The following is a 57671-nucleotide window of genomic DNA, read 5'->3' as shown; positions in this document are numbered from 1 at the left end:
GGGCCGCTATCTGGTGGCGCAGAGCGAGCGCGGGGTCTGCGCTATTCTGCTGGGGGATGACGATCGCGCCCTGACGCAGGAGCTGCAGCGGCTTTTTCCCCGCGCCGAGCTCCGGGCGCTGCAGGGAGAGCCCGCCGGGCAGATCCGCGAGGCGATTGCCCGCCTCGATCGCACCGGCGCCCCTCTGGCGCTGCCGCTTGATATTCGCGGCACCGCCTTCCAGCAGCAGGTCTGGCAGGCGCTGCGCAACATCCCCCGCGGCGAAACCGCCAGCTATCAGCAGGTGGCGCAGGCGGTGGGGAGACCCCGGGCCGTGCGGGCCGTAGCGGCGGCCTGCGCCGCCAACCGGCTGGCGATTATTATCCCCTGTCACCGCGTGGTACGCAGCGACGGCGCCCCCGGCGGCTACCGCTGGGGAGCTGCCCGCAAGGCGCTACTGCTGCGGCGCGAGTTAACCGAGGAGGAGTAATGCTCGATCTGTTTGCCGATGCTGAACCCTGGCATGAGCCGCTCGCCCCCGGCGCGACCATTCTGCGCCGCTTCGCGCTGGCTCGCGCGCCCGCTCTGATGGCGGGGATCGCGCAGGTCGCGACCGTCGCGCCGTTTCGCCATATGGTAACCCCGGGCGGTTATACCATGTCGGTCGCCATGACCAACTGTGGCGAGCTGGGCTGGGCGACCAATGCGCGAGGCTATCTCTACTCGCCGGTCGATCCTCTCAGCAGCCAGCCCTGGCCGCCGATGCCCGAGGCGTTTACCGCGCTTTGCCACGAGGCGGCCGTGGCGGCAGGTTATCCCGATTTCCGTCCCGACGCCTGTCTGATCAACCGTTACGCGCCGGGGGCGAAGCTTTCGCTGCATCAGGATAAAGATGAGCCGGACCTGCGCGCGCCCATCGTCTCCGTTTCGCTGGGGCTGCCTGCGGTGTTTCAGTTTGGCGGCCTGCGCCGCAACGATCCGCTGAAACGCCTGCTGCTCGAACATGGCGACGTTGTGGTCTGGGGCGGGGAGTCGCGGCTCTTTTATCATGGCATCCAGCCCCTTAAGCCGGGCGATCATCCTCTGACCGGAGAGTATCGGTATAACCTCACCTTCCGGCAGGCCTCGTATAACGAATAAAAATAAGAATTATTCTTGATGTGAGCGGCGGGCAGTTTAAACTGCTGGCTGTTTTTTCTTGTCTGGATTGCTCTGCATGCAGCTACTTCTTCTTGTCTGGCGGCAGTACCGCTGGCCGTTTATCGGCGTGATGGCGCTCAGCCTTGTCAGCGCCGCGCTGGGCATTGGCCTTATCGCCTTTATTAACGTGCGTTTAATCGAGATGGTGGACACCTCCCTTGCGGTGCTGCCGGAGTTTCTCGGCCTGCTACTGTTGCTGATGGCGGTGACGCTTGGCTCGCAGCTGGCGCTGACCGCGCTGGGGCATCACTTTGTTTACCGCCTGCGCAGCGAATTTATTAAACGTATTCTCGACACCCAGGTCGAACGCATCGAACAGCTCGGCAGCGCCTCCCTGCTGGCGGGGCTGACCAGCGATGTGCGGGCCATAACCATCGCATTTGTGCGACTACCGGAGCTGGTGCAGGGCATTATCCTGACCTTCGGTTCGGCGGCCTATCTCGCCTGGCTCTCCAGCAAAATGCTGGCGGTGACTACCCTCTGGATCGTCGTAACCATCTGGGGCGGTTATCTGCTGGTGGCGCGGGTATACAAACATATGGCGGTGCTGCGTGAAACCGAAGATAAGCTCTACAACGACTACCAGACGGTGCTGGAAGGGCGTAAGGAGCTGACGCTTAACCGTGAGCGCGCCGAGCATCTCTTCAATAACCTCTACATTCCCGACGCCCGGGAGTATCGCCACCATATCATTCGCGCCGACACCTTCCACCTGAGCGCGGTGAACTGGTCGAACATTATGATGCTGGGGGCGATTGGCCTGGTCTTCTGGATGGCCAACAGCCTCGGCTGGGCCGATACCAACGTGGCGGCGACCTACTCCCTGACGCTGCTCTTCCTGCGCACGCCGCTGCTCTCTGCGGTAGGGGCGCTGCCTACGCTGCTCAGCGCCCAGGTGGCCTTTAACAAGCTGAACAAATTCGCGCTGGCACCCTATCGGGCTGAGTTCCCGCGACCGCAGCGCTTCCCGGAGTGGCAGCGCCTGGAGATGCGTAACGTCACCTTCCGTTATCAGGACAATAATTTTGCCGTGGGGCCGATTAACCTTACCCTTCAGCGCGGCGAACTGCTGTTCCTGATTGGCGGCAACGGCAGCGGGAAATCGACCCTGGCGATGCTGCTGACCGGGCTTTACCAGCCGCTGTCGGGGGAAATTCTGCTCGACGGTCGGCCAATGTCGACGGAAAAACCGGAAGATTACCGCCAGCTCTTTTCCGCCGTCTTTACCGACGTCTGGCTCTTTGAGCAGCTTCTGGGGGCGCAGGGAGAGCAGGCGGATCCGCAGCTGGTGGCGACCTGGCTTGCGCGTCTGAAGATGTCCGACAAACTGGAGCTTAAGGATGGCCGCATCCTCAATCTGAAGCTCTCAAAAGGGCAGAAGAAGAGGGTGGCGCTGCTGCTGGCACTGGCGGAGGAGCGCGACATTATCCTGCTGGATGAGTGGGCCGCGGATCAGGACCCGCATTTCCGTCGCGAGTTCTACCAGGTGCTTCTGCCGCTGATGCAGGAGATGGGTAAAACCATTTTTGCTATCAGCCACGACGATCACTACTTCATTCACGCCGATCGCCTGCTGGAGATGCGTAACGGCCAGCTTACCGAACTGACCGGCGACGAGCGCGTAGCCGCCTCCCGGGATGCGGTGGCGCGTACCGCGTAAATTGCACGCCGGGCGCAGCGTCGCCCGGCATTTGCCGCTTTTCTGACCACTCCCGCCCGCCGTTTAGTATCAATTACGTTTCCCCGCGCTATGCTTGATAACAACTCATTTCAGGGATCTATGAAATATGCACATCAGGAAAAACAGCGCCAGGCTACGCGACCAGGAGCGTGCCCGTCTCATCTGGCTGCTCACCACCGATAAGGCAGTCACCTCCACGCTGCTGGGTAAGCTCACCCTGGCTGAGCAATATGATGTCGGCACGCTGGCCGACGATATTGCTGAGGTAGGGGCGCTGGTGGCCCATCTGCCGCCGCCCGATCTGGCGGATACGCTGGAAGCCCTGCCTTCCGAAGAGCGTCACGCGCTGTGGCGGCTAGTGCAGGATCATGAGCGCGGACAGGTACTGCTGGAGGCCTCGGAAAACGTCTGGGACGATCTGATCGACGAGATGAGCGACCAGGCGATCCTGGATGCCCTGCAGACGCTCGATATCGACGACCGGATCTATCTGGTACAACATCTGCCGCGTAACCTTACCGGCCGCCTGCTCGCCTCGCTGCCTGCCGGAGAGCGCGCCCGCGTGCGGCAGGTGATGAATTATGAAAAGAACAGCGTCGGGGCGATCATGGAGTTCGGGGTGGTGACGATCCGCTCCGACGTCACGCTGGCCGCCGTGCAGCGCTACCTGCGCCGGCTGGGCAACATGCCGCAGAACACCGACAAGCTCTTTGTCACCTCGCGGGATAAAACCCTGCTGGGTGAGTTGACGCTGCAAACCATCCTGGTGAATGGGGGGCAGATACGGGTGAGCGAGGTGATGGAGGCCGATCCGATGACCTTCTCCCCGGAAGATGACGCGGAAAAAGCGGCCCGTACCTTTGAACGTGACAACCTGATCAGCGCCCCGGTGGTGGATGCGGCGGGCAAGCTGATGGGACGCATTACCATCGACGAGATTGTGGATGTGGTCTATGAAGAGACCGGCAACGATATGCGCGCGATGGGCGGCCTCAGCGCTGAAGAAGATGTCTATGCTCCGGTCAGACGGGCGGTAAAGAGCCGCTGGGCGTGGCTGGCCATTAACCTTTGCACCGCCTTTATCGCCTCCCGCGTGATCGACGGCTTCGAGCAGACCATTTCCCAGCTGGTGGCGCTGGCGTCGCTGATGCCGATTGTGGCGGGCATTGGCGGCAACACGGGCAATCAGACCATTACCATGATTGTACGCGCGCTGGCGCTGCAGCAGATCCAGCCCGGCAACTTCACCTTTCTGATCCTGCGAGAAATGGGCGTGGCGTTAATCAATGGCCTGGTCTGGGGCGGGATAATGGGCGGGATCACCTGGTGGCTGTATGACGACATGGCGCTGGGAGGCGTGATGACCCTGGCGATGGTGCTCAATCTGCTGGTGGCAGCCATAATGGGAGTCATTATCCCGATGGTCATGACCCGCCTGGGGCGCGACCCCGCCGTGGGGTCGAGCGTGATGATTACCGCCATTACCGATACCGGCGGTTTCTTTTTTTTTTTTGGACTGGCGACGATTTTTCTGCTTTGAGGGCCGCTTTGCGTCGCAGGCGGGCAGGGACGAGCGCCATCACCACGAGTCCACCCAGTACGCCGAGCGCCAGGTTGCCGGTGTAGACGGTGGCCGCCACGGTCACCAGCATCACCAGCGTTTCGGTCACCGGCGCCGCTTTGAGAGTTGCGGGCTGAACGCTGTGCCAGCTGAAGGTCTTTATGGCGACAATCGCCATAATACCCGCCAGCACCGCCATCGGGATTTTTGCCATGACTTCGCTGAGCGCGGTAACCAGCACCAGCAACACGATCCCGGCGGCAAAGGTCGAGACGCGGCTGCGCCCTTTGCCCATCTCCACGTTGACAATGGTCTGGCCAATCATGGCGCAGCCCGCGATCCCGCCGTAAAAGCCGGACATGATATTCGCCACGCCCAGTCCGATGCTCTCGCGGCGTTTGCTGGAAGGGGTGACGGTCAGTTCATCCACCAGCTTGGCGGTCAGCAGTGACTCCATCAGGCCGACAAAGGCGATACTTAACGCGCAGGGCCAGATGATGCTCAGGGTCTGGAGATTAAGCGGCACCAGCAGCTGCGTCAGCCCCGGCAGACCGCCGCTCATGGAGCCTTCGTCGCCTACGGTCGGCAGGATCTGCCCGCTGGTGACGGTAAAAAGCGTCAGCAGCACAATGGCGATCAGCGGGGAGGGGACGCTCTTAATGTAGCGCGGCGCCCAGAGCACGATCAGAATGGTCAGCACAAAGAGGCCGACAATCAGCGGACTTTTGCTCCAGAAGTGCGGCACCTGGGCAAAGAAAATCAGGATGCCCAGCGCGTTGACGAAGCCGGTCATTACCGACTGCGGGATAAAGCGCATCAGCCGCGCCATACCGAGCACGCCAAACAGGATCTGAATGATCCCCGCCAGTATTACCGCCGGTAAGATGTACTGCACGCCGTGCTGGGCCACCATCGGCCCGATAACCAGCGCCACGGAGCCCGCGGCGGCGGTGACCATCGCCGGACGTCCGCCAAGCAACGACATGGCCAGACAGAGCACCACCGAGGCGATCAGGCTGACCTTCGGGTCAACTCCCGCCACAACGGAGAAGGAGATCACTTCCGGGATCAGCGCCAGAGCGGTAATCACACCGGCCAGCGTTTCACGCATAAAAAGTTTGGGCGAGCGCAAAACGCTCATGACGCGGCCATCAGCGGGCGTCAGGGAAGAGGTGTGGGGTAATGACATACAATTCGCAGGTTAGGGCAAGCTTCCGTGCGCGCGATCACAAAGTGCAGCATAGTACCCAGGAAAACGGCGCATTTCCAGTTGAGAATGTAATTCCCTTACAAACAATCAATCATTAAATTTCACAATTACAATAATTTCGTAACCTTTAAACCCCCTTTAAAAGTTGCTACCGTCCTCCCCGCAGCGAATGTGGCCTGCAATTTCCACGCAAAAAGCACCATTACAGGTAAGGCAATATGATGAAAAAAACGACTGCCATGCTCTTTTCCATGGCCGTGGGGCTGAGTCTCGTCTCCATGACGACCCGCGCCGACGCGCCAAAAGAGCAGGAGACGGATGTCCTTTTAATTGGCGGCGGTATTATGAGCGCCACGCTGGGGACCTATCTGCAGGAGCTCCAGCCGGACTGGTCCATGACCATGGTCGAGCGTCTTGATGGCGTGGCTCAGGAAAGCTCTAACGGCTGGAACAATGCCGGCACCGGCCATTCGGCGCTGATGGAATTGAACTACACCCCGCAGCAGAAGGACGGTTCCATCAGTATCGAAAAGGCGGTGGAAATTAACGAAGCATTCCAGATCTCCCGTCAGTTCTGGTCGCACCAGGTTAATAGCGGCGTCCTGCACGATCCGCACACTTTTATCAATACCGTACCGCACATGAGTTTTGTCTGGGGGGAGCAGAACGTTAATTTCCTGCGCGCGCGTTACGCGGCGTTGCAGCAGAGCACGCTGTTCCGCGGCATGAAGTATTCTGAAGATCACGCTCAGATCAAAGAGTGGGCGCCGCTGGTAATGGAAGGGCGCGATCCGAACCAGAAGGTGGCTGCCACCCGTACTGAAATCGGCACTGACGTCAACTACGGCGAAATCACCCGCCAGCTGGTGGCCTCCCTGCAGAAGAAGCAGAACTTTGCCCTGCAGCTCAATACCGAAGTGCGCGGGTTCAGACGTAACGCCGACAAGAGCTGGAGCGTCACCGTCGCCGACCTGAAAAATCATGAGGCGGAGCGCGTTATCAGGGCGAAATTTGTCTTTATCGGCGCGGGTGGCGCCGCGCTGAAGCTGCTGCAGGAGACCGGTATTCCCGAAGCGGAGAACTATGCCGGTTTCCCGGTGGGCGGCCAGTTCCTTGTCTCTGAAAACCCGGAGGTGGTGAACCGCCACCTGGCGAAGGTTTACGGTCAGGCCTCGGTCGGCGCGCCGCCGATGTCAGTTCCGCATATCGATACCCGCATGCTGGACGGCAAGCGCGTCGTGCTGTTTGGGCCGTTCGCCACCTTCTCCACCAAATTTTTGAAAAACGGTTCGCTGTGGGATCTGCTGAGCTCTACCACCACCTCTAACGTCATGCCGATGGTGGACGTCGGGCTGGATAACTTCGATCTGGTGAAATACCTGATTAGCCAGGTGATGCTCTCCGATGACGAACGCTTTGAAGCGCTGAAGGAGTACTATCCGCAGGCGAAGAAAGCGGACTGGCGTCTGTGGCAGGCGGGCCAGCGCGTGCAGATCATTAAGCGCGATGCGGATAAAGGGGGCGTGCTGCGTCTGGGGACCGAAGTGGTCAGCGACCAGGAAGGGACGGTTGCCGCGTTGCTTGGCGCCTCGCCGGGAGCCTCGACCGCCGCGCCAATCATGCTGCACCTGATGGAAAAAGTCTTTAAAGACAAAGTGGCCAGCCCGCAGTGGCAGGCGAAGCTGAAAACGATTATTCCTTCCTACGGTACGAAGCTGAACGGTAACGTGGCGGCCACCGAGCAGGAGCTGGAGTCCACCAGCCGCGTGCTGCAGCTTCAGTATGAAAAACCGCAGGCACCAGGAGCTGCGCCAGCAGCGGAGCTGAAGCCTCAGCCGGAAAATAAACCGGTGGCGGATATCGCTCTCTGATAAGACAACGCCGGGTGAGACCCGGCGTTTTAATTAGCGCACTACCGCGTTTTCGATTTTGTTATCAGCTTTCCAGATGCGGTACTTCACCTCAATATTTTCAGGCGCATAGACCACGATGGGCAGTTTGCTGTTATAGCGCAGCAGGCTGTTTTCTCCCAGCCAGGCGGTGACAAATTTCTCTTCTTTCTTGCCGTCCGGGCAGGCCATCATCGTGGAAACCGGGGAGGAGACCGCATCGAAGCGATAGTAGTCATACCCCCAGCCCTCCAGCGTCTTGCTCTCCAGCTTGCCGCCCAGGCGGTGGGTATTACAGTCCACCTTCATCTTCTGACCAATCAGCAGCTCGACCTTGTAGCCTGACTCATCATCCTGAGGCGGAAGCTGGATCATCTGCCGTTTCATCCCCTTTTCAGCCTGTGGCCAGGGGGCTGTCTTCTCCTGCGGCTGCACGTCAGTGGCAAAGGCGCTGGCGGAGATCGCGGCGAGCAGGGCGAGGGAGAGTGTCTGTACCTTTTTCACAATCGTTCCTTCTGTCAAAACATCGCTAACAGGTTAGCATAGACGGTAAAAGTGACTGGTGAAATTTACTTATATTTTCCATGTAACTGGATTAATAAGCTGATTTTTTGCCTGTTGATTAGATGAAAGTGCTGTTGTGGCAACAATGAAAGGAACGTGTTAGGGTTAACAAAAGAGAGTGTTATTCATCTGTAAAGGGAAGAGCATTATGGTTCGCGCAAAACTGAAAACTCCCGCAGGCAGGAAGTTTTTACTGTCGCTGTTTGTGGTATTTCTGATTGCCGCCGCAGGAGTAGGGCGGGCGACGATTGTCGGCGTGATTGAGCAATACAATATCCCTCTCTCCGAGTGGACCACCAGCATGTTTGTACTGCAATCAGCGATGATTTTCGTCTACAGCATGGTTTTTACCATCCTGCTGGCCATTCCGCTGGGGATATTTTTTCTTGGCGGCGACGACAAGAAACAGGCCTGACGGCAGAAACAAAAAAACCAACCGCGAGGTTGGTTTTTCACGAGAATGGCTGCCACGGATCATTGCCCCGGCATCGTCTTTCAAAAAAGGTATCTGGTAGCGATTTCTAACACTCCTGTGCCAGTTAGTCTCTCGTTCTATGGGCTATGAGGTTAATCACGGGCAGGATCGCTGTACCATTTGCATAGAACAGATTGGAATTTGTGAAACCCGTTTCAATTACACCGTACAATTATATTAAAAATAAAGATGATATGACCCGAATCAATTGTTAATAGTGATAGGACTATAACCACATCAAGATACATTTTATTTACAACTTATATGAGGTCTGGGAAGGCAGAGCATAACGTTAGTTTTTTATATTAGTATTATTCTCCACAATGTTGACTGCATTGATATTCATGATTGACATCTTCTCCTGGCACAGGATCTAACAAAATAATTCCTTTCTCATTGTTATATAGTTCAGTCTTACAATGCTAGTGATTATTATGATTTATCGAATGTATCGGTTTATATTAATTAATTCATTTGCTAAATAATAAATCTGGTAACTCTCTCTGGTGTGATTGTTTATTTCACATTTTGTCAACTAATAATCGTTTTTCGTAGGTGTAGTGCATATCTGGTATTCTTTGTTATCCTGTAGAGAAGTAATCTTATGAAAGTCTACTATTAGATGCTTAACCTTGATGTTGATATTTTATTGTGGTTTATTCTAATATGGTTTTGTAAGGAAACATCGTTCACTTAATAACTATTTTAAAATGGAAAGGAACAGGCATAGCCGATACGTTCCAGCATGAGGCGTCCAAAGCGCGCATAAATCTAAAAGCAAATATGGATACAGATGTGCTGAAGAAAGCCGGACTGCCGCTTAAACGCTTTGCTATTGGTAGTTTCAGTAATGGCAACGAGAGTCGTTCGTTATCGCAATAGAGAAAAACGTCAATAAAATTACTTCAAGATAGTATTTTCGGAATTTAACCCGAGATTAAATCTGATTGTTGAAAATACCCTCACGGATCACGGCAAGGAAGCGCTACTCATCTGCAGCAATGCCTGACACCGAGGCGTTAATGGAGAAAGTATCATGCATTTGACAGACACACTGGCTGATACGGCCAATACTGGTCTTAATCGCTATTGCCTGGATATTCCATCCTGTGCCTCATCATTGGATGTGGAGGAGTTCAGTGGCAAGGAACATTTAAGCAGGCTTTACTATTACAATATTGTTTTTACCAGCACGGATAAAAATATCGACGCCACACAGCTGCTCAGCAAGCCCGCTACGCTGACGATGGGCGGCGGTATTTTATTGAACCTTACAGAATGCAAACGCGTCCATGGCGTAGTGACCGCTTTCCGGCGTATCAGTAGTTCAGAAGATCAGGCGAAATATCAGATAACCCTAGAGCCTTTCCTCTCTCTGATAGATAAACAGTTCCGCAGCCACCGTTTTTTCGTCAACAAATCGGTTCCGGAAGTGGTGGAGCAGATTCTGACCGAACATGGGCTGAAGGGCTGGGAGTATGAATTTAACCTCAAACAAAGCTATCCGAAGCGTGAGCAGATAAACCAGTACCATGAGAGCGATCTGGCGTTTATTCAGCGCCTGTTAGCGGAGACAGGGATATTTTACTGGTTCACCCTGCAGGAAGAGGCGCAGAGCGAAGTGGTCCATTTTGCCGATGCGCAGCGGGCGCTGACGTTTGGTAAAAGCCTGCCGGTCAACAGCCCGTCCGGGATGAGTGATAACGGCGCTGACTCGGTGTGGGGGCTGAACGTCACGCACAGCGTGGTGGAAGCAAGCGTCACCGCCCGGGACTATAACCACCGTGACGCACAAAGCGTCCTGCAGTCTGCGCCGGCGGATATGACCCGCGGGGATGGTGAAGGCCATACATACGGTGAAGTGTACCACTATAAACTGCGTCACCTGGCGCGCGGCGACAAAATCGACCCGACGGCAGAAAGTGCTAACTTTTACGCGCGCCTCGACCATGAGCGTTTTTTGACGAACCGGACTCTGATTAGCGGCAGCAGTACCGCGGCATGGCTTGCGCCGGCACAGGTGCTGACCATTACCGACAGTCTGCCGTCGACCCTACCTGCGCCCTTGCAGGATCCGGTATTAATCACCGGAACGGGGTTTATCGCCAGCCGTAAGGAGGCGCTGCGGGTGACCCTGCTGGCGGTGCCCTACAGCGAAACGGTCTGCTGGCGCCCGCCGCTGCTGCCGCGCCCGAAGGTGACCGGGACGATGACGGCGCGCGTCACCAGTGCAAAGGCTGGCGATATTTACGCCTGGCAGGATGCGTCCGGCCTCTACCGGGTGAGGTTTGACGCCGATCGGGATGACAAATCACCAGGCCAGGAGAGCATGCCGGTGCGTCTTGCCAAACCCTACGGTGGTGACATGTACGGTTTTCACTTCCCGCTGATCCAGGGTACTGAGGTGGCGATAGCGTTTCACGAGGGCGACCCTGATCGGCCCTATATCGCTCATGCGCTGCACGACTCGCGGCATGTCGATCACGTAACGGAGAAGAACAGCACACGCAACGTCATCAGGACAGCTGGTCTTAACAAACTGCGTATGGAGGACAAACGCGGTAAGGAGCATATCAAGCTCAGCACCGAGTACGGCGGTAAGACGCAACTGAATCTGGGACACAATGTGGATGCGTCCAGGGCGCTGCGGGGGGAGGGCGCGGAGCTGCGGACGGATGACTGGATAAGTATCCGGGGCGGGAAAGGGGTATTTATAAGCGCAGATATGCAGCCGCAGGCGCAAGGACAGATGCTGGAGATGGATGAAGCTATCCGGCAGCTGGAGCAGGCATTAACTTTGGCACGCAGTATGGCGAAGGCAGCAACCTCTGCGAAGGCTACTCAAGGTGATATAGGTAGTCAGCAACAGTTAAATGCGTCTTTAAGTGACCTCAACGCACCGGGGATACTGCTGCATGCTCCACAGGGGATTGGTATGGTCAGCGCCAGGGCGCTGCGGATAGCTTCTGGAAGTGAAAGTGTGGGTATCATGTCGGGAGACAATACCGACATTAGTGCTGGCCAGTCGTTCACCGCTGCAGCGGGAGAAGCCGTCAGTCTGTTGGCAAAGAATCAGGGTATGCAGCTACTGGCAGCAAAAGGCGTGGTAAATATTCAGGCGCAGAGTGATGCTTTATCGATTAGCGCTCGACAGGATATTGATATTCAAAGTTCTGAAAGGAAAGTGACTGTCTCTGCTCATCAGGAACTGGTCCTGGCGTGTGGTGGTGCTTATATCAAACTGAGCGGCGGAAATATTGAACTGGGCTGCCCGGGAAATATCCTGCTTAAATGCACGAATATGCAAAAGATGGGCGCAGCCAGTCTTGATATAGCGCCGGTCGAAATGCCGGTAGGATTTGGTGGCGGTTTTATTCTTACTGATGATAAAGGTATTCCGCAGCCTTCAACACCTTATCGCATAACAACGGCAGAAGGTGATGTTTTACAGGGGATTACTGATGAAGAAGGCAAAACAGCGCAGGTCAGTACGTTCATTCCGTCATCGGTAAAAGTTGAGTTCGGTAAAATAAAAGCTAACGGAGAGGCGGAATGACAAAGTATCAGGGATATGATGTAACAGATGCTACCCATAAAACCAGTATTTATAATGACTGGAAAACGGTTGTCGCAAAGAAAAAACCAGTACGCGGCGTGACCTTAACCATTGGTGTATTTTTCGATGGCACGGGGAATAATCGGGAAAATACGGCATCCCGACTGATGAAGTTCAATGAATGCAGTGCCCCCAGGCAGGGAGTGAATCAAAAGGATGCGCAAAGCTGCGAGGACTTTTTTGAAGCCATCAATAAAAATAGCCTCTCGAATGGCAGCTATAGAGGGTATTATTCAAATATTCATTGGTTAAACTCCCTCTACATAGCGGATCAAACCTTGATGGAGGATCAGACTCAGGCACAAATTCAGACTTATATTGCCGGGATAGGTACCGCGGTGGGTGAATCAGACTCGGCCATCGGTATGGGGTTGGGTACCAGTATTCTGGATATGTTTGAAGGTGTGGTGACAAAAACCGACGAAGCCATGGAAGGTATCACTCGTGCGATATTAGAATTTATGACATTCAATTTAAATCCTGATTTTTGTATTGCAAAAATTCAATTTGATGTCTTTGGCTTTAGCCGTGGGGCGGCGGCGGCGCGGCATTTTGCTAATCGGGTTATGGAACAGGATCCTGCTATTGCCAGGGCGATTGTGAAAGGGCTCAGAGGTGATTATTACGATGGTAAACCTTCCGGTGAAGTCCGCTTCCTGGGGCTTTTCGATACCGTGGCGGCTATTGGCGGGATCAGTAATTTCTTCGACATTAACGGCCGCAGCAATCCGGGAGTGAAGCTGGAATTGCGTCCCTCGGTCGCGAAGAAAGTTTTCCAGATTACGGCGATGAATGAATACCGCTATAACTTCAGCCTGAATAGTATTCAGGGCATGTGGCCCGAGCTTGCTCTGCCGGGAGCCCATTCAGACATTGGCGGGGGTTACAATCCGGTGGGTTCACCTCTGCAGGAAAATGAAAGTCTGTTTCTGAGCTGCCCCGAATTTGAAATCGTAAGCGACGATACCAGAGAAACCGATACGCGAGTCTATCGTAAGGCGGAGGAAGCCAGAGCAATGCTGATGACTTTACCTGCCTTAAGGCACATTTTGCCTCATGGAAAAATCACCACCAAAACTCGCTCCGTAGGTGTGATAAATAGCAATCAACGTCGGGCTGGCATGATACAAAAACAGGTGGGAGCCGCAGTGGTTTTTGAGCGAATGGCAATTCCCAATGACTGGGCCAACGTCTGTCTGCGCGTGATGCTGGATGCAGCTCAGGAAGCAGGGGTATTGTTCAATGAAATTCAAGAAGAAGATGAAGAATATTCACTGCCGGCAGAGCTAAAAGTTGTTTGTGATAAAGCTATCGCCCAGGGGAAAGCGGTGCGCCAGGGGCAGGTGCCGCAAGCCTTTACTGAGGAAGAGCAGTTACTCATAGGAAAATATACCCACTGCTCCGCCAACTGGAACATAGAGTCCGATCGTAATTTATGGGTGGACCCTAAAACGGGAGAGATATTTATCCGTCGTTTGGGTCCCAAAGAAGATAAAGCGTTTGTCTTCCCGAATAAACCTAATGACCACTGGGTGCGTTCCGTATGGTATATGGACGATCAGCAGTGGCTGAGTGATAACGCAGAAAAAACGACGACGTTATGACGTCTAATTATTAACGCTACAGGATGGCACTATGACCAGAATTAAAATTATATTTACCGCGCTGCTGCTGATGTCAGTGACTGGGTGTACCACAGACAAATCTCCGGCCCCGGGCGAGACCGAATGGGGCTACAAAAAACTGCCATACGTCGAATGGAAGTTTCTTTTTATTTATCCCAAAGCGCTGCCCGCAAAGGCCACCCAGGCGCTGATGGTGGACGGGGCTGGTTACAAGACAACTTATCATTATATTGATGCTACGAGACCAAGTCAGGTCAGCGTGGGCCGCTGGAATGACCATCTGGGGGCGACTCAGGCCTATTACAATAAAGGGAAAGCGTTACCCCTGATGCTGCGGTTCTGCTGGGACTCGGTCATCGATAAAAAGAGTTATGAGACCCGGATACTGTTTAAAGAAGGGACCTGGGAGCAGATGACCACCCCTTACACCGACAGTCGCTGGGACGAAACCTATTACCGTTCAACCATGATTATTGGTCTGGCGCCTGAGGGTAAGGTCAGCGTCTGGCTGGGAGATCGCGGTAATCCGGTGGTTCCGCAGTCGGATGCCAAAATCACCACGGTATCCGGTGACAAAATGAAGATGTGCAGGGGGATGACTGACTTCCCTAATGGATATAGATACACCAAAGGAACAAAAGCTTTTATCAAGGGTAAAACCTACCCCTACGGTAACTGGTGAGACCGGGCAACAGCGCCCGGTTATTAACGCTACAGGATGGCACCATGACCAGATTTAAAATTATATTTACCGCGCTGCTGCTGATATCAGCGACAGGGTGTACCACAGACAAATCTCCGGCCCCGGGCGAGACCGAATGGGGCTACAAAAAACTGCCGTACGACGAATGGAAGTTTCTTTTTATTTATCCCAAAGCGCTGCCCGCAAAGGCCACCCAGGCGCTGATGGTGGACGGGGACGGTTACAAGACAACTTATCATTATATTGATGCTACGAGACCAAGCCAGGTCAGCGTGGGACGCTGGAATGACCATCTGGGAGTGACTCAGGCCTATTATAACAAGGGTAAGGCACTGCCCCTGATGCTGCGGTTCTGCTGGGACTCGATCATCGATAAAAAGAGTTATGAGACCCTGATATTGTTTAAAAATGGGACCTGGGAGCAGATGACCACGTTATATACCGACAGCTATCGCCCCGATGAGACATATTATCGTGACACGATGGTGATTGGTCTGGCCCCCGGCGGCAAGGTAAGTGTCTGGCTGGATAATTTAGGTGATCCGGTGGTTCCGCAGTCGGATGCCAAAATTACCACGGTATCCGGTGACAAAATGAAAATGTGCAGGGGGGTGACTGACTTCCCTAATGGATATAGATACACCGAAGGAACAAAAGCTTTTATCGAGGGTAAAACCTACCCCTACGGTAACTGGTAAAACCGGGCGAGACGGAATAGGACTGCAAAAACTGCCTTACGACAAATGGACGTTTCTCTTTATTTATCCCATAGCGCTGCCCACCCAGGCGCTGATGGTGGACGGGGCCGGTTACAAGACGACCTACCAGTGCGTTGATGGTATCGAATCAAGTGATGTCAGCGTAGGACGCTGGAATGAGCATCTGGGGTGCTAAACAGCTTTTGGTGCAAAAACTATGTTTCAAATGCGGTGGAATGATGATCTGTTTTGGCGCTGTTATTCTCTCATTTTACCCCAATAATTTCCCGCCTAAAAAATAGAAACAAAAAAACCAACCGCGAGGTTGGTTTTTTTATGGGATAGTTTTGGTCGGCACGAGAGGATTTGAACCTCCGACCCCCGACACCCCATGACGGTGCGCTACCAGGCTGCGCTACGTGCCGACGCATGGACAGTAATACTACTCGTTTCCCGATTGAATGCAATAGCTGCACGCGCTAACTGATTAATAATAAATCAGTTAGCGATAAAGCGCTTCTCGTCGGTCAACACCTGCAGCAGCAGGCTGAGCTGGGTTTTCGGCTCGCTCAGCTTTTCACCCTGCTTATCATAAGACTCATAGCTCCCGTTGCTGTTCAGCACCAGGGTCATCTCAGGCGTAGTTACCGCCAGCGTGCTGCCGCCCGCCGCCGTCACCCACTCGTGGCGACGCGTGGCGCTGAAGAGATCCTGCCCCTGGGAATACTCGTTCGCCGGGGTGCTGACGTGCAGCAGACGCTGCATCAGGGTGGTCATAATATCTTTATGATCGGTCAGAGTGCCGATGCGCTGCGCGGGCGTGCCCGGCCAGTGAATAATCAGCGGCACGTGCAGGTTAGGGCGCGACCAGTCCATAGTTTCCTTTTCGGCGCCCAACGGTACGCCGTGTCCGGCGGTAATAATCACGACCGTGTTGTCGAGCTTGCCCGCTTCGCGCAGGGCGTTAAGCACCCGGGTAATCTGCTCATCCACGCGGCCTGCGGCCTGCGCATAGCGGCGGGTAAAGCCTTTTTGCTGGCTGTCATCGAGATTAGTGCCGTTGAGGGCCACCCACGAGAACCAGCGGTTATCTTCCTGGGTATAGCGGTTAAGCCAGTTGATCCACTGGTTCGCCGTCTGTTCGTCGCTCTGGCTTTTCGCCGCAGGCAGGGAGAAGTCAGAGAGCAGCGCCTGACGGTAGAGCGGGCTGCTGAAGCCATCGGAGGAGAAGAACCCCAGCTGATAGCCTTGCTGGTTGAGCGCGGTAATCAGCGCCGCCGGAATACGCGCAGAGAGCACGCCATCCATATACCCCGCCGAGATACCATAAAAGAGGCCGAAGATCCCGGCATCGGTGGTGTTACCCGAGCTCATATGCTGGGTAAAGCTGATGTTCTGTTCGGCGAAGGCCGCCAGTTCCGGCATCTGCTTTTCATAACGGGAGTAGTTCAGCCCGTCGACCGTGATCAGCAGGACATTCTGTCCGCGACCCATATCGCGGTAGCGCAGGTCGCTCAGCGGATACTGTACCGATACCGCCTCCGGGTTCCCTTGCTCAACCAGACGGCGCTGGTACTCCTGCGCGTTCAGCAGGCCATGTTTTTCCAGGAAGCGGCGCGCGGTCATCGGATAGGAGAGCGGAAGATTGGCGCGCTGCATAGTAATCGGGCGATAGAAATTGGCGTCCGCCCAGATATACATCAGATGTGAGCCGATAAAGGCGATGAAAAAGAGCGCGGCCACAGGCCTGGCGTAGTGGCGTCGGCGGGTCAGGCTGCGCAGCTTTTGCCAGCTCCAGGTGGCGAAGAGCATCTCAATCAGCAAAATCACCGGCACGCTGATAAACATCAGCTGCCAGTCGCGTGCCGCCTCGTTCTGGTCAGGGTTAATCACCAGTTCCCAGACGATGGGGTTGAGATGCAGGTGGAAACGGGTAAAGACTTCGCTGTCGATTAGCAGTAGCGTCATACCGGCCGTCGCGAGGATGGCGGAGAGGAAACGCATCAGCCGTTGCGACATGACGACAAAGGTCAATGGAAAGAGGATCAGCAGATAGGTGGCGAACACCACGAAGCTGAAATGCCCGATGACGCTCATCCAGGAGAAGATCCGCCCGGTCAGCGTCGTCGGCCAGTCGGCCACCAACAGATAGCGACTGCCCAGCACTATGGCCAACAGGATGTTGAACAGGGCAAACCAGTGCCCCCAGCTTACCATCTGGGAGACTTTTTCGCGGTAGCGCTGACGATTCGTCACCATAAACTGTCGTTTTTTTCCCTTAATGCGCCTGGTCGTTGCTGACGGAGGACTGCAGAGCCTGGGCGAACGATTTGGCGATCGCCTGACGCTGCGCCGGAGCCACGCTGGAGTTAATCAGGTTAGTGACCATATTTCCCAGCACAATCAGGGAAAGATCGGTCGGCGCCTTGTGTTTTTCCAGAACATTAGCCAGTTCGGTCAGCAGTTGTTCAACGTGTTCATCACTGTATCGGGAGAGTTGTGGCATAAATCAACATCAGTTCGTTATTGAAAGGGCAACATATTACCGTAGCAGGAGCTTTTTTTCCCTCTTTTTATCTTCGGTTGCACACATGCGTGCGTGATGGTTGAATACCGCCCGGTCTAACAGGAGAGTTTATCATGAGTCTGGATATCAACCAGATTGCCCTGCACCAGCTTATCAAGCGTGATGAGCAAACCCTTGAGCTGGTGCTGCGCGATTCGTTACTTGAACCTACCCCTACCGTTGTGGAGATGGTGGCGGAGCTGCACCGCGTCTATAGCGCCAAAAATAAAGCCTACGGCATGTTCAACGAAGAGAGTGAACTGGCGCAAAGCCTGCATCTTCAGCGACAGGGCGACGAAGATTTTCTGGCGTTCAGCCGGGCGGCGACCGGACGTCTGCGTGACGAGCTGGCGAAATACCCCTTTGCCGACGGCGGGATCGTCCTTTTCTGCCACTACCGCTACCTGGCGGTGGAGTACCTGCTGGTGACCGTGCTGAACAATTTAAGCAGCATGCGCGTGAACGAACAGCTGGATATCAGCTCTACTCACTATCTCGATATCAATCATGCTGATATCGTGGCGCGTATCGATCTGACGGAATGGGAAACCAACCCGGAATCGAGCCGCTATCTCACTTTCCTTAAGGGGCGGGTAGGGCGCAAGGTGGCCGATTTCTTTATGGATTTCCTCGGTGCCAGCGAAGGGCTGAATGCCAAAGCGCAGAACAAAGGTCTGCTGCAGGCGGTGGATGATTTCACCGCTGAGGCGCAGCTGGATAAAGCGGAGCGCCAGAACGTGCGCCAGCAGGTCTACTCCTACTGCAACGAACAGCTGCAGGCGGGGGAGGAGATTGAGCTGGAGTCGCTGTCTAAAGAGCTGGCCGGGGTCAGCGAAGTGAGCTTCCAGGAATTTACCGCTGAAAAAGGCTATGAGCTGGAGGAGAGTTTCCCGGCGGATCGTAGCACCCTGCGCCAGTTAACCAAATTTGCCGGCAGCGGCGGCGGATTAACCATTAATTTTGACGCCATGCTGCTGGGCGAGCGCATTTTCTGGGATCCGGCCACCGACACGCTGACTATTAAAGGCACTCCGCCGAACCTGCGCGATCAGCTGCAGCGCCGTACCTCTGGCGGTAAATGACGGCCATAAAAAAACCCCGCGGTGCGGGGTTTTTTCTCAACCTGTTGGCGATTACGCGCGAACGAAGTCGATGTGAGTCAGTTTCGGCTTGAACGCGTGACGCTGTACAGCCTGAACTTTCACTTTTTCTTCTTTGCCGTCAACAACGATGGTCAGAACTTCGCCGTAGAACTCAGCTTTGTCCTGCATGTTCCACACTTTGTCGTGGTCCAGTTCGATGGAGACCGGAGCAGCTTTGCCACCGTAGATGATAGCCGGGAATTTGTTAGCTGCGCGCAGGCGGCGGCTCGCACCCTTACCCTGCTCTTTACGTACTTCTGCGTTGATAGTAAACATTGATTTCTCTCTGTAGATAAATCCTGCTACAGGCGACCCAGCAGCAGGTAAGTGTTCAGCCTCACGGATGTGAGGCGGGCGGCATTTTATACTCAAATCCCCCGTACATCAACGAAAAGTCCCTCAGCCGCGCAATTCATTGGCCCGGCGAAAGCGGCCCTCGTAATCGAAAACCTTTTCCCGCACCTGCCAGAACTGGCCTTTTTTACGCGCCACCACAAAGTCCGGATGGCGCAGCAGCGCCTGCTGATGAAGAATATCGTCCACGCGCAGCCAGCGCAGCGGCACGCCGGGTGTGCGGGTGTGGGGACGGATAAAGAGCTGCTCGAAGGCGGTGCGCTGGGCGGGGGTGTGAACGCGAAAACGTTCGCTGACATCCGCGCCATCCTCGTCGTAGTAGGTGATTTTCAGCCATTCCCCTTTTTCATCCGCGCCGGACTGAAGCTGCATGCCGCTACAGCGCAGCACCAGCGCATCCTTCAGCTTCAGCGCCGCCTTCAGCATATCGTCCGGATCCACCAGCACCGTGTCACATTCGCGACAGCGGCGGGCGGCAATATCATTTTCCGCGTTGCATTGCGGGCAGTTTTTAAAACGGAAGCGGTAGTCGCACTGTTCACGGTGCCCTTCGTCATCCTCAAACCAGCCCTGGCAGCGGCGGCCAAAGTGTTCGATCAGCGTGCCGTCGGCGGTGGTTTTTCCCCAGAAGGTGTTGGCGAAGCCGCAGGCGGGGCAAAAGACTTGCACCGGAACGTTACCGCTCTGGCCCTTCGGTGCGCCCACTTCGGGGGCGTAGAGATCGTGTGGGTTGCCCGCGTAGTCAAGGATCAGGCAGTCGGTTTTACCAGGCGCCAGGCGCAGGCCGCGTCCGACAATCTGCTGATAAAGGCTGACCGACTCGGTCGGGCGCAATATGGCGATCAGATCCACGTGCGGCGCGTCAAAGCCGGTGGTGAGGACCGAGACGTTGACCAGATAGCGAAACTGCTGCGCCTTAAACGCCTCGATCAGCGCGTCGCGCTCCGGCCCCGGCGTTTCGCCGGTGATCAGCGCCGCCTCCTGCGGTGGCAGTAGGCCTGTGATCTCCCGGGCGTGCTCGACGGTGGCGGCGAAAATCATCACCCCTTTGCGGCTCCCGGCAAACTCCACGATCTGGCTGACGATATGCGGGGTGATCCGCCGCTGCTTTTTCAGCTCCAGGTTAAGATCCGCCTCGCTGAACAGACCGTTGCTCTGCGCCTGTAGTCGGCTGAAGTCATACTGCACCACCGGCATATCCAGCCGCTCGGGAGGGGTGAGATAGCCATGCTTAATCATGTAACGCAGCGGCAGCTCGTAGATGCAGTCGCGGAACAGCGCTTTCTCGTCGCCGCGCACCATGCCGTGGTAATGGAACTGATAAATCCACCCTTTGCCGAGGCGAAACGGCGTGGCGGTGAGTCCCAGCAGGCGGATCTGCGGATTCACGCTCTTCAGATGGGTGAGGATCTGCTGATACTGGCTGTCGTTATCGTCGCTGATGCGGTGACATTCGTCGACGATCAGCAGGGAAAATTCATTGCTGAACGAGTCGAGATTACGCGCGACCGACTGAACGCTGCCAAACACCACCTTGCCGTGGCTCTCCTTGCGCTTCAGCCCGGCGGCGAAAATGTCAGCCTCCAGGCCCAGCGCCAGATACTTGGCGTGGTTTTGCGCCACCAGCTCCTTGACGTGCGCCAGCACCAGCACGCGCCCGCGCGCCAGCCGCGCCAGCTCGGCGATCACCAGGCTCTTGCCTGCGCCGGTCGGCAGCACGATGGCGGCGGGTTCCTGATGTTTGCGAAAGTGAGCCAGCGTAGCGTCGACGGCTTCCTGCTGATAGGGGCGGAGTGTAAAAGTCATGGGGGCCTGCTATTCGTTAATCTGCACATAGTATGCCATGAAACTTTTTCCCTTGAGCAGCACAACCAGACCGTTATACTGAGCAGTTCTTGACTGCTTCTTTTTTCGGACCGTTGTCCGGCTCCTGGCACCAGTAAGGCAAATATAATTTCATGCGACTTGATAAGTTTATCGCTCAGCAGCTCGGCGTCAGCCGCGCCATTGCCGGGCGTGAGATCCGCGCCAGCCGCGTTACCGTGGATGGCGATATTGTGAAAGAGAGCGCGTTTAAACTCCAGCCTGAGCATCAGGTGGAGTACGACGGCAATCCGCTCACCCAGCAGAACGGCCCGCGCTACTTTATGCTCAATAAGCCGGAGGGCTATGTCTGCTCCACGGACGATCCCGATCATCCTACCATTCTCTATTTTCTGGACGAGCCGGTGGCGCACAAGCTGCACGCGGCAGGGCGTCTGGATATCGACACCACCGGGCTGGTGCTGATGACCGATGACGGACAATGGTCGCACCGCATCACCTCGCCGCGCCACCACTGTGAAAAAACCTATTACGTCACGCTGGAGTCGCCGGTCAGCGACGACACGGCCACGCAGTTCGCCAAAGGCGTGCAGCTGCATAATGAAAAAGATCTCACTAAACCCGCGGTGCTGGAGGTTGTCACCCCCACCGAGGTGCGACTTACCATCAGCGAGGGGCGCTACCATCAGGTCAAACGGATGTTCGCCGCGGTGGGCAATCGCGTGGTTGGCCTGCACCGTGAACGTATTGGCGCGATTGTGCTTGATCCGGATCTGGCGCCCGGCGAGTACCGTCCGCTGACGGAAGAGGAAATTGCCAGTATCGCCACCCCATCCCGCTAATTTCAGGAGCTCATTGTGACCACCAGGCCACACTCATTCAGTATCGTGTTTATTCTTGGTCTGCTGGCCATGCTGATGCCGCTGTCGATCGATATGTACCTGCCCGCGCTGCCGGTCATCTCCGAACAGTTTGGCGTTCCGGCGGGCAGCGCGCAGATGACGCTGAGCACCTATATCCTTGGCTTTGCGCTGGGCCAGTTGCTCTACGGCCCAATGGCGGACAGCCTGGGTCGCAAGCCGGTGATCCTCGGTGGGACGCTGGTGTTTGCCGCGGCGGCGGTGGCCTGCGCGCTATCACAGAGCGTCGATTATCTGATTGTAATGCGCTTTTTCCATGGTCTGGCCGCGGCTGCGGCGAGCGTAGTGATCAATGCCCTGATGCGCGATATCTACCCGAAAGATGAGTTCTCCCGCATGATGTCCTTCGTCATGCTGGTGACGACCATCGCGCCGCTGGTGGCGCCGATGGTGGGCGGGGCGGTGCTGGTCTGGTTTAGCTGGCACGCAATTTTCTGGATCCTGGCGTTGGCGGCGCTGCTGGCGTGTGTCATGATCTTCTTCTTTATTGATGAAACCCTGCCGGCTGAGCGTCGGCAAAAGTTTCATATTCGCACCACCCTCGCCAACTTTGCCTCGCTGTTTCGCCATAAGCGGGTGCTGAGCTACATGCTGGCGAGCGGCTTTAGCTTTGCCGGAATGTTCTCCTTTTTGAGCGCCGGGCCGTTTGTTTACATTGAGCTGAACCATGTCTTACCGCAACATTTCGGCTATTACTTCGCGCTGAACATTGTCTTTCTCTTCATTATGACCATGATCAACAGCCGCTTCGTTCGCCGTATCGGCGCGCTGAACATGTTCCGTGGAGGGCTGTGGATCCAGTTTGCGGTGGCGCTCTGGCTGGTCGTGAGCGCTTTCCTGGGGCTCGGCTTCTGGTCAATGGTGGTGGGCATCGCCGCTTTCGTCGGCTGCGTGGCGATGGTTTCGTCTAACGCCATGGCGGTGATCCTGGATGAATTTCCTCATATGGCGGGCACCGCCTCGTCGCTGGCGGGGACCTTCCGTTTCGGCATTGGTGCGATTGTCGGCGCGCTGTTATCGCTGGCAACCTTCAATACCGCCTGGCCCATGATCTGGTCCATCGCGTTCTGCGCCACCAGTTCCATTCTCTTATGCCTCTATGCCAGCCGACGGCGAAAAACGGTGATTTAACAATCAGAAAGGGGCCGCGAAGGGCCCCTTTTTTGATGCATATCAACCGAAACTCGTTTCGTTTACCCGGTGTTTGTTTCTTTTATGTAAAATCTATTTGTGTAAAAAGTCACATCATTGTAGTTAAAAAGGTTGAGTTAGATCGCAGAAACGGGTACATATAGCGCCGACGCCTGGCTGCCCCCCGCCGTAAAAAAGTCTGATAAATAAGAGGCTAAGTCCCGCTACACAAGGCTGTAAACGGTTTGTGATGAAAAAAAAGGCAGGCTGGCGCCAGTGTGTTAATATAAATGTAAATGAATTGTGAAGTATATTTTGCTTCCGGGGAAAGAACGTGAATACATTACAGCTCTCCATTGTCCATCGCCTGCCGCAGTGCTACCGCTGGTCTGCAGGATTTGCAGGTTCAAAAGTTGAACCGATTCCGCAGAACGGAAACAGCGGTGAAAACAGCCTTATCGCCCTGAAGCTGCTCAGCCCGGACGACGATAACGCATGGCCCGTGATGGAGCGTCTGAGCCAGGCGCTAAGCGATATCGAAGTCGACAGCTCCGTACTGGAGTGCGAAGGCGAGCCTTGCCTGTTTGTGAACAGCCAGGACGAGTTCGCCGCCACCTGTCGTCTGAAAAATTTCGGCGTGGCGATCGCTGAACCCTTCTCCGGTCAATACCCTTTCTGAGCGTCAGCTTAACGCTAAAAGCTGACGCGTATAGGCATGCTCAGGCGCGGTAAAGACGCGCTGGCCTTCGCCCTGCTCGACAATCTCCCCCTGACGCAGCACCATCACCTGATGACACAACGTGCGCACCACCTGTAAATCGTGGCTGATAAAGATATAGGCCAGCCGGTACTTTTCCTGTAACGCCTTGAGCAGCGCGAGTATCTGCGCCTGTACGGTTCTGTCCAGCGACGAGGTGGGCTCATCCAGCACGATCAGCTCCGGGCGGAGGATCAGGGCGCGGGCGATGGCGATGCGCTGGCGCTGCCCGCCGGAAAAGGCGGCCGGATAGCGCTGACGGCTCTCGGGATCAAGCCCCACCTCCTGCATTACCCGTATCACCTCTGCCTCACGTTCGGCGGCGCTCAGCGCGGGACGATGCACCCGCAGCCCCTCCTCAATAATTTGCAGGACATTCAGGCGCGGATTAAGCGAAGAGTTAGGATCCTGGAACACCACCTGCATCCGGTGGCGCATCGGCAGCAGCTCGCGGCGGTTCATCGCGTGCAGCGGTTTGCCGTCAAAGAGAATCGATCCCTCCGAGGCGATCAGCCGCAGCAGCGCCAGCCCGGTGGTGCTTTTGCCGGAACCGGATTCTCCCACCAGCCCCAGCGTTTCCCCCGGCCGCAGGGAGAAGCCGATCTGCTTCACCACCTGATGACGATCCACCACGCGGCGCAGCACGCCCCGGCGCACGGGGAAGGCGACGGAGAGTTTATCGACCCGCAGCAGCGGCTCGCTGCCAGGGGGAAGCGGTACCGGATCCCCTGACGGCTCGCTCGCCAGCAGCTGCCGGGTATAGGGGTGCGCCGGCGCGCTGAGCAGCGCGTCAGCGCGGTTCTGCTCCACGCAGCGGCCGTTCTGCATGACCGCCACGCTGTCCGCCAGCTTTCGCACAATGCTGAGGTTATGGGTGATAAAGAGCAGGCTCATATTCAGCTCGTTGCGCAGCTCCCGCAGCAGCTGCAGGATCTGCGCCTGTACGCTGACGTCCAGCGCCGTGGTGGGCTCATCGGCGATCAGCAGCTCCGGGCGGGTGAGAAGGGCCATCGCAATCATCACCCGCTGGCGTTCGCCGCCGGAGAGCTGGTGGGGAAAATCCCCCAGCCGTTTAGCCGCATGGCGGATACCGGTGCGTTCAAGGCAGTCGAGGATCTCCCCGCGCGCCGCTTCCCGGCGCATTCCCCGGTGCAGAGAGAGCACTTCATAGAGCTGTTTTTCCAGGGTATGCAGCGGATTCAGGGAGACCATCGGCTCCTGAAAAATCATCGCAATTTTATTGCCCCGCACTCCACGCAGCGTGCGTTCATCGGCATGCAGCAGCGACTGGCCGTGATAAAAGATATCCCCCTGCGGATAGCTCACCGGCGGAGAGGGGAGCAGGCGCAGCACCGAGAGCGCAGAGACGCTTTTACCGGAGCCCGACTCTCCCACCAGCGCCAGGGTTTCGCCGGGATGTACGCGCAGCGACAGGTCATGCACCACGGTGCGCTTCTCCCCCTGCTGGCTAAAGGCGATGGACAAGTTTTCAATGCTCAGAAGTGGCTGCGTCATCTTATACCGCCTTGCTGGGGTCGAAGGCATCGCGTACCGCTTCGCCAATAAAGATCAACAGCGAGAGCAGCACGGCAACCGACATAAAAGCAGCGATCCCAAGCCAGGGCGCCTGCAGGTTATTTTTACCCTGCAGCAGCAGCTCACCCAGCGAAGGGGAACCGAGCGGCAGGCCAAAGCCGAGAAAATCGAGCGAGGTGAGGGTGGTAATGGAGCTGCACAAAATAAAGGGCAGGAAGGTGAGCGTCGCCACCACCGCGTTAGGCAACATATGGCGGAAGATGATGCTGCGATCGCTCACCCCCAGCGCATGGGCCGCGCGGATATAATCAAAATTACGGGTGCGCAGAAATTCAGCCCGCACCACGCCCACCAGCGTCATCCAGCCAAAAAGCACGGTGATCCCCAGCAGCCACCAGAAGCCAGGCTGGATGACGCTGGAGAGCAGAATGATTAAAAAGAGGGTCGGCATACCGGACCAGACCTCGATAAAGCGCTGCCCCCAGAGGTCGATCCGCCCGCCGTAGTAGCCCTGTATCGCCCCGGCCACCACCCCCATCACGCTTGAAAAGAGGGTGAGCAGCAGCCCAAAGAGCAGCGAGATCCGCGTACCGTAGAGAATACGCGCCAGTACGTCACCGCCGTTGGCGTCGGTCCCCAGCCAGTTCTGCGCCGAAGGGGGCGAGGGAAACGGGGTGGCGGTGGCAAAGTTGATGCTGTTGGCGCCAAAGCGAACGGGCGCCCATAGCGCCCAGCCGTGGTTATCTATCTGCTGGCGAAGCCACGGGTCCTGATAGTCGGCTGGAGTCGCAAAAGGGCCGCCAAAGTCGCTTTCGCTGTAGTTCACCGCGACCGGAAAATACCAGCGGTCGTTAAAGTGCACCAGCAGGGGGCGGTCGTTGGCGATCAGTTCCGAGCAGAGGCTGAGCGCAAACAGGACGGCAAAAATCCAAAGCGACCAGTAGCCGCGGCGGTTATGGCAGAAACGTGCCCAGCGGGCCTGGTTGACGGGGCTTAAAGGCATGGTTAGCGGCCCTCAAAATCGATGCGCGGATCGACCAGCGTGTAGCTGATATCACTGACGATATTCAGCAGCAGGCCAATCAGGGTGAAGATATAGAGGGTGCCGAACATCACCGGGTAGTCCCGGGAGACGGTTGCCTCGTAGCCAAGCAGTCCCAGCCCGTTAAGGGAAAACATCACCTCGATCAGCAGCGAGCCGGTAAAAAACATGCTAATAAAGGTGGCCGGAAAGCCGGCGATCACCAGCAGCATGGCGTTGCGAAAGACGTGACGCCACATGATACGCTTCTCGCTGACTCCTTTTGCCCGCGCCGTCACCACGTACTGCTTGCGGATTTCGTCAAGAAAGGCGTTTTTCGTCAGCATGGTCAGCGCGGCAAAGCCGCCAATCACCGTCGCCAGCACCGGCAGGGTGATATGCCAGAGATAGTCGGTAATTTTCTGATACCAGGGCAGGTCGCTGAAATCAGCGGAGACCAGGCCGCGCAGCGGGAAGAGATCGAAATAGCTGCCGCCGGCGAAAAAGACAATCAGCAGCACCGCGAAAAGGAAGGCCGGGATGGCGTAGCCGATGATAATCAGCGTGCTGCTCCAGATATCGAACCGGCTGCCGTTGTAAACCGCCTTGCGGATGCCGAGCGGAATCGACACCAGGTAGATGATCAGCGTTCCCCACAGCCCGAGGGTGGCGGAGACGGGCAGGCTCTCTTTAATAAGCTGAAGCACCGAGGCGCTGCGAAACAGGCTATCGCCAAAGTCAAAGCGCAGGTAGTTCCACAGCATGGTGAAATAGCGCTCATGGAGCGGCTTATCAAAGCCGTAGCGGCGGGTGATCTCGGCGATCACCTCCGGATCCAGCCCGCGTCCGCCGCGATAGTGACTTTCGCTGATGTTCCCTGTGCCGGTATGGGCGTGGGTGGCGCGCAGCCCTTCGCCGCCGCCGCCGGGCAGGCTGCCGCTGTCGCCAAACTCAATGGCGGCAATCGCCTGGTCAACCGGCCCGCCCGGGGCGATCTGCACAATAAAAAAGTTGAGGGTAATAATCGCCCACAGGGTGGGGATAATCAGCAGCAAACGTCGAATCAGATAAGCGCCCATCGATATTCCTTAGCGTTGCCCGGCGGGCAGCCTGGCGGCTTTCCTGGCATCATACCACCAGGTGTCAAAACCCAGGGAGTAGATGGGACGGACGGCGGGCCGGGAAAATTTATCCCAGCGGGCCACCCGATCCTCGCCCATATACCACATCGGCAGCATGTAGTAGTTCCATGTCAGGACGCGATCCAGCGCCCGTCCCAGCGGCAGCAACGCCGCCTCATCCCCCTGCGCGGCGGTGATTTTGGCAATCAGCGCGTCGATAACCGGGCTTTGTACGCCCGGCGCGTTGTAGGAGGAGTTGATATATTCCGAGGCCCAGGAGATGCTCAGGTCGCTGCTCGGCCACGGCTGCGCCTGCCACAGACGCGGCATCATGTCGTAATCGCGGCTGCGCATCCGGTTGGTAAGCTGCGAGCGGTCCACCTGGCGGATGGACATACGAATGCCCAGGCGCGCCAGGTTGTGCTGGAAGGGGAGCACCCACTGGTTATTACTGCCGGAGGAGAGCAGCAGCTCGAAGCTGAGCGGCTTGCCTGTTTTGGCGTTGACGCGCCGCTGGTTTTTAATCACCCAGCCCGCGCTATCGAGCAGCCGGCTCGCCGCGAGCAGATTAGCCCGGTCAAAGCCATCGCCCGCCGAGGCGGGAGCCCTGAACGGCGTGGTAAAGATCTCCGGCGGCAGTTCTGCCCTGAACGGTTCGAGTAGCGCCAGCTCGGCGCTATCGGGCTTGCCGCGCGCCGCATAGTCGGTATTCTGAAAATAGCTGCTGGCGCGGCTGTAGGCGCCGTAGAAGAGCGCCTTGTTCATCCATTCAAAATCAAAGGCCAGGGTAATCGCCTGCCGCACCCGTCTGTCGGCGAAGACCGGACGCTGAATGTTAAAGGCCAGCCAGCGGGTATCCTGCGCCGATTCGTTTTTCGGCTCCTCTTTAAGGATATAGCCGCGGTTAAAATTTTTGCCCACGTAGCGGGTCGCCCAGTTTTTGGCATCCCCCTCCTGGCGCAGATCGAACGCCCCCGCCTTGAAGGCTTCGAAAGCGACATTATCGTCGAGATAGTAGTCATAGCGCAGGGTGTCAAAATTCCAGCGCCCGCGGTTGACCGGCAGATTTGCCGCCCAGTAATTTTTTACGCGGGAGTAGATGACATACTGCCCCATTTTCCAGCTGGTGATGCGATAGGGGCCTCCCGCCAGCGGCGGCGTGGCGAGCGGATCGCTGAGCTTATGGTGCGCCCAGAACGAGGCGGGCATCACCGGCAGCGTAAAGAGGCTGAGCATATTCTCTTTGTTCGGCTCGGCGAGGGTAATACGCACGGTCAGGGGGGCGACAGCCGTCACCGTTGCTCCCTTATAGACGAGGCGGAACTGGGGCACCCCTTCGGTCATAAACTTATGGAAGGTAAAAGCGACGTCGCGGGCGGTGACGGGGCTGCCGTCATGAAAGCGCGCCTGCGGATTAAGGGTTATCTCCGCCCAGGAGAAATCGTCCGCATAGCGCGCCCCGAGCGCAAGCAGCGGATAGTAGCTGCCCGGCTCATCGTCCGAGGTGACATAGAGCGTGTCATAGAGCGATTCGGTACGCGCCGCCGCCACGCCGCGCAGGGCGTAGCGGTTAAAGTTATCGAAGGTGCCGGTGGCGGAGAGGGTGATATTGCCCCCTTTCGGCGCCGCCGGGTTTACATAGTCGAAATGGCTGAAGCTGGCGGGGTACTTCGGCTCGCCCAGCACGGCGAACGCGTACCCTTGCCGAAGGTTTTGCGCCTGCAGGGGCAGAGCAGAGAAGGCCAGCAGCAGGCAGATGAAGCGCAGCAGCGCGCAGAGGCGATAATTCACCGCGCCGCTCCGGAGGCAGAGTGGATAGTCGGGCGCCACTGGATGAACTCATCCAGCGGCAGAGGGCGGCTTATCCAGTAGCCCTGGAGGAAGTTTACCCCATGCTCCCGCAGCCATGCCGCCTGTTCGGGCGTCTCGACCCCCTCCGCGACGGTAGACATATTCAGCCGGCTCGCCAGGGTCAGCACCGCGTCCAGCACCGGGGAGGTCACCGTTTCGGTGCCGATGGCGTTAACAAAGCCGCGATCGATTTTCAGATAGTCCATCGTGAAATGTTCCAGATAAATCAGCGCGCTATGGCCGGTGCCGAAGTCGTCAATGGCGATCTCAAACCCTTCCTGGTGCAGCCATTCGAAAAGGGAACTGGCTTCTTGTTCCTTTAACATATTGCGCTCGGTGATCTCCAGCACCAGCTGAAAGTGGTTCGGTGGCAGCGCGGCGTTAAACTTGCGCATATCCTCCTTGAAGCTCGCGGCGTGGAGGTGGCCCGGGGCGATATTAATACCAAATTTGGCGCCCACCGGCAGTACGGTCTGTAGCTGCGGCGCGTCGCGTTCGATCAGGGAGAAGAGATGCCGCGTCAGGGGAACGATCAGCTGTTGCGCTTCCGCAAACTGGATAAAGGCATCCGGGGGGATTTCGCCCGCCACCGGATGACGCCAGCGCATCAGCACCTCCAGCCCGGTCATGCGCAGCGTGGTCGCGTCAACCACAGGCTGATAGACCACATAGAACTGCCCGCGCTTGATGGCGGTGAGGATCTCTTTGGCCGGATTCAGGCGCAGGGCCAGCAGATAGTAGCTGAGCGTACCGGTAACGATGCCGCAGACCAGCCCGAAAAAGATCGCATAGAGCAGCTCCTCAGGGGTCCAGCTTTCCGCGTAGATCTGAATAGTCACCGGAACGCGTTTGAGCGTCGCGGTGCGGGCGACGGGCCGGGGGAGTTGGTCAAGGCTGACCAGCGTGTCGGAGAGGGTGGTAAATGCCCGGTTACCGATAATCACCGCGATCCCTACAAAGCGATCCTGGCGGGCAGTATAGAGCATATAGGGGGTGAGATTGAGGTTTATGGTGGTAAAAACCCCGGCGTTTTTCATGAGCGGGTTTTGATACCAGAGCGCGATCGCCGGCTTTTGCGGCAGCATGGGCGTACCGTCCAGCAGCGCGATCGACAGCGGTTTTGTGATATCCACCTGCGGAAGCAGCTCGCGTATCGGCACATTGATGACGCCGGTCGCAGAGGAGCAAATCGCCATGTAGTCTCTCACCAGCAGAAACGCGCGCACGTTGATGCTAAAAGCCGCCCGGGAGGTGAGTTCTCCGCGCACCTCCTCACAGTTGCTCAGCACCAGCGGCTGCAGAGTGTCGATGGAGGTTTTCAGCTCGGCGAAATAGTCTCCGATATAGACATTCAGGTTATTTATCAGCGTGTCGTAGCGTACTTCCCGCTTGTGGTAGCTCCAGAAGAACTGTAGCGAACCGCAGAGTAGGGCAACGATCAGGCCGGAAAAAAAACAACCGATCGCCATTTTGCGGGGGCTGGTGAAGTAGCGGGTGAACATGAGCTGCATTGTTCCTGGATGACCTTTAGCACAGACGGCTATACCTGTGTAATGACGAGACTATAACCTGGATTACTTTGACTATTAATTATATGTTCGCAAAAAAAAAGCACCGCCGGAGCAGTGCTTTCTTTTATTCTGCTGTCAGCCAAGGGATAACCAACAACAGAATCGATTAACTTCGCGTCAGGACGCGGCGCGCTTCGTTGTAGCGCTTCTTCCAGTAGGGTTCGTTCATACTGGAGATGGTCACACCGCTGCTGGTGGAGGCGTGGACAAACTGGTCGTTGCCAATGTAGATCCCCACGTGTCGCCCGGTAGAGCCTGCGCGGAACAGAACCAGGTCGCCGGTACGCAGCTTGCTGCGAGAGATCGATTTACCCATCTCTTGCTGCTGATAGGTGGAGCGCGGAAGCTCTAAGCCGAACTGCTCGCGAAAGGTCCGCTGAACGAAACCGGAGCAGTCGATCCCGCTCTTGGTGCTGCCGCCCAGGCGATAGCGCACGCCTTTCCAGCTCGCATACTGATCCATGATACGGGACTTCACGTCCAGGTTACGCACCATGTTTTCAAATTCATCCTGAGAGGCTTGCAGTGAAGAGGCATCTTCCATACCCACAACACGCGTCTCAGGATGCACATTTTTGGCGGTATTCGAAGAACTACATGCTGACAACAGAACCGCAACTGCTATCGCCGGGATGCCCCGCAAGATATATCTCAAAATCGGTTGAGATTTGACCATTTTGTTTATTTTCCCTTGAAGTCCTTAACGATAAATATCGTTATGAAAATGCCAAACGTGACGAGACTAATTACCGACGCACTATGAGACAATTCCTGATGCTCAAATCTGTGGGCTAACGCACAAACTTATTCATCTTCGTAATGTTTACCGCCATCAGGTAAAGCGCATCCGAGATTAACCGATTGCTATAGCTATTGCGAGCACTAATAGATGTTTTTTTATAAGAATTTGTGATAGCCAAATGCGGAGCTCAGGAATGGTCAAAAAGGCGTCAATTCTGGTGATAATTCGCGCAATCTGTTCATTTTGAAAAGGATTATTATGACAGCGGTATGACAGGGGCGGGCAGGCGCGCGAAAAAAATTCAGGGATCGAAAACGATCCCTGATGAATGATGTGAATAAGAGTTAATTATTTGTTTTGTATTTGTTGTGGCGTTTGGGTAAATAACGGTCAAAAAGGGTAATTAACCGATCGCTTAACGGTGTTAATAAAATCCACGGCATGCCAATCAATACCGCCGTGAATGAACCGACCGCGATATCGGAAAGCCAGTGCGCGCCAATCATCACGCGCGGGAAAGCAAAAACCACAAAAATAATAAGGGAAACTGCAAACGCCCGGCGGCCAAAATAGCGCAACATAATCGTGGTAAAAATAAGCAGCATCATGCCGTGATCGCCCGGAAAACTGTCTTTCGAGGCATCCTTGGTGGGAATATGCAGCAGTTCACTGACGCGGTAAATATTGCTGAAAAAGAGCGTGGGGCTGGCGCGTTTTACCGGCATTAACCCCTGGGCCAGCTGGTTAACGACCACGGCGGCGAGCAGCATCACCAGGCCGATAATCAGGATGCGCCGACGTCCCGGCGCCGCTTCCCTGCGCCAGAACCAGTACATCAGCGAGCCCATCGCCAGCAGGGAACAGCCGTCAAAAGCGCGGTTGTTGGTAATCGCGACCAGCCACAGAAACGTCTGGCTTTTGACCAGTGCCTGATTAAAAAAGTGAAAGACCCCGGAATCCAGCGGGAACCAGAAACCGTGATTCACCGGTAAATACCAGGAGAGGAACAGGGCCACGCCAGCCGCGTTCAACAGTAAAATCAAAGGGAGTCGTTTCGTCATCATCTTCGCGTCAATAAGAAAGCTGTGGGCAACGTTAGTCGCCCAAAGTTAAACGAAGCTTCAACAGGTTTGCCTGTAACAGGTTCCAGTCCGTATTCACCGCACTAATTAACTCAATACGGCTGTCCGGCGGGGCGACGTTTTGCGTTTCGATGAAGAAATCTTCCCCTTTGCGGTTAATACGCACCAGTCCGTCAGGCGTGCGCATCACCCCTTTAACCCGCTCCACCGGCGCGAGCCGCGCCCACTCCAGAATGCCAATCGTGTCAAAACAGGTGTCGGCGTCAAAAATCCAGCCGCAGGCCTGGTGGCCCTGGCCGCTGTTGAGGCTGCGACGCCAGCGCTGATGCGACGGCAGGCTTAGCGCCGCCAGCCCTTTTTTCACCGCATGATGGTGAGCGTGCTCGTCGCTGGCGGGCAGCTCAGCGGTATTGGTGCGCGGCAGGTCAAGCAGAGCCTGGTCGATGTTGCCCTGAGTGGCGTAAACGCGCTGGCGATCGCCGCCAAAATTCTGCCACCATAGCTCAAACGCCTCGTGGCTTTCGGTGCTGGCGCGATCCTCTTTATTCGCCACAATGACGTCGGCGGCGGCCAGCTGATCGCGGAAATTCTCGTTTTGCACCGCTTTCTCATCCAGCAGCTGGCGCGGGTCGAGCACACAAAGCGTCGCGCGCAGGTCGATCCACGGTTCATACACCGGCGAGGTAAGCAGGTCGAGGATCTGTTTGGGGTGACCAAGGCCGGTAGGTTCAATCAACAGGCGATCCGGTTTGTGCTGGCGCAGCAGGGTATTCAGCCCCACCTGCATCGGCAAACCATTCACACAGCACATGCATCCGCCGGGAATTTCCTTCACCATCGCGCCATTATCCGCCAGCAGCGCGCCGTCAATGCCGACCTCGCCGAACTCATTGACCAGCACGGCCCACTTTTCCGCCGGATCCTTATGCGCCAGCAGATGGAGGATAGATGTCGTTTTGCCGCTACCGAGAAATCCTGTAATCAGGTTAGTTTTGGTCACGTTAGCTCCAGGATGAATTATGTGAGGCTCATACAATTAGCCGTAATCCTGGGGAAAAACAACAGCAATGGGAAGGGAGAGGGCGAACGAAGCATCGTTTCGTCCGCCTTAAGGGCAAAAAACGTTAAAAATTCAGGGTATCAATAATAGCCTGCCGCGCGCCGCGCTGTACAAGCCGCTGATATGCCGCGTCAATGGCCTGAACGAAGCGCGGATCGGCGGGCAGATCCTGACCAAAAATCTCCGTCAGGGTGAGCAGGGCGCTGACGCGCCGCTCGTCGTCGCTGGCGGCAACGAGGTCGTGGATTTTATCGCTGAGCGGATCGCGAACATCAATGACCTTCCCCGCCTCGTCAACGCCGCTGACGTAGCGCATCCAGCCCGCCACGCCCAATGCCAGTAACGGCCACGCGCTTTTACGCGCCAGGTGTACGCGTATGCCCGCCAGCATACGCTGGGGCAGTTTCTGGCTGCCATCCATCGCAATCTGCCAGGTGCGATGCTGCAGCGCCGGGTTGCTGAACCGGACAATCAGGCTGTCGGCGTAGGCTGTCAGATCGACGCCGGTGATTTGCAGCGTCGGCGCCTGTTCGTCCAGCATCAGCCGACGCGCCGCCTGACGAAACACCTCATCGTTCATGCAGTCGCTGATATGCGCGTGGCCCGCCAGATAGCCCAGCCAGGCCAGAAAGGAGTGGCTGCCGTTGAGCATTCTGAGCTTCATCTGCTCCCAGGGCAGCACATCTTCCACCATCTGCACCCCGGCAATCTCCCAGCGGGGCCGTCCTGCGACAAACCGATCTTCCACCACCCACTGGATAAACGGCTCGCAGCTGATGGCGCAGGGATCCTCCACCCCCAGTTCACGGGCGATTTCTGCCAGGGAGGCCTCGGTGGCGGCAGGCACAATCCTGTCGACCATCGTTCCTGGAAAAGAGACCTGCTCCGCGATCCACGTTGCCAGCGCCGGGGAGCGCTTCTGCGCCATGCCCAGCACCGCATTTTTTACCACGTGCCCGTTATCAGGGATGTTATCGCAGGAGAGGACGGTAAAGGGCGTCAGCCCGCGCTCGCGGCGGCGGTGCAGCGCTTCCACAATAATGCCCGGTGCGGAGTGCGGCGTGGAGGGGTTTTCCAGATCGTGAACAATTCGCGGGTTCTGCGTGTCGAGTTTCCCGGTCGCCGGATCGATGCAGTACCCCTTTTCGGTGATTGTTAGCGAGACGATCGCCACCTGTGGCTCACAGAATTTTTCAATGATTGCCGCCAGCGAGTCGAGTCTGGCGTTGAGGCACTCATGGACCGCGCCGACGACGATCGGCTGGTTGCCCTCTGCCCCTTTTTCCAGCACGGTGAAGAGGTGATCCTGCGTGCGCAGCTGGCTCATCAGCGTATCGCCATTAAACAGGCTAATCTCACAGATGCCCCAGTCGCCTCCCCCGGCATTCAAAACGCGATCGGTTAACAGCGCCTGATGCGCGCGATGAAAGGCGCCAAAACCGAAATGCACAATGCGCGAGCGCAGCGCCTGACGATCGTAGCGCGGCTGCTGCACGTGCGGGGGGAGGGAAGCGGAGGCTATCGTATTCATCTGTATACACCTGATTAACCAATAATTAACAATGTCAGTGTAAAGTTATATGACAACAAATTGAATTGGTAAGCCGTAAATATCGACAATCTGTGAGCCAGATCAATCAATACAGCGGGGCGGATTGACCGTTTCCCGTAAGCATGTATGGTAGTCGTCAATGTGTCACTCAAGATTGGTATAACAACTTAAGAGGGTGTGGAAATGGAACAAACCTGGCGTTGGTACGGGCCGAACGATCCAGTTTCTCTTGATGATGTGCGTCAGGCAGGCGCTACGGGTGTTGTGACCGCACTGCACCATATTCCTAATGGTCAGGTATGGCCGGTGGAAGAGATCCAGGCGCGCCAGGCGCTGCTGGCTGAAAAAGGGCTGACCTGGTCGGTGGTAGAGAGTGTTCCGGTACACGAAGATATTAAAACCCATACCGGGGAGTATGAGACCTGGATCGCCAACTACCAGCAGAGCATCCGTAACCTGGCGACGTGTGGTATCGACACCGTCTGCTATAACTTCATGCCGATCCTCGACTGGACGCGCACCGACCTGGAGTATCAGCTGCCGGACGGCTCCCGGGCGCTACGCTTTGACCAGATCGCATTCGCCGCCTTTGAGCTGCATATTCTTAAACGTCCTGGTGCCGCGGCGGACTATACCGACGAGGAGCAGCAGCAGGCGCAGGCGTGGTTTGACGCTGCGAGCGATGCGGATATTGAGAAACTGACCCGCAATATTATTGCCGGTCTGCCGGGAGCGGAAGAGGGCTACACCCTGGATCAGTTCCGGGCGCGTCTGGCGGAGTACGGCAATATCGATAAAGCGCAGCTGCGTGAAAACATGGCCTACTTCCTGCGCGCGATTGTGCCGGTGGCGGAAGAGGCTGGCGTGCGTCTGGCCGTTCACCCGGACGATCCGCCGCGCCCGATCCTCGGCCTGCCGCGTATCGTCTCGACCATAGAAGATATGCAGTGGCTTAAAGAGACGGTAGACAGCATCAGCAACGGCTTCACCATGTGCACCGGCTCCTACGGCGTGCGGGCGGATAACGATCTGGTCAAAATGATCGAAACCTTCGGCGATCGTATTCATTTTACCCACCTGCGGGCCACCTGCCGGGAAGATAATCCCAAAACCTTCCACGAAGCGGCACACCTGAATGGGGATGTGAATATGGTGGCGGTGGTCGACGCTATTTTGCAGGAGGAGTTGCGCCGCAAAAAGGCGGGCGATCGGCGACCGATTCCGTTCCGTCCGGACCACGGGCATCAGATGCTGGACGATCTGCGCAAGAAAACCAACCCGGGCTATTCGGCAATTGGTCGCCTGAAAGGGATGGCAGAGGTGCGCGGCGTGGAGCTGGCGCTGAAGATGACCAAATATCCGGAACTGCTGTAACCCTGTCGCCCGGTGGCGCTGCTTGCCGGGCCAACAAAAAACCGGCCAGCGGGCCGGTTTTTTTATGGGTGTTTTGTAAGCCGGGTAAGGCGAAACCGCCACCCGGCGAATGGCGCTATCAGTCAGCGCGACCCATATAGCGTTTTTCTTCGATATGGATACGGATCTTCTCGCCAGCGGAGAGATATTCCGGCACCTGAACCACCAGGCCGGTGGTGAGCGTAGCCGGTTTGTTTCGCGCGCTCGCAGAGGCACCCTTGATGCCCGGTGCGGTTTCCACAATCTCCAGATCCACAGTCTGCGGCAGCTCCAGCGCCAGCAGCTGGCCGTCCCAGGTCAACACCTGCATGTCCGGCATACCGCCTTCCGGCATAAACAGCAGCTCTTCTTCGATCTGATCTTTGGTGAAGGTGTACGGGGTGTAGTCCTCTTTATCCATAAAGACATACTCGTCGCCATCCACATAGGAGAAATCAACGAAACGGCGGGTCAGGGTAACGGTATCGACAATGTCGTCGCCCTTGAAGCGCTCTTCCACCTTCATGCCGGTACGCACGTCAGAGAAACGCATTTTATACAGCGTCGCTGCGCCACGGGCGCTGGGGGACTGAATATCAATATCTTTCACAAGCAGCAGTTTGCCGTTGTAATTCAGCACCATACCTTTTTTAATTTCATTCGCTCTTGGCATTGCAGTAATCCTGTTTACGGGAGGTAAAAAATATCGCGCCAAATTACTCGCGCGAGGGCGTTCAGGCAAGCGGAATTAACGGCTTTTGCCATCAATACACAAAAGGTGTTACTGTGCGCCATGCCCGACTGACGGGCCTTCGCCGCTAAGAGAGCCTTTATGGATTGCCGTCCCGACTGTGGCGCATGCTGCACCGCCCCGTCCATCTCCAGTCCCATCCCGGGGATGCCGGATGGTAAGCCCGCCAATACCCGCTGCGTACAGCTCTCAGACGATAACCTGTGCCAGATCTTCGGCTCGCCCCTGCGCCCGAAGGTCTGCGCCAGCCTTCAGCCATCGCAGGCGATGTGCGGCAGTTCGCGTCAGCAGGCGATGATCTACCTGCTGGAACTGGAGGCGCTTACCGCCCCCTAAACATCCTTAATTCGCATCAGGCAGACGACAGTGATAAGGCACATCACCAGCGCAATCCAGAACACCGTGTGATAGCTCCAGATTTCAGCCACCACCCCCGCCAGCGAGCCGGCGATGATCCAGCCGACGCGGGTCGTATTGGTATACAGGGTAGTCGCTGCTCCCGCCTGACCGGGCATCAAATCCTGAAAGTAGAGCATACCGATACCGGCGAGAATGCCGATATAGATAGCGTTCAGCAGCTGAAAGGCGAGCAGCAGCGCCGGAGTATGCACCGTCAGCATGCCAGTATAGAAGAACACCCCCGCCACGATGGCAATTCGCATCAGAAAACGCTTGCCGAAGCGCTTCGCGTAGTAACCCGCAATCAGCATGGTGGGGATTTCAAGCCCTGCGGCAGTTCCCATCATCAGCCCCGCCAGTTTCTCCGGCAGATGCAGCTCGTTAATGATAAACAGCGGCATATTGATGATATAGAGGCTGTTGGTGCCCCACATCAGGGTGCAAATCACAAACAGCAGCAGCGCATCCCGGCGGTTGCGGCGCGGCGCTTCCAGGGCGCCGGTGGCCACCTTCGGCTCTTTGCGCATGGAGGGAAGAAAGATCCAGACCATCACCCCGCAGACCACAAACGCCACCGCCGCGCTCAGGTACATGGTAGTAAAACCAAAGCCCATCGCCAGAGCGTAGGCCAGCGGCGGGCCAATCACCCACGCCAGCGACACCTGGGCGCGCAGGATAGAGCTAAACATCACCGCCTCGCGGCCGGTACGATCCGCATGTTCCCGCGCCAGGGCGAACATCTGCGGGTTGGCGGTAGAGCCAAAGCTGCTCAGAAACACCCCGATAAAGAGCAGAATAAAGTAGTTACGGTTCCAGGCGAACAGTACGCAGGCCGGCATCCCCAGCAGGCAGCAAAAGACAATCAGGCTTTTGCGGTCGCCTTTACGGTCGGAGCGACCCGCCAGGAACTGGCTCACCAGAATGCCGATAATGGCGCTGCCGGTAAAAAAGAAACCGACCATCGCCGGACGGGCATGCACTTCATTGGTCAGAAACAGGCTCAGGGTCGGCGTCTGCAGCGCGCCGGCGATGCCGGTGAGAAACGCGACAATCAGAAAAGCCGATGAGGTCAAATCAAAGGGTTTTGGTCTGGCGGCAGCGGGGGTGTTATCCATCTTTCTTTATCAGCAGTTACAGGAAGACGCGGAGTTTACGCCCCCTGTCAGAAAATAAACAGATAGCAGGTCTGTTTTGCACACAAAAAATCAAAATGCCATTTCAAAAAATAATGTGAGCTGAATGGTGCTGAAGCAAGGCGGCACAAGCGTCAGCCGCTTCAGCAAAACAGGCCGTGGCGGTGGAAAAATGTGCTGCACTTCTAAATTCTGAAGGAAGAAAAACAACTTTTCTTGCAAGCTTAAGCAGAACGCGCAAGACTTCTTGAAACGTTTCAGCGCTGATCGGTTCATCTGACGGAGCGGGTCAGCGCCAATTTTCTCATACAGGCTGAAACGATTCAATTCAGCGAGAGAGGAGAACTATGTTCCAGTTATCTGTGCATAACATCCATCCCGGCGAGCAGGCCGGAAGTAAAGAAGAGGCCATTCGCCAGATTGCCACCGCCTTAGTGCAGACGGGCAATGTAGGAGTGGGCTACGTCGACGGCATGCTGGCGCGCGAGCAGCAGACCTCCACATTTTTAGGCAACGGCATCGCCATTCCTCACGGCACCACCGATACCCGCGATCAGGTGCTGAAAACCGGCGTGCAGGTCTTTCAGTTCCCGCAGGGTGTGCTCTGGGGTGAAGGGCAGGTGGCCTATGTGGCTATCGGCATCGCTGCCAGCAGCGACGAACATCTGGGCCTGCTGCGTCAGCTGACTCATGTGCTGAGCGATGACAGCGTGGCTGAACAGCTGAAAACTGCCACTACCGCAGAAGAGCTGCGGGCGCTGCTGATGGGGGAAAAACAGAGTGAAGCTCTCAAGCTGGATAACGAGACCCTGACGCTCGACGTCAGCGCCGCCGATCTGGTGACGCTCCAGGCGCTGAACGCGGGTCGCCTGAAAGAGGCGGGCGCGGTGGATACCGCGTTTGTCGCCCACGCCATTAACGACAAGCCGCTGAATCTGGGGCAGGGCATCTGGCTGAACGACAGCGCCGAGGGCAACCTGCGCAGCGCTATCGCCGTGAGCCGCGCCGCCCGTCCTTTTGAGGTGGACGGCAGCCCGGCCGCCATGCTGGTGACGGTCGCTATGGCTGACGAGCAGCCGGTTGAAGTGCTGAAGCGCCTCGGCGAGCTGCTGGTGAGCAACAAAGGTGAACGCCTGCTGACGGCGGATGCCGCAACCCTGCTGGCGCTGCTGACCAGCGACGATGCGCCGACGGACGACCTGCTGAGCGCGGAGTTTGTCGTACGCAATGAACACGGCCTGCACGCCCGTCCGGGCACCATGCTGGTCAATACAATCAAACAGTTTGAAAGCGAGATCACCGTGACTAACCTGGATGGCTCCGGCAAACCGGCCAACGGCCGCAGCCTGATGAAAGTTGTGGCGCTGGGGGTGAAAAAAGGTCACCGCCTGCGCTTTACCGCCCAGGGCGCGGATGCTGAACAGGCGCTGAAGGCGATTGGCGACGCTATCGCCGCCGGTCTGGGGGAGGGCGCATAATGAGCAGACGTGTTGCAACCATCACCCTCAACCCGGCCTACGATCTGGTGGGTTATACCCCGGAAGTGGAGCGTGGCGAAGTCAACCTGGTGCGTACCACCGGCCTTCACGCCGCAGGTAAAGGCATCAACGTGGCGAAGGTGCTGAAGGATTTAGGCATCGACGTCACCGTGGGCGGCTTCCTGGGCAAAGATAACCAGGATGGCTTTCAGCAGCTCTTCAGCGAGCTGGGCATCGCCAACCGCTTCCAGGTGGTCCAGGGCCGTACCCGTATCAACGTTAAGCTGACCGAAAAAGATGGGGAAGTGACCGATTTCAACTTCTCCGGATTTGAAGTGACCCCTGCCGACTGGGAACGTTTTGTCAACGACTCCCTGAGCTGGCTGGGCCAGTTCGATATGGTCTGCGTCAGCGGCAGCCTGCCGTCCGGCGTCAGCCCGGAAGCCTTTACCGACTGGATGGTGCGCCTGCGCAGCCAGTGCCCGTGCATTATCTTCGACAGCAGCCGTGAAGCGCTGGTCGCCGGCCTGAAAGCTTCCCCGTGGCTGGTGAAACCCAACCGCCGCGAGCTGGAGATCTGGGCGGGCCGCAAGCTGCCTGAGATGAAAGATGTCATCGACGCCGCCCACGCGCTGCGCGAGCAGGGGATCGCTCACGTGGTGATCTCCCTCGGGGCTGAAGGGGCGCTGTGGGTAAATGCCTCCGGCGAGTGGATCGCTAAGCCGCCTGCGGTGGAGGTGGTGAGCACCGTCGGTGCCGGGGATTCGATGGTCGGCGGCCTGATTTACGGCCTGCTGATGCGCGAATCCAGCGAACACACTTTACGTCTTGCCACCGCCGTTGCCGCCCTGGCCGTCAGCCAGAGCAACGTGGGCATTACTGAACGTACCCAGTTGGCCGCGATGATGGCGCGCGTCGACCTGAAACCTTTTAACTGACAGCAGGAGAGGCATAATGAAAACGCTGCTGATTATTGATTCCGGCCTTGGACAGGCCCGCGCCTATATGGCGAAAACGCTGCTGGGCACGGCTGCACGCAAAGCGCATCTCGACTTTGTCGATAACCCGAACGATGCCGAGCTGGCGATTGTGCTGGGTGAAACCCTTCCTGCTGACAGCGCGCTGAACGGCAAAAAAGTCTGGCTCGGCGACATCAACCGCGCGGTGGCGCACCCGGAGCTCTTCCTGAGCGAAGCCAAAAGTCATGCGACGCCCTACACCGCGCCGGTGGCGGCTGCCGCGCCTGCGGTAAGCGACGGTCCGAAGCGCATCGTGGCGGTCACCGCCTGCCCGACCGGGGTGGCGCATACCTTTATGGCCGCTGAAGCCATTGAAACTGAAGCTAAAAAACGCGGCTGGTGGGTGAAAGTTGAAACCCGCGGCTCCGTTGGGGCGGGCAATGCCATCACTCCGGAAGAGGTGGCAGAGGCTGACCTGGTGATCGTGGCGGCGGACATCGAAGTGGATCTGGCGAAATTTGCCGGTAAGCCGATGTACCGCACCTCCACCGGCCTGGCGCTGAAGAAAACGGCGCAGGAGCTGGATAACGCGCTGGCGGAAGCGCAGCCGTATCAGCCTGCGGGTAAGACAACGTCTGCCGCCAGCGAAGGCAAAAAAGAGTCGGCGGGGGCCTATCGCCACCTGCTGACCGGCGTCTCCTATATGCTGCCGATGGTGGTGGCGGGCGGTCTCTGCATCGCCCTGTCATTCGCGTTTGGTATCGAAGCTTTTAAACAGCCGGATACCCTGGCGGCGGCGCTGATGCAGATTGGCGGCGGCTCCGCGTTTGCCCTGATGGTGCCGGTTCTGGCGGGGTATATCGCCTTCTCCATCGCCGACCGTCCTGGCCTGACGCCAGGTCTCATCGGCGGTATGCTGGCGGTGAGCACCGGTTCCGGCTTTATCGGCGGCATCATCGCCGGTTTCCTCGCAGGCTACGTGGCGAAGCTTATCAGCTCGAAGCTGAAGCTGCCGCAGAGTATGGAGGCGCTGAAGCCGATTTTGATTATTCCGCTTATCTCAAGCCTGGTGGTTGGCCTGGCGATGATCTACCTCATCGGTAAGCCGGTCGCGGGTATCCTGGAAGGGCTGACCCACTGGCTGCAGACCATGGGGACAGCGAACGCGGTCCTGCTGGGCGCGATCCTTGGCGGCATGATGTGTACCGATATGGGTGGTCCGGTGAACAAAGCGGCATACGCCTTTGGTGTGGGTCTGCTGAGTACCCAGACCTACGCGCCGATGGCGGCGATCATGGCGGCGGGTATGGTACCTCCGCTGGCGCTGGGCCTGGCGACAATTATCGCGCGCCGTAAGTTCGACAAGGCGCAGCAGGAAGGGGGCAAAGCGGCGCTGGTGCTGGGGCTGTGCTTTATCACCGAAGGGGCGATTCCGTTCGCGGCGCGTGACCCGATGCGCGTTCTGCCTTGCTGCATCGTTGGCGGCGCGGTAACGGGCGCTATCTCCATGGCGGTGGGCGCGAAGCTGATGGCGCCGCACGGCGGCCTGTTCGTACTGCTGATCCCGGGTGCAATCACCCCGGTCCTCGGTTACCTGGTGGCGATCGTTGCCGGTACGCTGGTGGCAGGCCTCTCATACGCGGTGCTGAAACGCCCGGAAGCTGACGTGGTGGCGAAAGCCGCGTAAAAAGGTCCGGGGGGCTTCGCCTTACCCGACCTGAAAAAAAAACCGGGCGCCTGATGCGCCCGGTTTTTTTATGCTGCCTGTTCAGCGTTTTGCTGTGCCTTAAGCCAGGCTATCTCTTCAGCCCAGATATCGGGATTAATCGTTTCCAGCACCAGTGGAATATTGTCGAAGCGCGAATCCTGCATGATAAAGCGGAACGGCTCATGGCCGATATTCCCCTCGCCGAGGCTGTGGTGGCGGTCAACGCGGCTGCCGAAGGTGCTTTTCGCATCGTTGAGGTGCATGCCGCGCAGGTACTCAAAGCCGACCACCCGCCCGAACTCGGCGAAGGTCTCTTCGCAGGCCTCGCGGGTGCGCAGATCGTACCCGGCGGCGAAAGCGTGGCAGGTATCGATGCAGACCCCGATGCGTGATTTATCCTCCACCTGGTCGATAATCGCCGCCAGATGTTCAAAACGGAAACCGAGGTTGCTCCCCTGGCCGGCGGTATTCTCAATCACCGCCGTCACCCCTTCGGTACGCTCCAGCGCGTAGTTGACCGACGCGGCAATGCGGCTCAGACAGGCTTCTTCATCGATCTGCATCAGGTGGCTGCCGGGATGGAAGTTCAGCAGCGTCAGCCCAAGCTGTTCGCAGCGCTGAAGCTCGTCAAGGAACGCCTCCCGAGACTTCTCCAGCGCCTCCTGCACAGGGTGGCCGAGATTGATCAGGAAGCTGTCGTGGGGGAGGATCTGTCCGGGGCCAAAGCCGTGCTGTTCACAGGCGGATTTAAACTCGTCAATCGTCTGGCGGGTGAGCGGCGCGGCGCGCCACTGGCGCTGATTTTTGGTGAACAGGGCGAACGCGGTCGCCTTGATTTCCGCGGCGCGGATGGCGGCATTGGCGAGACCGCCTGCGGCGCTGACGTGCGCTCCAACATATTTCATAAGGGACTCCTGTTAACCCAAAAAGACTATGATAGCGAGTTAACAGGAGAAGGACGAGACGGATTATGCCAGCAGGCTGTGTACCGCCAGGTTAATGGCGCCGCCGCCGACAATCAGCCAGATGAAGAGCAGCAGGGCCATCAGCAGGGGTTTAGCACCCGCTTTTTTCAGCGCGCTGACGTGAGTGGTGATCCCCAGTGCGGCCATCGCCATCGCCAGCAGGACCGTATCCAGCGTTACCAGCGCGTCAACCGCCGCTTTCGGCAACAGGTGGAAGGAGTTGAATACCGCCACCAGGATGAACAGAACGGCAAACCACGGAATAGTAATTTTGCTGCTGCCGCTGTCGCCCGCAGGGGCCAGCTGTTTAACACGCGCGGCCAGAATCAGCAGGAACGGGGCCAGCATCATCACGCGCAGCATTTTGGCAATCACCGCCGCGTTTTCCGCGTCAGGGCCGACGGCGTGACCGGCTGCCACTACCTGCGCCACTTCATGCATGGTGGAACCCATATAGATGCCGTAGGTTTCCGGGGTGAACCAGTGCGCCAGCAGGGGATAGAGCGCCGGGTAGAGGAAGATCGCCAGCGTACCGAAGATAACCACGGTCGCCACCGCGACGGTGACTTTGCTCGATTCCGCTTTCACCACCGGCTCGGTAGCCAGTACCGCCGCCGCGCCGCAGATGCTGCTGCCCGCGCCGATAAGCCAGCTGGTCTGCCGATCGAGGCCGAAGATCTTCTGCCCGATAAAGCAGGCCAGCAGGAAGGTGCTGCTGAGAGTGAGGATATCAATGGCGATACCGCTTACCCCGACGTCGGCAATCTGCGCGAAGGTCAGGCGAAAGCCGTAGAGGATAATCCCGAGTCGTAGCAGATACTGCTTGGCGAAAATAACGCCGCCATCGCAGGATTTCCAGATGGTAGGGTAGATAGTGTTCCCCACAACCATCCCCACTAAAATTGCCAGCGTCAGGGCGCTGAAACCCGCCCCGGCAACGGCCGGGATACTGCCGCCCCAGAGGGCGATGCCGGTGATCAGCGCGCTCAGCGCCAGGCCGGGAACAAAATGCCACAATGTACGTCGATGCTGTAAGGTAAGTGCAGTCATAACCTTCTCCTTTATCCGGGTTAAAGGTTACGGCGATCTGGCTTAAAAATAAAATTGATTATATATTTATAACCTATCTTTATAAGTGGTAAGAAACCATGCACATTACACTGCGCCAGCTGGAAGTTTTTGCGGAAGTCCTGAAAAGCGGCTCCACCACCCAGGCCTCGCAAATGCTCTCCTTGTCCCAGTCCGCCGTGAGCGCCGCCCTGACCGATCTGGAAGGGCAGCTCGGGGCGCAACTTTTTGATCGCGTCGGAAAACGGCTGGTGGTGAATGAGCATGGCCGGCTGCTCTATCCGCGCGCGCTGGCGCTGCTTGAACAGGCGACGGAGATTGAGCAACTGTTCCGCGAGGACAACGGTGCCATTCGCGTCTACGCCAGCAGCACCATCGGCAACTATATTTTGCCGGAGGTCATTGCCCGCTACCGCCGCGATTTTCCGTCGCTGCCGCTGGAGATGAGCGTCGGCAACAGCCAGGATGTGATTAACGCGATTATCGACTTTCGCGTCGATATTGGCCTTATCGAGGGGCCATGCCATAACGTGGATATCATCGCCGAGCCGTGGCTGGAGGATGAGCTGGTAGTCTTTTCCTCTCCCGCCTCGGCGTTATGCCAGGGCGAGGTGACGATGGAGCGGCTGGCGCAGGCGCAGTGGATCCTGCGCGAGAAAGGCTCCGGCACGCGGGAGATTGTCGACTATCTGCTGCTCTCCCATCTGCCGCAGTTCCGCCTCGGCATGGAGCTGGGCAATTCAGAGGCGATCAAACATGCGGTGCGTCATGGACTGGGGATAAGCTGCCTCTCCCGTCGCGTCATTGCCGAACAGCTGGAAAGCGGCTCGCTGGTGGAGATCCCGGTGCCGCTGCCGAAGCTGGTGCGTACCCTGTGGTGTATTCACCACCGCCAGAAGCATCTCTCCAGCGCCCTGCAGCGTTTTTTACGTTATTGCGAGGCCTGAGCGGGGCAGGGGAGCGGATGAGGATTTTCTGCTTTACTTATAATCCCGGCCCGGTCATGAAGCTCTCTTATAACGTCGCATTTCTGCCGGAAGGATCGCGGATCGTCTGCTACAATCGCGCCTCAATTTTTGAAGGGATAGCATTTTCATATGGTTTCCGATACTAAAACCAAAGAAGCGCCTGGCCTGCGCCGCGAACTGAAGGCGCGTCACCTGACCATGATCGCCATTGGCGGCTCCATTGGTACAGGACTGTTTGTCGCCTCCGGTGCGACCATTTCCGCAGCAGGCCCCGGCGGGGCGCTCTTCTCTTATATCCTGATTGGTCTGATGGTCTACTTCCTGATGACCAGTCTGGGCGAACTGGCGGCCTATATGCCGGTATCCGGTTCTTTCTCCACCTACGGCCAGAAATATGTTGAAGAAGGCTTTGGCTTCGCGCTGGGCTGGAACTACTGGTACAACTGGGCGGTGACCATCGCCGTCGACCTCGTCGCCTCACAGCTAGTGATGTCCTGGTGGTTCCCGGATACGCCGGGCTGGATCTGGAGCGCGCTCTTCCTGGGGATCATTTTCCTGCTGAACTACATCTCAGTAAAAGGTTTTGGTGAAGCGGAATACTGGTTCTCCCTGATTAAAGTCGCCACGGTTGTCATCTTTATCGTGGTCGGCCTGGCGATGATTATCGGCATCTTTAAAGGTAGCGAACCGGCGGGGTGGAGTAACTGGAGCATTGGCGACGCGCCTTTTGCGGGCGGCTTCTCAGCGATGATCGGCGTGGCGATGATTGTTGGCTTCTCCTTCCAGGGAACTGAACTTATCGGTATCGCCGCCGGCGAATCTGAAAACCCGGAAAAGAACATTCCGCGCGCGGTGCGTCAGGTTTTCTGGCGTATCCTGTTGTTCTATGTATTCGCCATCCTGATTATCAGCCTGATCATTCCGTATACCGATCCGAGCCTGCTGCGTAACGACGTGAAAGATATCAGCGTCAGTCCGTTTACGCTGGTCTTCCAGCACGCGGGCCTGCTCTCGGCGGCGGCGGTGATGAACGCGGTGATCCTGACGGCGGTGCTTTCTGCGGGTAACTCCGGCATGTACGCCTCCACCCGTATGCTCTATACCCTGGCCTGCGACGGCAAAGCGCCGCGCATTTTCGCGAAGCTCTCCCGTGGCGGCGTGCCGCGTAACGCGCTCTATGCGACCACGGTAATTGCGGGGCTCTGCTTCCTGACCTCCATGTTTGGTAATCAGACGGTCTACCTCTGGCTGCTCAACACCTCCGGTATGACCGGCTTTATCGCCTGGCTGGGGATTGCCATTAGCCACTACCGTTTTCGTCGCGGCTATGTGTTGCAGGGGCACGATATTAACGATCTGCCATACCGTTCCGGCTTTTTCCCGCTGGGGCCGATCTTCGCCTTTGTGCTGTGCCTGATTATCACGCTGGGCCAGAACTATGAAGCCTTCCTGGCAGATACCATCGACTGGGGCGCGGTAACGGCGACCTATATCGGTATTCCGCTCTTCCTGGCGATCTGGTGGGGCTATAAGCTGACCAGGGGAACCCGTTTCGTTCGCTATAGCGAGATGGAATTTCCGCAGCGATTAAAAAAATAAGCTGCCTGCCTTTGAGAAGCCCGCTCCCTGAGCGGGCTTTTTTTATCTCCACAATATGGATAAAACGAAATAATTGTTAACAATTGAATTGATAATAATTATCGTTTGTTTTATCGTTACCGCTATCAGGAACGAGGCGGCTTGCCGCATTTGTACGGACTACCGTGACATCCTGCCGCACCTGCAAAAATGACCCGCCAGTGAAGCGGGCGTAAACAAAGCGTTGTGAGCATTTTAGTTTTGCTGTTTTTACCTCATGGAGAAATGGAATGTTTAGGTTGAATCCCTTTGTTCGGGGAGGACTTTGTGCGTCCGCCATGTCCCTGACGCTGCCGGTTATGGCGGTCGATACCGATGAGACGCTGGTGGTTACCGCCTCCGCCACGGAACAAAACCTCAAAGATGCGCCCGCCAGTATCAGCGTGATAACGCAGCAGGATCTGCAGCGTAAACCGGTGCAAAACCTGAAGGATGTGTTGCAGGATGTACCGGGCATACAGCTGACGAACGAAGGGGATAACCGCAAGGGCGTAAGCATCCGTGGGCTGGACAGCAGCTACACGCTGATCCTGATTGACGGTAAACGCGTCAGCTCGCGCAACGCCGTGTTCCGCCACAACGATTTTGACCTCAACTGGGTACCGGTAGACGCTATCGAGCGTATTGAAGTGGTGCGCGGTCCCATGTCCTCCCTCTATGGCTCCGACGCGCTGGGCGGCGTGGTCAACATCATCACCAAAAAAATTGGCCAGAAATGGAGCGGCAGCGTGACGGCGGATACCACGGTGCAGGAGCACCGGGATCGCGGCGATACTTACAACGGCCAGTTCTATACCAGCGGCCCGCTGGTGGATGGCGTGCTGGGGCTGAAAGCCTTCGGCAGCCTCGCAAAACGTGAAAAAGACGATCAGCAGGCCTCTTCGACGACGGCGACTGGCGAAACGCCGCGCATTGAAGGCTTTACCAGCCGCGACGCCAACGTCGAGTTCGCCTGGACGCCGAATGAAAACCACGACTTTACTGCGGGCTACGGTTTTGATCGTCAGGATCGCGACTCCGACTCGCTGGATAAAAACCGTCTCGAGCGGCAGAACTACTCCCTGAGCCATAACGGCCGCTGGGGCGTGGGCAACAGCGAGCTGAAATTCTACGGTGAAAAGGTGGACAATAAGAACCCGGGCAACAGCAGCCCCATCACCTCAGAAAGCAACTCCGTTGACGGGAAATATGTACTGCCGCTGGGTGAAATTAACCAGCTGCTCACCTTTGGCGGCGAGTGGCGTCACGACAAGCTGAAAGATCCTGTTAACCTCACCGGCGGCAACAGCAGCGAAACTTCCGCCAGCCAGTACGCGCTGTTCCTGGAGGATGAGTGGCGTATTTTTGAGCCGCTGGCGCTGACTACCGGCGTGAGGATGGACGATCACCAGACCTACGGTGATCACTGGAGCCCGCGCGCCTACCTGGTCTATAACGCCACCGACACCTTAACGGTGAAGGGGGGCTGGGCGACCGCCTTTAAGGCGCCCTCCCTGCTGCAGCTCAGCCCTGACTGGACCACCGGCTCCTGCCGTGGCGCCTGTGAGATTGTCGGTAGTCCGGATCTGAAGCCCGAAACCAGCGAAAGTGTCGAACTGGGGCTTTACTACTTTGGTGAAGAAGGGTGGCTGGAGGGCGTCCAGGCGAGCATTACCGCCTTCCAGAACGACGTTGACGACCGTATCAGCATCAGCCGTACCGCCAACGTGGAGCAGGCCCAGAGCTATCCAAACTACGTGGGGCTGAACGCCGACGGCGAACCGATTTTCCGTTACTACAACGTCAACAAAGCGCGCATCCGCGGCCTGGAAACCGAGCTGAAATTCCCGGTTGCCGAGGGATGGAAAGTGACGCTGAACTACACCTATAACGATGGTCGGGATATCAGCAACGGTGAAAACAAGCCGCTCTCCGAGCTGCCGTTCCATACTGCCAACGGTACCGTTGACTGGCAGGCGACCGCGGCGTGGTCCTTCTATGTTCAGGGGAACTACACCGGCGAAAAACGCGCGATTACCGACGGCGAGACAACCCCCGGCGGATACGTAATCTGGAATACCGGTGCGGCGTGGCAGGCAACCAAAAACGTGAAGCTGCGTGCGGGCGTGCAGAACCTGCTGGATAAAGATCTGAGCCGCGACGATTACAGCTATACGGAAGATGGACGTCGCTACTTTATGGCGGTGGATTACCGCTTCTGACGGAGCGTGCGGTCTGATGCCACCCGGTATTAAACCACACACAACCCGTAGGCCGGGTAAGGCGTAGCCGCCACCCGGCAATAATTGCGCACAATCCACAGGCCGGGTAAGCGTCAGCGCCACCCGGCAATAGCGCGTTTATCTGAACAAATGCTCCGCATGGAAGCGGAGATGATCTTCAATAAACGACGCAATAAAGTAATAGCTGTGATCGTACCCCGGCTGAATACGCAGGGTAAGCGGCCACGCCTTCTGGCGCGCGGCTTCGGCCAGTACCGCAGGCTGCAGCTGCCCGGCGAGGAACGGGTCGGCGTCGCCCTGATCAATCAGCGCAGGAATCGCATCTTCAGCCTGGCTCGCCAGCATCAGCGCGCAGCTATCCCATGCCTGCCATTTTTCCGCCTCTTCCCCCAGATAATGGCTAAACGCTTTCTGTCCCCAGGGCACCTGCGTAGGGTTCACGATGGGGGCGAACGCCGAGACGCTGCTGAAGCGACCCGGATTTTTCAGCGCCATAATAAGCGCGCCGTGGCCTCCCATAGAGTGACCAGAGATAGCGCGACGGTCGCTGACCGAAAACTCCGCCTCAATCAGCGCGGGCAGTTCGTCGCGGATGTAATCATACATACGGTAATGGCTCGCCCAGGGCTGTTCGGTAGCATTGAGATAAAAGCCCGCCCCTTTACCCAGATCGTACTGGGCATCGTCCGCCACCGCGTCGCCGCGCGGGCTGGTATCGGGCATCACCAGCGCAATGCCCAGCTCCGCCGCCACCCGCTGCGCCCCCGCTTTGGTGGTGAAATTCTCATCGTTGCAGGTCAGGCCGGAAAGCCAGTAGAGCACGGGCGGTTTTTTCCCGTCGATCGGGGGAGGAAGAAAAATACTGAAGGTCATGGCGCAGTTCAGCACGGCGGAGTCGTGCCGCCAGCGCTGCTGTCGGCCTTCAAAACAGCGATGTTCTTCGAGCAGTTCCATGCAGAGCTCCTTACTAACGGATAATCATTATTTCTATCATACAGATAATTTGTTTACCTGCAGGTAACTTTCACTTCCGGTTATGCAGTAAATGTTGCATCATAAATTAACTTTATTTTAACAATTGAGGTAGCCATGGCGCTGCGTATTGCGCTCTGCGGATTCATTGTGCTCGTGGTGGCGATGGGAATAGGGCGGTTCGCCTTTACGCCGCAGGTACCGCTGATGATTGCCGCCGGACAGCTTACCCTCACCAGCGCCGGGCTGGTGGCGGCCATGAACTATCTGGGTTACCTCGTGGGCGCTTGGGACGCAATGCGCGCCCACCGCTTCGTGGAGGGGCGGCTGTGGCTCGGTATCGGCGGGGCGGTCGCGTTGACGCTGCTCTCCGCCGCCGGGGATAATGCCATTGTCCATGGTCTGCTGCGTTTTACGATCGGCTGCATGAGCGGCTGGTCGATGGTGCTAATCGCCGCCTGGAGCAATGAGCGGCTGGCGCACTACGGCAAGCCGGGCCTGAGCGCCGCGGTCTTTGCCGGGCCGGGCGCCGGGATCGCCCTGAGCGGCCTGCTGGCGGTCTATATCCAGGCCCATGCGCTCTCCGCCGCAGCGGCCTGGCAGATCTACGGCGTGCTGGCGCTGCTGCTGGTGGTGCTGGTAGGGCGTTATCTGCCGCGGCCAGGGCAGCTTCATCGCCCGGAGAGCGCGCCGGAGCCGCTCACCCTCACACAGAATATGCGCCGTCTGGTCTGGAGCTACAGCCTCGCCGGGTTTGGTTATATCCTGCCTGCCACCTTTTTATCTCAGATGGCGGCTCTGCGTTTTCCCGGCAGCCTTTTTGCCCAGTTCGTCTGGCCGGTCTTTGGCGCGGCGTCGGTGGTCGGTATCGCGCTGAGCATTGCCATGCGCCATATCTCGACCTCAAACCGTCGGCTGGCGGTGGTCCTCTGGCTACAGGGGCTGGGGGTAATAGCCGCATGGTTACTGCCGGGCATGAGCGGGCTGGTGACCGGCGCGCTGCTGGTAGGGGGCGGTTTCCTCTGCGCGGTTCAGCTTTCGCTGCTGTACGGGCGCGAGCTGGCTCCGCAACACACCCGTTATATGGCCGGATTGCTCACCACCGGCTACGCCGTTGGTCAGCTCGTGGGGCCGATGACCTCGGCCATCTCCACCTGGCTGACCCACCGGCTGGAGCCTGCGCTGGGCATTGCGGGAGTCGCGCTGGCCATCGGCGGGGGACTGGTATGGCATCGTCAGGGTGAAAGGCAGCGGCAATTGTAATAATTATCATCGTGAATACTGGATTATGTGCGCCGCCTCACGCACAATGAGCGCACACTTTCGCCTTACATCGAGCGAGAGACAGCCACACCTGCAGGAGAAAAAGCATGCCATCACTCAGTAAAGAAGCCGCTCTCGTTCACGAAGCGCTGGTTGCCCGCGGTCTGGAAACCCCGCTGCGCCCGCCCGTTAACGAGATGGATAATGAAACCCGCAAGCGCCTGATCGCCGGTCACATGACCGAGGTTATGCAGCTGCTGAACCTTGATCTGAGCGATGACAGCCTGATGGAGACGCCGCACCGTATCGCCAAAATGTACGTTGACGAGATCTTCTCCGGTCTTGATTACGCCAACTTCCCTAAAATCACCGTCATTGAAAACAAGATGAAGGTGGATGAGATGGTGACGGTGCGCGACATTACCCTGACCAGCACCTGTGAACACCATTTTGTTACCATCGACGGCAAGGCGACGGTGGCCTATATCCCGAAAGATTCGGTGATTGGTCTCTCCAAGATCAACCGCATCGTGCAGTTTTTCGCCCAGCGCCCGCAGGTACAGGAGCGCCTGACCCAGCAGATCCTGACCGCGCTGCAGACGCTGCTCGGCACCAACAACGTGGCGGTCTCTATCGACGCGGTTCACTACTGCGTGAAGGCGCGCGGCATCCGCGATGCGACCAGCGCCACCACCACCACCTCGCTGGGCGGCCTGTTCAAGTCCAGCCAGAACACCCGCCAGGAATTTCTGCGCGCGGTGCGCCACACTAACTGATACAGGACAGGATCATGGAACGTAATGTCACGCTGGACTTTGTACGTGGCGTGGCCATTCTGGGGATCCTGTTGCTGAATATTAACGCCTTCGGCCTGCCGAAGGCGGCTTACCTCAATCCCGCCTGGTATGGCGATATCACCCTCCGTGACGCCTGGACATGGGCGATTATGGATCTCTTCGCCCAGGTAAAATTCCTGACGCTCTTTGCTCTGCTCTTTGGCGCCGGGCTACAACTGTTGCTCAGGCGCGGCAAGCGCTGGATCCAGTCTCGCCTGACGCTGCTCGTCCTGCTCGGTTTCCTTCACGGCCTCTTGTTCTGGGATGGCGATATTCTGCTGGCTTACGGGCTGGTGGGGCTTATCTGCTGGCGGATGATACGCGACGCACACAGCGTTAAAAGCCTCTTTAACACCGGCGTGATGCTCTATCTGGTTGGCCTCGGCGTGCTGGTGCTGCTGGGGCTGATGGCGGGGGATACCACCAGCCGCAGCTGGGTGCCGGATGCGGCGAACCTGCAGTATGAGCAGTTCTGGAAACAGCAGGGCGGCATGGAGGCTATCGGCAATCGCGCCGACATGCTCGGCGATAGCCTGATTGCGCTGGGGGCGCAGTACGGCTGGCAGCTTGCCGGGATGATGCTGATGGGCGCCGCGCTGATGCGCAGCGGCTGGCTGCGCGGCCAGTTCAGCCTTCGCCACTACCGCCGGGTGGGGGCAGGGCTGGTGCTGCTCGGCATGGCGATTAACCTGCCGGCGATTATCCTTCAGTGGAAGCTGCACTGGGATGTGCGCTGGTGCGCGTTCCTGTTACAGGCCCCGCGCGAGCTGAGCGCGCCGTTTCAGACTGTGGGCTACGCCGCGCTGATCTACGGCTTCTGGCCGCAGCTGGCGCGGCTTAAAGTCGTAGCGGCAGTCGCCTGCGTCGGCAGAATGGCGCTCAGCAACTATCTCCTGCAGACCCTGATCTGCACCACGCTTTTCTACCGGTTTGACCTGTTTATGAAATTCGACAGGCTCACGCTGCTGACGTTCGTTATTCCGGTCTGGGCGATCAATCTGCTCTTCTCTTACTACTGGCTGCGCGTTTTCCGCCAGGGGCCGGTGGAATGGCTGTGGCGACAGTTAACCGCGCGTGCGTCAGGTGTTTCATTATCTGATACATCCAGATAACGATCTGGATCACAATCATTAACAAAACGGATGTAAGCGCTTTCATCCGTGTGAGCTTCTTCACGTAGTCCCCGCCTGCTCGCTGCCAGAATAGCCACCTTGCTTAACACAGGGGGGTGTCTGTGAGTTGCTGCAATCTTTTAAAGGATGGGGAATATGATCACCATTCGTGACGTGGCCCGCCTGGCGGGCGTTTCCGTTGCCACCGTTTCGCGCGTGCTTAACAAAAGCGCGCTGGTCAGCCCTGAAACACGCGAAAGCGTGATGAAAGCGGTGACGCAGCTCGGCTACCGCCCCAACGCCAATGCCCAGGCGCTCGCTACCCAGATGAGCGACACCATCGGCGTGGTGGTGATGGATGTTTCTGACGCCTTTTTCGGCGCGCTGGTCAAAGCGGTGGATGTCGTCGCCCAGCAGCACCAGAAATATGTGCTGATCGGCAACAGTTACCACGAGGTGGAAAAAGAGCGTCACGCCATCGAAGTCCTCATCCGCCAGCGCTGTAACGCGCTGATTGTTCACTCCAAGGCCCTGAGCGATGAAGAACTTTCCGGTTTTATGGATCAGATCCCCGGTATGGTGCTGATTAATCGCATCGTGCCCGGCTACGCTCACCGCTGCGTGGGGCTGGATAACGTCAGCGGAGCGATGATGGCGACGCGAATGTTGCTTAATAACGGCCATCAGCGTATCGGCTATCTCGCCTCCAGCCACCGTATTGAAGATGATGTGATGCGCCGCGAAGGGTGGCAAAACGCCCTGCGCGAGGCGGGGATTACCCCTGCGGAGAGCTGGGTTGGCACCGGCACGCCGGATATGCAGGGCGGGGAGGCGGCGATGGTCGAACTGCTGGGCCGGAACCTTCAGCTCACTGCGGTGTTTGCCTACAACGATAGCATGGCTGCCGGGGCGCTGACCGCGCTCAAGGATAACGGTATCGCCATTCCCCAGCATCTTTCATTGATTGGTTTCGATGATATTCCCATCGCCCGTTACACCGATCCGCAGCTTACTACGGTGCGTTATCCCATCGCCTCAATGGCGCGGCTGGCGACAGAGCTGGCGCTACAGGGGGCCGCAGGGCTGCTCGATCCCAGTGCAACGCACTGCTTCATGCCGACTCTGGTACGCCGCCATTCGGTTGCCCAGCGGCAAACTGTGGCGCCGATCACTAACTGATAACGGAACGTGATGTAACCGTTTTCAATCTGTGAGTAATTTCACAGTATCTTAACAACCTGCTGACTATGATGGCAGCGTTTTAGAGCCTGAAACGTTATGTAACGGCAAGTAAATCATTCCTGCATAACCGACATGTTCCTGAACCAAAAAAACGCATTTCTGGAGCCTTACCGAACACGGAAGAAAAGAATTTTTATAAGTGAAATTCGGCTGTCAGTAACGTTTTTTTCGCTTCCTGCCCGCCGTCCGTTATTCACAAGAACTACCCTGCATAAATACCGGAGATACCATGAATAAGAAGGTGTTGACCCTTTCTGCTGTTATGGCAAGCATGCTTTTTGGCGCAGCAGCGCACGCCGCTGATACCCGTATTGGCGTGACGATTTATAAATATGATGACAACTTTATGTCGGTTGTGCGCAAGGCGATTGAAAAAGATGCGAAAACAGCGCCGGACGTACAGCTGCTGATGAATGACTCCCAGAACGACCAGTCCAAACAGAACGACCAGATCGACGTTCTGCTGGCGAAAGGGGTTAAAGCGCTGGCGATTAACCTGGTCGACCCGGCGGCAGCCGGTACGGTCATCGAAAAAGCGCGCGGCCAGAACGTGCCGATTGTTTTCTTCAACAAAGAACCTTCCCGTAAGGCGCTGGACAGCTATGACAAAGCCTATTACGTGGGCACCGATTCCAAAGAGTCCGGCATTATTCAGGGCGATCTGATTGCCAAACACTGGGCGGCGAACCCGAACTGGGATATGAACAAAGATGGTCAGATCCAGTTTGTGCTGCTGAAAGGCGAGCCGGGCCACCCGGATGCGGAAGCGCGTACCACTTACGTTATCAAAGAGCTGAACGACAAAGGGCTGAAAACCCAGCAGCTGGCGTTAGATACCGCCATGTGGGATACCGCCCAGGCGAAAGATAAGATGGACGCGTGGCTCTCCGGTCCAAACGCCAACAAAATCGAAGTGGTTATCGCCAACAACGACGCGATGGCAATGGGTGCAATTGAAGCGCTGAAGGCGCATAACAAAGCTTCGGTCCCGGTATTCGGCGTAGATGCCCTGCCGGAAGCGCTGGCGCTGGTGAAATCGGGCGCGATGGCCGGTACGGTACTTAACGACGCCAACAACCAGGCGAAAGCGACTTTTGATCTGGCGAAGAACCTCGCCGACGGTAAAGGCGCCGCTGATGGCACCAGCTGGAAAATTGAAAATAAAATCGTTCGCGTACCTTACGTGGGCGTAGACCAGTCCAACCTGGCTGAGTTTATCGGTAAATAATCACGTTTTGCCTGTTCTCACAGGGCGCAATTCGTTGCGCCCTTTTATAACGCGCTATGCGAGGCCGACAAGGTATAATTATGGTCAGCACTACTCCTCCATCGTCAGGCGAATACTTGTTGGAAATGACCAATATCAACAAGTCTTTTCCCGGCGTTAAGGCTCTCGATAATGTTAATTTAAAGGTTCGTCCTCACTCTATTCACGCGTTGATGGGAGAGAACGGCGCCGGTAAATCGACATTATTAAAGTGTCTTTTCGGGATCTATCAAAAAGATTCTGGCAGCATTCTATTTCAGGGCAAAGAGATCGATTTCCATTCCGCCAAAGAGGCGCTGGAAAACGGTATTTCCATGGTGCACCAGGAGCTGAACCTGGTTCTGCAACGTTCCGTGATGGACAATATGTGGCTGGGGCGTTATCCCACCAAAGGCGTATTTGTCGATCAGGATAAAATGTATCGCGATACGAAAGCGATTTTCGATGAGCTGGATATTGATATCGATCCGCGGGCGCGCGTCGGCACGCTCTCCGTGTCGCAGATGCAGATGATCGAAATCGCCAAAGCGTTCTCTTACGACGCGAAAATCGTCATTATGGACGAGCCGACTTCGTCATTAACGGAAAAAGAGGTAAATCACCTGTTTACCATTATCCGTAAACTGAAAGAGCGCGGCTGCGGCATCGTCTATATCTCGCATAAGATGGAAGAGATTTTCCAGCTGTGCGATGAAATTACCATCCTTCGCGACGGGCAGTGGATCGCCACCCAGCCGCTGGAAGGGCTGGACATGGACAAAATCATCGCCATGATGGTGGGGCGCTCCCTCAACCAGCGCTTCCCGGATAAAGAGAACAAGCCGGGCGAGGTGATCCTCGAGGTGCGCAATCTTACCTCCCTGCGCC

Annotated in this window: 48 protein-coding genes and 1 tRNA gene (2 of these 49 running past the window's edge); 28 read left to right on the top strand and 21 right to left on the bottom strand. The window is 57.1% G+C overall.

Annotation, left to right across the window (positions count from 1 at the left end):
- From ada to mgtE, 4 genes are all read left to right on the top strand, one after another.
- Nucleotides 1–469: the 3' end of a bifunctional DNA-binding transcriptional regulator/O6-methylguanine-DNA methyltransferase Ada gene (gene ada, locus BN3796_RS18315; RefSeq protein ID WP_061709778.1), read on the top strand. The gene continues 590 nt to the left of window position 1, outside the view; the window shows 469 of its 1059 coding nt (coding positions 591–1059); its start codon lies beyond the left edge, outside the window; the stop codon is at nucleotides 467–469.
- Nucleotides 469–1119: a DNA oxidative demethylase AlkB gene (gene alkB / locus BN3796_RS18310; RefSeq protein WP_061709777.1), complete on the top strand. Its 651-nt coding sequence runs from the start codon at nucleotides 469–471 to the stop codon at nucleotides 1117–1119. Before ada ends, alkB begins: the two co-directional genes overlap by 1 nt.
- 76 nt (nucleotides 1120–1195) lie before the next feature.
- A complete protein-coding gene (locus tag BN3796_RS18305; RefSeq protein WP_061709776.1) occupies nucleotides 1196–2839 on the top strand; it encodes a multidrug ABC transporter permease/ATP-binding protein in 1644 nt (547 codons plus the stop codon).
- Nucleotides 2840–2966: 127 nt separating this feature from the next.
- Complete coding sequence (gene mgtE / locus BN3796_RS18300; RefSeq protein WP_061709775.1) at nucleotides 2967–4400, top strand: magnesium transporter; 1434 nt, start codon at nucleotides 2967–2969, stop codon at nucleotides 4398–4400.
- On the opposite strand, the gene BN3796_RS18295 is transcribed toward mgtE, so the two are convergent.
- Entirely contained in the window at nucleotides 4342–5610 is a 1269-nt protein-coding gene (locus BN3796_RS18295) for a SulP family inorganic anion transporter (RefSeq protein ID WP_061709774.1), read from the bottom strand. The two genes, mgtE and BN3796_RS18295, sit on opposite strands and share 59 nt — an antisense overlap.
- A gap of 242 nt (nucleotides 5611–5852) precedes the next feature.
- Here BN3796_RS18295 and mqo point away from each other — a divergent pair, with 242 nt between their 5' ends.
- Nucleotides 5853–7502: a malate dehydrogenase (quinone) gene (mqo, locus tag BN3796_RS18290; protein WP_061710062.1), complete on the top strand. Its 1650-nt coding sequence runs from the start codon at nucleotides 5853–5855 to the stop codon at nucleotides 7500–7502.
- Nucleotides 7503–7535: 33 nt separating this feature from the next.
- Here the strand turns inward: mqo and eco are convergent, their stop codons facing one another.
- Complete coding sequence (gene eco / locus BN3796_RS18285; RefSeq protein ID WP_061709773.1) at nucleotides 7536–8024, bottom strand: serine protease inhibitor ecotin; 489 nt, start codon at nucleotides 8022–8024, stop codon at nucleotides 7536–7538.
- 208 nt (nucleotides 8025–8232) lie between these two features.
- Here eco and BN3796_RS18280 point away from each other — a divergent pair, with 208 nt between their 5' ends.
- The 5 genes from BN3796_RS18280 (at nucleotide 8233) to BN3796_RS18260 (ending at nucleotide 15201) form a co-directional block, all read left to right on the top strand.
- Nucleotides 8233–8499, top strand: coding sequence for a DUF2534 family protein (locus tag BN3796_RS18280; protein ID WP_061709772.1), 267 nt, complete (start codon nucleotides 8233–8235; stop codon nucleotides 8497–8499).
- A 1096-nt stretch (nucleotides 8500–9595) separates the two neighbouring features.
- The gene (locus BN3796_RS18275) at nucleotides 9596–12115 is read left to right on the top strand and encodes a type VI secretion system Vgr family protein (RefSeq protein WP_061709771.1); all 2520 of its coding nucleotides are present in this window, start codon (nucleotides 9596–9598) and stop codon (nucleotides 12113–12115) included.
- The gene (locus BN3796_RS18270; RefSeq protein ID WP_061709770.1) at nucleotides 12112–13779 is read left to right on the top strand and encodes a T6SS phospholipase effector Tle1-like catalytic domain-containing protein; all 1668 of its coding nucleotides are present in this window, start codon (nucleotides 12112–12114) and stop codon (nucleotides 13777–13779) included. The genes BN3796_RS18275 and BN3796_RS18270 overlap by 4 nt, the downstream gene beginning before the upstream one ends.
- Nucleotides 13780–13810: 31 nt before the next feature.
- Complete coding sequence (locus BN3796_RS18265; protein WP_061709769.1) at nucleotides 13811–14482, top strand: DUF2931 family protein; 672 nt, start codon at nucleotides 13811–13813, stop codon at nucleotides 14480–14482.
- 44 nt (nucleotides 14483–14526) lie between these two features.
- Nucleotides 14527–15201, top strand: a complete 675-nt coding sequence (locus tag BN3796_RS18260; RefSeq protein ID WP_061709768.1) for a DUF2931 family protein — start codon at nucleotides 14527–14529, stop codon at nucleotides 15199–15201.
- 348 nt (nucleotides 15202–15549) lie between these two features.
- Here BN3796_RS18260 and BN3796_RS18255 read toward each other — a convergent pair.
- From BN3796_RS18255 to BN3796_RS18245, 3 genes are all read right to left on the bottom strand, one after another.
- A tRNA-Pro gene (locus BN3796_RS18255) sits at nucleotides 15550–15626 on the bottom strand.
- Nucleotides 15627–15699: 73 nt separating this feature from the next.
- A complete protein-coding gene (gene yejM / locus BN3796_RS18250) occupies nucleotides 15700–17460 on the bottom strand; it encodes an LPS biosynthesis-modulating metalloenzyme YejM (RefSeq protein WP_061709767.1) in 1761 nt (586 codons plus the stop codon).
- Nucleotides 17461–17479: 19 nt separating this feature from the next.
- On the bottom strand, nucleotides 17480–17707 hold the full coding sequence (locus BN3796_RS18245) for a YejL family protein (protein ID WP_061709766.1): 228 nt from the start codon (nucleotides 17705–17707) through the stop codon (nucleotides 17480–17482).
- 134 nt (nucleotides 17708–17841) lie between these two features.
- Here BN3796_RS18245 and yejK point away from each other — a divergent pair, with 134 nt between their 5' ends.
- Complete coding sequence (yejK, locus tag BN3796_RS18240; protein ID WP_061709765.1) at nucleotides 17842–18849, top strand: nucleoid-associated protein YejK; 1008 nt, start codon at nucleotides 17842–17844, stop codon at nucleotides 18847–18849.
- A gap of 51 nt (nucleotides 18850–18900) precedes the next feature.
- Here the strand turns inward: yejK and rplY are convergent, their stop codons facing one another.
- Nucleotides 18901–19185 (bottom strand): 50S ribosomal protein L25, encoded by a 285-nt coding sequence (gene rplY, locus BN3796_RS18235; RefSeq protein WP_061709764.1) that lies wholly within the window; start codon nucleotides 19183–19185, stop codon nucleotides 18901–18903.
- Nucleotides 19186–19308: 123 nt separating this feature from the next.
- Nucleotides 19309–21069, bottom strand: a complete 1761-nt coding sequence (locus tag BN3796_RS18230; protein WP_061709763.1) for a DEAD/DEAH box helicase — start codon at nucleotides 21067–21069, stop codon at nucleotides 19309–19311.
- A 152-nt stretch (nucleotides 21070–21221) separates the two neighbouring features.
- Here BN3796_RS18230 and rsuA point away from each other — a divergent pair, with 152 nt between their 5' ends.
- From rsuA to BN3796_RS18215, 3 genes are all read left to right on the top strand, one after another.
- Nucleotides 21222–21929 (top strand): 16S rRNA pseudouridine(516) synthase RsuA, encoded by a 708-nt coding sequence (rsuA, locus tag BN3796_RS18225; RefSeq protein WP_061709762.1) that lies wholly within the window; start codon nucleotides 21222–21224, stop codon nucleotides 21927–21929.
- Between the two features lie 15 nt (nucleotides 21930–21944).
- The gene (locus BN3796_RS18220) at nucleotides 21945–23138 is read left to right on the top strand and encodes a Bcr/CflA family multidrug efflux MFS transporter (protein WP_061709761.1); all 1194 of its coding nucleotides are present in this window, start codon (nucleotides 21945–21947) and stop codon (nucleotides 23136–23138) included.
- A 334-nt stretch (nucleotides 23139–23472) separates the two neighbouring features.
- Nucleotides 23473–23817 (top strand): YejG family protein, encoded by a 345-nt coding sequence (locus BN3796_RS18215; protein ID WP_061709760.1) that lies wholly within the window; start codon nucleotides 23473–23475, stop codon nucleotides 23815–23817.
- Nucleotides 23818–23820: 3 nt separating this feature from the next.
- Here BN3796_RS18215 and yejF read toward each other — a convergent pair whose 3' ends face one another.
- The 9 genes from yejF to BN3796_RS18170 form a co-directional block, all read right to left on the bottom strand.
- Nucleotides 23821–25410, bottom strand: a complete 1590-nt coding sequence (gene yejF / locus BN3796_RS18210; RefSeq protein ID WP_061709759.1) for a microcin C ABC transporter ATP-binding protein YejF — start codon at nucleotides 25408–25410, stop codon at nucleotides 23821–23823.
- Between the two features lies 1 nt (nucleotide 25411).
- Complete coding sequence (locus BN3796_RS18205; RefSeq protein ID WP_061709758.1) at nucleotides 25412–26434, bottom strand: ABC transporter permease; 1023 nt, start codon at nucleotides 26432–26434, stop codon at nucleotides 25412–25414.
- A 2-nt stretch (nucleotides 26435–26436) separates the two neighbouring features.
- On the bottom strand, nucleotides 26437–27531 hold the full coding sequence (locus BN3796_RS18200; RefSeq protein WP_061709757.1) for a microcin C ABC transporter permease YejB: 1095 nt from the start codon (nucleotides 27529–27531) through the stop codon (nucleotides 26437–26439).
- A gap of 9 nt (nucleotides 27532–27540) precedes the next feature.
- Nucleotides 27541–29331: an extracellular solute-binding protein gene (locus BN3796_RS18195; RefSeq protein ID WP_407681213.1), complete on the bottom strand. Its 1791-nt coding sequence runs from the start codon at nucleotides 29329–29331 to the stop codon at nucleotides 27541–27543.
- Nucleotides 29332–29360: 29 nt separating this feature from the next.
- Nucleotides 29361–30926 carry a cyclic di-GMP phosphodiesterase gene (locus tag BN3796_RS18190; RefSeq protein ID WP_061710060.1) on the bottom strand — a complete coding sequence of 522 codons (1566 nt, stop codon included), beginning with the start codon at nucleotides 30924–30926 and terminating at the stop codon, nucleotides 29361–29363.
- A 175-nt stretch (nucleotides 30927–31101) separates the two neighbouring features.
- Nucleotides 31102–31671, bottom strand: a complete 570-nt coding sequence (mepS, locus tag BN3796_RS18185; protein ID WP_061709756.1) for a bifunctional murein DD-endopeptidase/murein LD-carboxypeptidase — start codon at nucleotides 31669–31671, stop codon at nucleotides 31102–31104.
- Between the two features lie 410 nt (nucleotides 31672–32081).
- Nucleotides 32082–32798 carry a phosphatase PAP2 family protein gene (locus tag BN3796_RS18180; protein ID WP_061710059.1) on the bottom strand — a complete coding sequence of 239 codons (717 nt, stop codon included), beginning with the start codon at nucleotides 32796–32798 and terminating at the stop codon, nucleotides 32082–32084.
- 34 nt (nucleotides 32799–32832) lie between these two features.
- Nucleotides 32833–33819, bottom strand: coding sequence for a CobW family GTP-binding protein (locus BN3796_RS18175; RefSeq protein ID WP_061709755.1), 987 nt, complete (start codon nucleotides 33817–33819; stop codon nucleotides 32833–32835).
- A gap of 124 nt (nucleotides 33820–33943) precedes the next feature.
- Nucleotides 33944–35410, bottom strand: a complete 1467-nt coding sequence (locus BN3796_RS18170; protein WP_061709754.1) for a mannitol dehydrogenase family protein — start codon at nucleotides 35408–35410, stop codon at nucleotides 33944–33946.
- 204 nt (nucleotides 35411–35614) lie between these two features.
- Here BN3796_RS18170 and uxuA point away from each other — a divergent pair, with 204 nt between their 5' ends.
- Nucleotides 35615–36805, top strand: a complete 1191-nt coding sequence (uxuA, locus tag BN3796_RS18165) for a mannonate dehydratase (protein WP_061709753.1) — start codon at nucleotides 35615–35617, stop codon at nucleotides 36803–36805.
- Nucleotides 36806–36923: 118 nt separating this feature from the next.
- Here uxuA and yeiP read toward each other — a convergent pair whose 3' ends face one another.
- Nucleotides 36924–37496, bottom strand: a complete 573-nt coding sequence (gene yeiP / locus BN3796_RS18160; protein WP_061709752.1) for an elongation factor P-like protein YeiP — start codon at nucleotides 37494–37496, stop codon at nucleotides 36924–36926.
- A gap of 159 nt (nucleotides 37497–37655) precedes the next feature.
- Here yeiP and BN3796_RS18155 point away from each other — a divergent pair, with 159 nt between their 5' ends.
- Nucleotides 37656–37910, top strand: a complete 255-nt coding sequence (locus BN3796_RS18155; RefSeq protein ID WP_061709751.1) for a YkgJ family cysteine cluster protein — start codon at nucleotides 37656–37658, stop codon at nucleotides 37908–37910.
- Here BN3796_RS18155 and setB read toward each other — a convergent pair.
- The gene (gene setB / locus BN3796_RS18150) at nucleotides 37907–39088 is read right to left on the bottom strand and encodes a sugar efflux transporter SetB (RefSeq protein ID WP_061709750.1); all 1182 of its coding nucleotides are present in this window, start codon (nucleotides 39086–39088) and stop codon (nucleotides 37907–37909) included. The genes BN3796_RS18155 and setB overlap by 4 nt on opposite strands.
- Nucleotides 39089–39453: 365 nt before the next feature.
- Here setB and fruB point away from each other — a divergent pair, with 365 nt between their 5' ends.
- From fruB to fruA, 3 genes are read left to right on the top strand one after another with little or no spacing between them, the layout of a single operon-like run.
- Entirely contained in the window at nucleotides 39454–40584 is a 1131-nt protein-coding gene (gene fruB, locus BN3796_RS18145) for a fused PTS fructose transporter subunit IIA/HPr protein (protein WP_061709749.1), read from the top strand.
- The gene (fruK, locus tag BN3796_RS18140) at nucleotides 40584–41522 is read left to right on the top strand and encodes a 1-phosphofructokinase (RefSeq protein WP_061709748.1); all 939 of its coding nucleotides are present in this window, start codon (nucleotides 40584–40586) and stop codon (nucleotides 41520–41522) included. The genes fruB and fruK overlap by 1 nt, the downstream gene beginning before the upstream one ends.
- Nucleotides 41523–41538: 16 nt before the next feature.
- Nucleotides 41539–43230 (top strand): PTS fructose transporter subunit IIBC, encoded by a 1692-nt coding sequence (fruA, locus tag BN3796_RS18135; protein ID WP_061709747.1) that lies wholly within the window; start codon nucleotides 41539–41541, stop codon nucleotides 43228–43230.
- A 68-nt stretch (nucleotides 43231–43298) separates the two neighbouring features.
- Here fruA and nfo read toward each other — a convergent pair whose 3' ends face one another.
- Entirely contained in the window at nucleotides 43299–44156 is an 858-nt protein-coding gene (gene nfo / locus BN3796_RS18130; protein ID WP_061709746.1) for a deoxyribonuclease IV, read from the bottom strand.
- Nucleotides 44157–44219: 63 nt separating this feature from the next.
- The gene (locus tag BN3796_RS18125) at nucleotides 44220–45266 is read right to left on the bottom strand and encodes a YeiH family protein (protein ID WP_061709745.1); all 1047 of its coding nucleotides are present in this window, start codon (nucleotides 45264–45266) and stop codon (nucleotides 44220–44222) included.
- A 98-nt stretch (nucleotides 45267–45364) separates the two neighbouring features.
- On the opposite strand from BN3796_RS18125, the gene yieE reads away from it, so the two are divergent.
- The 3 genes from yieE to cirA all read left to right on the top strand — a co-directional run bounded on the left by yieE (nucleotide 45365) and on the right by cirA (nucleotide 50091).
- Entirely contained in the window at nucleotides 45365–46231 is an 867-nt protein-coding gene (gene yieE, locus BN3796_RS18120; protein WP_061709744.1) for a DNA-binding transcriptional regulator YeiE, read from the top strand.
- A 150-nt stretch (nucleotides 46232–46381) separates the two neighbouring features.
- Nucleotides 46382–47851 carry an amino acid permease gene (locus BN3796_RS18115; RefSeq protein ID WP_061709743.1) on the top strand — a complete coding sequence of 490 codons (1470 nt, stop codon included), beginning with the start codon at nucleotides 46382–46384 and terminating at the stop codon, nucleotides 47849–47851.
- 269 nt (nucleotides 47852–48120) lie between these two features.
- On the top strand, nucleotides 48121–50091 hold the full coding sequence (gene cirA / locus BN3796_RS18110) for a catecholate siderophore receptor CirA (RefSeq protein WP_061709742.1): 1971 nt from the start codon (nucleotides 48121–48123) through the stop codon (nucleotides 50089–50091).
- 138 nt (nucleotides 50092–50229) lie between these two features.
- On the opposite strand, the gene fghA is transcribed toward cirA, so the two are convergent.
- A complete protein-coding gene (gene fghA, locus BN3796_RS18105) occupies nucleotides 50230–51066 on the bottom strand; it encodes an S-formylglutathione hydrolase (RefSeq protein WP_061709741.1) in 837 nt (278 codons plus the stop codon).
- A gap of 135 nt (nucleotides 51067–51201) precedes the next feature.
- On the opposite strand from fghA, the gene BN3796_RS18100 reads away from it, so the two are divergent.
- From BN3796_RS18100 to mglA, 6 genes are all read left to right on the top strand, one after another.
- A complete protein-coding gene (locus BN3796_RS18100; RefSeq protein WP_061709740.1) occupies nucleotides 51202–52347 on the top strand; it encodes a YbfB/YjiJ family MFS transporter in 1146 nt (381 codons plus the stop codon).
- 107 nt (nucleotides 52348–52454) lie between these two features.
- Entirely contained in the window at nucleotides 52455–53123 is a 669-nt protein-coding gene (gene folE / locus BN3796_RS18095; RefSeq protein WP_061709739.1) for a GTP cyclohydrolase I FolE, read from the top strand.
- A gap of 14 nt (nucleotides 53124–53137) precedes the next feature.
- Nucleotides 53138–54295 (top strand): DUF418 domain-containing protein YeiB, encoded by a 1158-nt coding sequence (gene yeiB / locus BN3796_RS18090; RefSeq protein ID WP_061709738.1) that lies wholly within the window; start codon nucleotides 53138–53140, stop codon nucleotides 54293–54295.
- Between the two features lie 156 nt (nucleotides 54296–54451).
- Nucleotides 54452–55474 carry an HTH-type transcriptional regulator GalS gene (gene galS / locus BN3796_RS18085; RefSeq protein ID WP_061709737.1) on the top strand — a complete coding sequence of 341 codons (1023 nt, stop codon included), beginning with the start codon at nucleotides 54452–54454 and terminating at the stop codon, nucleotides 55472–55474.
- 292 nt (nucleotides 55475–55766) lie between these two features.
- Nucleotides 55767–56765: a galactose/glucose ABC transporter substrate-binding protein MglB gene (mglB, locus tag BN3796_RS18080; protein ID WP_061709736.1), complete on the top strand. Its 999-nt coding sequence runs from the start codon at nucleotides 55767–55769 to the stop codon at nucleotides 56763–56765.
- A gap of 80 nt (nucleotides 56766–56845) precedes the next feature.
- A protein-coding gene (gene mglA, locus BN3796_RS18075; RefSeq protein WP_061709735.1) for a galactose/methyl galactoside ABC transporter ATP-binding protein MglA crosses the window boundary here: on the top strand, nucleotides 56846–57671 show its 5' portion. 695 nt of this gene lie beyond the right edge of the window; the window shows 826 of its 1521 coding nt (coding positions 1–826); its start codon is at nucleotides 56846–56848; its stop codon lies beyond the right edge, outside the window.

Source organism: Pseudenterobacter timonensis, assembly GCF_900021175.1.
Taxonomy (GTDB): Bacteria; Pseudomonadota; Gammaproteobacteria; order Enterobacterales; family Enterobacteriaceae; genus Enterobacter; species Enterobacter timonensis.
Note: the sequence above shows the minus strand (reverse complement) of the source record. Positions and strands in the feature narration are given on the sequence as shown.

Excerpts from the sequence above, each read along its gene's own strand:
- yejF (WP_061709759.1), bottom strand. The coding sequence starts at position 25,410 with ATGACGCAGCCACTTCTGAGCATTGAAAACTTGTCCATCGCCTTTAGC.
- nfo (WP_061709746.1), bottom strand. The coding sequence starts at position 44,156 with ATGAAATATGTTGGAGCGCACGTCAGCGCCGCAGGCGGTCTCGCCAAT.
- fruK (WP_061709748.1), top strand. The coding sequence starts at position 40,584 with ATGAGCAGACGTGTTGCAACCATCACCCTCAACCCGGCCTACGATCTG.
- BN3796_RS18270 (WP_061709770.1), top strand. The coding sequence starts at position 12,112 with ATGACAAAGTATCAGGGATATGATGTAACAGATGCTACCCATAAAACC.
- mepS (WP_061709756.1), bottom strand. The coding sequence starts at position 31,671 with ATGGTCAAATCTCAACCGATTTTGAGATATATCTTGCGGGGCATCCCG.
- BN3796_RS18305 (WP_061709776.1), top strand. The coding sequence starts at position 1,196 with ATGCAGCTACTTCTTCTTGTCTGGCGGCAGTACCGCTGGCCGTTTATC.
- folE (WP_061709739.1), top strand. The coding sequence starts at position 52,455 with ATGCCATCACTCAGTAAAGAAGCCGCTCTCGTTCACGAAGCGCTGGTT.
- yeiP (WP_061709752.1), bottom strand. The coding sequence starts at position 37,496 with ATGCCAAGAGCGAATGAAATTAAAAAAGGTATGGTGCTGAATTACAAC.
- BN3796_RS18170 (WP_061709754.1), bottom strand. The coding sequence starts at position 35,410 with ATGAATACGATAGCCTCCGCTTCCCTCCCCCCGCACGTGCAGCAGCCG.
- BN3796_RS18265 (WP_061709769.1), top strand. The coding sequence starts at position 13,811 with ATGACCAGAATTAAAATTATATTTACCGCGCTGCTGCTGATGTCAGTG.
- BN3796_RS18260 (WP_061709768.1), top strand. The coding sequence starts at position 14,527 with ATGACCAGATTTAAAATTATATTTACCGCGCTGCTGCTGATATCAGCG.
- BN3796_RS18100 (WP_061709740.1), top strand. The coding sequence starts at position 51,202 with ATGGCGCTGCGTATTGCGCTCTGCGGATTCATTGTGCTCGTGGTGGCG.
- yejK (WP_061709765.1), top strand. The coding sequence starts at position 17,842 with ATGAGTCTGGATATCAACCAGATTGCCCTGCACCAGCTTATCAAGCGT.
- BN3796_RS18295 (WP_061709774.1), bottom strand. The coding sequence starts at position 5,610 with ATGTCATTACCCCACACCTCTTCCCTGACGCCCGCTGATGGCCGCGTC.
- BN3796_RS18245 (WP_061709766.1), bottom strand. The coding sequence starts at position 17,707 with ATGCCACAACTCTCCCGATACAGTGATGAACACGTTGAACAACTGCTG.
- BN3796_RS18280 (WP_061709772.1), top strand. The coding sequence starts at position 8,233 with ATGGTTCGCGCAAAACTGAAAACTCCCGCAGGCAGGAAGTTTTTACTG.
- yejM (WP_061709767.1), bottom strand. The coding sequence starts at position 17,460 with ATGGTGACGAATCGTCAGCGCTACCGCGAAAAAGTCTCCCAGATGGTA.
- mqo (WP_061710062.1), top strand. The coding sequence starts at position 5,853 with ATGAAAAAAACGACTGCCATGCTCTTTTCCATGGCCGTGGGGCTGAGT.
- BN3796_RS18275 (WP_061709771.1), top strand. The coding sequence starts at position 9,596 with ATGCATTTGACAGACACACTGGCTGATACGGCCAATACTGGTCTTAAT.
- mglB (WP_061709736.1), top strand. The coding sequence starts at position 55,767 with ATGAATAAGAAGGTGTTGACCCTTTCTGCTGTTATGGCAAGCATGCTT.
- BN3796_RS18205 (WP_061709758.1), bottom strand. The coding sequence starts at position 26,434 with ATGCCTTTAAGCCCCGTCAACCAGGCCCGCTGGGCACGTTTCTGCCAT.
- rsuA (WP_061709762.1), top strand. The coding sequence starts at position 21,222 with ATGCGACTTGATAAGTTTATCGCTCAGCAGCTCGGCGTCAGCCGCGCC.
- BN3796_RS18125 (WP_061709745.1), bottom strand. The coding sequence starts at position 45,266 with ATGACTGCACTTACCTTACAGCATCGACGTACATTGTGGCATTTTGTT.
- BN3796_RS18230 (WP_061709763.1), bottom strand. The coding sequence starts at position 21,069 with ATGACTTTTACACTCCGCCCCTATCAGCAGGAAGCCGTCGACGCTACG.
- fruB (WP_061709749.1), top strand. The coding sequence starts at position 39,454 with ATGTTCCAGTTATCTGTGCATAACATCCATCCCGGCGAGCAGGCCGGA.
- uxuA (WP_061709753.1), top strand. The coding sequence starts at position 35,615 with ATGGAACAAACCTGGCGTTGGTACGGGCCGAACGATCCAGTTTCTCTT.
- fghA (WP_061709741.1), bottom strand. The coding sequence starts at position 51,066 with ATGGAACTGCTCGAAGAACATCGCTGTTTTGAAGGCCGACAGCAGCGC.
- BN3796_RS18155 (WP_061709751.1), top strand. The coding sequence starts at position 37,656 with ATGGATTGCCGTCCCGACTGTGGCGCATGCTGCACCGCCCCGTCCATC.
- galS (WP_061709737.1), top strand. The coding sequence starts at position 54,452 with ATGATCACCATTCGTGACGTGGCCCGCCTGGCGGGCGTTTCCGTTGCC.
- BN3796_RS18115 (WP_061709743.1), top strand. The coding sequence starts at position 46,382 with ATGGTTTCCGATACTAAAACCAAAGAAGCGCCTGGCCTGCGCCGCGAA.
- yieE (WP_061709744.1), top strand. The coding sequence starts at position 45,365 with ATGCACATTACACTGCGCCAGCTGGAAGTTTTTGCGGAAGTCCTGAAA.
- BN3796_RS18200 (WP_061709757.1), bottom strand. The coding sequence starts at position 27,531 with ATGGGCGCTTATCTGATTCGACGTTTGCTGCTGATTATCCCCACCCTG.
- cirA (WP_061709742.1), top strand. The coding sequence starts at position 48,121 with ATGTTTAGGTTGAATCCCTTTGTTCGGGGAGGACTTTGTGCGTCCGCC.
- BN3796_RS18180 (WP_061710059.1), bottom strand. The coding sequence starts at position 32,798 with ATGACGAAACGACTCCCTTTGATTTTACTGTTGAACGCGGCTGGCGTG.
- BN3796_RS18190 (WP_061710060.1), bottom strand. The coding sequence starts at position 30,926 with ATGTTCACCCGCTACTTCACCAGCCCCCGCAAAATGGCGATCGGTTGT.
- alkB (WP_061709777.1), top strand. The coding sequence starts at position 469 with ATGCTCGATCTGTTTGCCGATGCTGAACCCTGGCATGAGCCGCTCGCC.
- yeiB (WP_061709738.1), top strand. The coding sequence starts at position 53,138 with ATGGAACGTAATGTCACGCTGGACTTTGTACGTGGCGTGGCCATTCTG.
- rplY (WP_061709764.1), bottom strand. The coding sequence starts at position 19,185 with ATGTTTACTATCAACGCAGAAGTACGTAAAGAGCAGGGTAAGGGTGCG.
- setB (WP_061709750.1), bottom strand. The coding sequence starts at position 39,088 with ATGGATAACACCCCCGCTGCCGCCAGACCAAAACCCTTTGATTTGACC.
- fruA (WP_061709747.1), top strand. The coding sequence starts at position 41,539 with ATGAAAACGCTGCTGATTATTGATTCCGGCCTTGGACAGGCCCGCGCC.
- mgtE (WP_061709775.1), top strand. The coding sequence starts at position 2,967 with ATGCACATCAGGAAAAACAGCGCCAGGCTACGCGACCAGGAGCGTGCC.